This window comes from Paenibacillus aceti, assembly GCF_003614185.1.
Classification (GTDB): Bacteria; Bacillota; Bacilli; order Paenibacillales; family Paenibacillaceae; genus Fontibacillus; species Fontibacillus aceti.
Window position 1 is genome coordinate 3,801,449 of the sequence record NZ_KZ987724.1, and the last position, 57,671, is coordinate 3,859,119.

Consider the following 57,671-nt stretch of genomic DNA (forward strand, 5'->3'; position numbering starts at 1 on the left):
GACTCAGATAGTAGTAGGGCATTAGTTATGAATACCAATAAGTGAGAAATCCATAATAAATATCTACACGTTCTGTGTCCAAAATAAAAATATGAAAACCACTTATACTTGAATATGTTTAGTATTCTTATATCAGGTAATATGTGTTTAAGAATAATTCGGTTCATTCTTACTTTACGTCCGAATTCGTCTTCTATAACTTCTCCAGCTTTCTCATAAGCAATAGCATCATGATTTGCTATTGCCCTTTTACCCTGAAGTGCATACAACAGTGGCATTGAACTATCATGGCATTGTATTGGATCGAAATCATAGTAATCTTTTGTCCTACATGCGTATAATGCTCCATTACCTGCAGTTACAGTCTGGATTCTACCTTCAATCTCCCGCGTAGCTAGATCACTGTCCCAGTAGCTTGCCTCAGCACTACTCACATCACTAGATGTCTGATTCACGATAGATAATCTTCCTGATACATAAGCAATGTCTTCTGAAGTAAAAGCTGCCATTAATTCTTTTACAGAGTCTTTATCTAAAATAGAATTGGCATCAGTCATAACTAGAAACTCTGTTTTTACAGTTTTTTGGGCCTCATTCTGAGCATTTGTTTTACCTTTTCGTTTCTTAACTTCATAAAGTCGTATATTAAAATTTTGATGTTCTTTTACAAACTGTTTTACAATTTCATTTGTTTTATCAGTACTATTATCAGATGCAATTAAGAATTCTATTTTTTCTTTAGGATAGTTTAACTCTATAATGTTATTTAACTTTTCTAGTATTACCTTTTCCTCATTGTGTGCAACTACCATTACAGTTGTTGTGGGCTGATGAGAAAAATCTTTTTTGAGCTCCCGTTTCTTAAATAGCTTACCAATAATTTTTAAAGAAACTGGATAGCCAACCATTGCCCACACAATAATAAACCCATTTATATAAAATATAATTTTATATAGTAAATCCATGTGATTCTCCCTCGATTATTTAATTTAGCGTAGCCTCTTTGCCGGAGTCCCAATATAGACCCCTGATTCGATTATATCTTTAATAACAACAGAGCCGGCACCTACTTTGCATTCCTTAGCGATGTTCACACCATTACTCACAACGCTACCAATACCCAGCCATGATCCATGTCCAATTCTTACAGAACCCGCTAAATGCACTCCCGGGGATATATGGACATAATCCTCAATACAATTATCATGATCTATTGTAGACCCCGTATTAATAATGCAACCTTTACCTATGTTGGTGCAGCAGTTAATAACTGCTCCCGCCATAACGACTGTCCCTTTTCCTATATTCACCTGATCCCCAATTACTGCACTTGGATGAACTAATACGGGTATATGGGCACCAACTGTTTCCAGACTCTCATAAATCCTCTGTCTTGTGTTATTATCTCCAATACCAACAAAGATTTCGTGCTCATCAATGTGCTCAAAGATTCTATCCGAGGTCCCGATAACTTCTAATCCCATTGATGATTTTATTTTTATCATCATCTAAGAAAGCAATACTCTTCCACCTCCTGTTATATTAATGACAACTGGCTTATTTAGATTACTAGCAGCGTATGTTCCATAAATATTTGGCTTAATTGTATATGTTAATATAACATCAGGGTTAACTTCCTTAATAATTTTCGTATACTCCCTTATAAGCTTTAAATCTTCGAGAGGATTCATACCTCTTCTATTTATGTGTGTTTGTATATGATTTGCACCAGCCTCAATTAATAATTTAACTTTTATATCTTCTTCTGATTCTGGCAAAGAAAATATACCTGATATCCTTGTCTTATTAATTCTTCAATTAATTCAAATCTAAAGTTATATAAGCCTACATCGTTATTAGCTAATATAAGAACCCTTGCCATTTTATCACTCCTTCATTTAGTACATTTTACATTATCAAACTTTTCTACCATTGTTTTTAAATCGTTCAAACTAATAATAGATTGACTTTCCCTGATATCACGAAAGTAGCTTCTATCGCTATAAAATCCACACCTATTAATTCTTATTGTCTTTATAGGATAGATGCTACTAATATAAAAATCTTTTTCTGGATTATCACCAATGTAAATCATTTCGTTATAATCTACATTCAACTTACTCTTGATAATCTCAAAGGATCGTGGGTGAGGTTTCCAGTATTCTCTTCCTAACTCATCGGTTACTATTATTTCATCAAAATAGCAATGAGCTTTTAGAGCATTTAATTTTTGACGTTGTGCATTGGCATAGCCATCAGTTATAATACCTATTTTTATTTTTTCTTGTTTTAAAACTTCAAGATTCGGTAACACATCATTATAAAACTCAATTGATGGGATATGGTTTCGGTACTCTTCTATTAACTGCTGAATGTCCCTATGAGTATAAATAATCCCAAATCTATCAAGAAGTCTGTTAAACACATATTTCGGGCTTTCATTAAATAAATCAATCAGAAGCTGATATAGTTCATTTTCAAATAAATGATATTTGTCGCATAGTACTTTAGAAATATGCAGGTATCCACTTTCGATATACTTTCTCTCAGAAATCAACGTATCATCTAAGTCAAAAACAACTGCTTTTATCATTTAACAAGCCTCATATTCTCATCCAAGCAAATACTGCTGTCGTATCTTAAAAACGTAATATTATCTCGATAATCCTCGTTATACGTTAGTTGCTCCCCTAACATGATTCTGTAGAGGTTCTCACATGAATCAGCACCACTTTGAATACTCATTGGTGCTCCTCCACCAAATCTAGGATTGATTTCGATATATTTTATACCATTTTTAGTTTTCATCAATTGAATGGTTATATGTCCAATTGGCTTAAGTAGTTCCATCATCCTCTTGACATCATCAATAATCTCTCTATCCTTAATAATTCTACCCTTTGATATCTCGCCATCCCGTGTGGCAAGCCTCAATCGAGGAACAACTGTGATAATCGTACTATTGAAATCAAGAAAAACATCTACGGTATATTCATCACCTTCAATAAAATCCTGAATGATAGGTTCTTTAATAATAGACCGAAAGAGGTTTAATTCTTCAAAGTTATTCACTACAAATGTATCAACACTCGAGCTTCCGGATTTAGGCTTAATGAATAATGGGAATTGTATCTCGGCATGCAGTAGTTCTTCGTCTGAATACATTTTTGGTGAGCCAAAAACATTACTCTCAAAAAAATGATGTGTCTTGGTCTTATCTCTACATATCTCTACGACTCTAGTATCTGATATCATTACCTTAGCGTTTGTTTTATTTTCGATGAAGGATCGGTATTTGGCTAGTAATAATAAATCTGTATCAATGGTTGGAATTATTAAACTAATATTCTCTTGATCACATGCTTGAATAATTGATTCTAAATAATTGGGTTCACTTATTCGCGGTAACTTATAAGTTCTATCTGAAAAATACAATGCTGGGGCTGTGTCCGAGCAGTCTCCGGATACAATATTACTCTCAATTTCCAACCTTCTCGCTGCCCTTCGGAAACTTTGTATCAATTCAACACGTCTACCTGCACTAAGTATTAGTATATTCATCTCAATCGTATTCCTCCACTTTATAACCTTCGAAATATTCCATTGTCGCCGCAGTTTCCGAATTAATTCCTTCTCTAACGAAGACTTTTTTAATAGTTAAAAAAATAATCTTCCAATCTTCAATAAAGCTTATATTGTCAACATATTGAACATCTAGATTAAATTTATCTTCCCAACTGATTGAATTTCTCCCACTTATTTGCGCCAATCCAGATAAACCTGGTCTTACTTCATGTCGTCGTCTTTGATGAGGATTGTATAGTGGTAGATACTGTACCAATAAGGGCCTAGGACCAATAATGGACATGTCCCCTTTCAGAATATTAAAAAGTTCTGGCAACTCATCAAGAGATGTAGATCGTAGGAAGCGTCCAAACTTTGTTAACCTAATGCTATCAGGTAGTAGTTCTCCATTTTCATCTTTCTCATCCGTCATCGTCCTAAACTTAAACATTGTGAATATCTTTCCATTCAATCCTGATCTTTTTTGTTTGAAAATCACAGGACTACCCAGTTTTATTCTCACAAGAAGTGCTACAATCAGCATTATAGGACTGAGAACAATAACGGAAATTAAGGCTAAAATAAAATCCATAGGTCTTTTTATAAATCTTCTATAAATACCAGCTTTAGCTCCGGATTGTAAAGACCGCTTATAATCAGATTCAAGCTGAGTTTGCATGATTACCTCCAAAGCTCCTTAATAACTTTACATACTCTCTCTAAATCCCCATCAGTCATTTTCGTATCAGACGGCAAACAAATACCATTCTCAAATAACTTCTCTGCTGCATCTGAACCAATATAATCATATTTCTCAAAGAACGGTTGCATATGCATTGGCTTCCAAACAGGTCTACTCTCGATGTTTTCCTTCTCAAGTGTGAGTATTACATCAAGAGGCCTAACATATCCACTTAAAGTTATACAAGATAACCAGTAATTTGGCTTATTCCAATCTTGCTCTGGCATCATTTGGACGCCGTCCAAGTTACCTAACTCTTGCTTATAGTATTCAAATATATCTTTTTTTCTCTGAATTCTCTGATTTAAGACCTTCAATTGACCCCTGCCTATTCCAGCTACTATATTGCTCATACGGTAATTAAAGCCAAGCTCACTATGCTGATAGTGTCTCGCTTTATCACGGCTTTGCGTTGCCCAAAACCTTGTCTTCTCGATTCTCTCTTCGTTATTTGATACCAACATTCCCCCACCTGAGGTAGTGATGATTTTATTTCCATTAAAGGAGAACACTCCATAATCTCCAAAAGTGCCTGTGTATTTCCCCTTATATGTAGTACCGAGTGACTCAGCAGCATCTTCAATCAAAGGTACGTCATATCGTCTACATATATCAATAATCCGATCCATATCCGCAGAGAAGCCATAAAGATGAACAACAATAACAGCCTTAGGTTTTTTACCTAGCTTAATATATTTTTCAAATGCCTTCTCAAGTGCTACAGGACTCATATTCCAAGTTTCATAATCACTGTCTATAAATACCGGAATAGCGTTCTGATAGATTACAGGATTAACAGTTGCCGAGAAAGTAAGAGAAGGACAAAATACAATATCTCCTTCCCCAACACCAGCTGCCATAAGTGCCAGATGGATCGCAGCTGTTCCGGAAGAAAGTGCTGCAGCAGCTTTCGAACCAATTAATGAAGCTACTTCTCGTTCAAATTCATTCACATTCTCACCTAGTGGAGCTATCCAGTTTGTATCAAAGGCTCTATGTATATATTGCAGTTCAAAACCCTCATCGCTCATATGAGGGGAGGATAGATAAATTTTCTCCTTCAATTTAAATACTTCCTTCCTTGTTATTCACTTCAGTGAATTAGAACTAAATTGGAGTTGGATACTTCCAAGCAACTCCTAACCCACTAAAGTTCTTATGTAATCAAAGAGGGGCAGAACATGGACTAGCTTCTACCCCTTCAATTTTCTACAAATTAGTTCATACGCTCGGCAAGTTTCTTGCCTGCTTCAATTTGCTTCTCGAATTCAGCACGGTATTCTTTAATGATGTCTGTGCTGTAGCCGCCGTCTTTCAATTGCTTCTCAGCATCGGCAACGATGGCATCAAATTCAGCGCTTAGTTTATCAAGCTGGTCCTGTCCTTGGGAGAGGAGCTTCTTCTTGGTTGCATCGTCGTCGGCTGCTAAATATTTATTGGCCAAATCCCACATCAGAGATTCGCTCTTGTTCTGTAGGGATACCAGTTTAGATTGAGTAGCTTTAGTGATGCTATCGTAAGCTGTATCTGCGACGGTTCCTTCTGCGCCACCTTTACCTGGAGTTTGTCCAGCGTTATCCTTACCATCACCTGGAGTTGTACCAGGGTTCGTTGCTCCAGAGTCACCTTTATCTGTGCCTTTTTCTTTCAGATAAGCCGGGGAGAAACCGGAGATAGCTTTGGTCTTAGAATCCCATTTAATAATTGCGCCAGTAGATTCCGCAACGAAACGCATTGGAACATAGATAGTTCCCTTGTAGATAAAGCTGATTTGTCCCTTAGTTACAGTTTTCGTCTCGCCATTAAACACATATTTTGCATCGATTGGCGAGATGTTAAGCGGAGCTTTAGAAACTTGCGCTCCTGCTGCATCTTGGCCCAAATTCATCATTCTTTCCTTGATAGCCACTAATTGATTGGCTGTTGGATCGGTGATATTTACTTGTAATTTCTTGCTATCCCATTCCACATTCTTCTGGAGAGCATAAGAAACGAACCGCAAAGGCACATATGTCGTACCTTTGTAATTAAATATAAATTGACCAGCCGGCGGTTGAATCTGCACTCCATCGAAGCTCATTTGTACGGATACTGGCTGAATCTTAACATTCTTAGCTGCGGCTTCTACGCTAGCTGACGACAGTGAAGCACCGCCTAGCAACAAGGAAATGGTTAATGCGACGGTTGCCAACTTCTTAGCTTTCATTCTGTTCACCTTACTTTCATTGAATTTATACTAGGTTCAGGAGACGATTTCATATCTAGGAACAAGGCGTTCAAGTATGTCACGCACAGAGAGTGTCTCGTCTTCTATCACCTTTTGTAATTTAGCTAGCTCCAATTCCATCTGATTCTTCTTCAGATTGGATGACTTGCCGATGAATATGCGATTATGTTGAGTTGATGTCGCATTCTCTTCATCTGTCAGAAGTTCTTCAAATAACTTCTCACCTTCGCGGATTCCTGTAAATACGATGTCAATCTCCGCATATGGCTCATAACCAGATAATCTTATCAGGTCTTCGGCTAGGTTAAGGATTCTTACAGGGTCGCCCATATCCAGGACGAAGATTTCTCCTCCCTTAGCTAGAGCTCCCGCTTGTAAAACCAGCTGCACCGCCTCAGGAATCGTCATGAAATATCTGACCATCTGTGGATCGGTGACCGTTACCGGGCCGCCTTCCTTGATCTGTTGCTTGAAGTGCGGGATGACACTACCGCGACTTCCCAGTACATTACCAAAACGTACAGCTACAAACTTGGTATCACTAGATGCATTCAGACTTTGTATGTACATTTCAGCAATCCGTTTGGTAGTACCCATTACACTAGTAGGATTGACTGCCTTATCTGATGATATCAGCACAAAGCGATCTACACCATAACGATCGGCACAATCAGCTACATTTTTCGTTCCGAATACGTTATTCTTTACTGCCTCCGCCGGATTACGCTCCATTAGAGGAACATGCTTATGTGCGGCTGCATGGAATACAACCTGTGGTCTATAACTATTGAATACCTGGTCCATTCTATCCAAATCCTGGATGTCTGCAATAATCGTATCATAGCGTAATTCCGGGAAATTCCTCTTCAGCTCCATCTCTATCGTGTAAATACTATTCTCTCCGTGCCCCAGCAGCAGCAGTCTGCCGGGATTATAGCTGGCGATCTGTCTCGATAACTCTGAGCCAATCGATCCACCCGCTCCAGTAATCAGCACTACTTTATGTTCTACATAATTCATAATGCCGTCGAGATCTGTAATGATAGGATCTCTACCGAGTAAATCCTCAACACTAACTTCTCTAATTCTGCTTAACGAGACCTTCCCGGAGATCAGATCATCAATACGAGGAATCATCTTAAGCAGAGCCCCGGTATCCTTAGATATCTTGGCAATTGCTGAAATCTCATTCTTCGTAGCGGACGGAATAGAGATAATAATCTCTTTCACCTTATATTTTTCAACGATTTCCGGAATGGAGTCTCTGTTCCCAAGCACGGGCAACCCACAAATCTGCAAATGCAGTTTATTAGGATCGTCGTCGATAAACCCAACCGCCCGCATGTTTCCTTTGGAGCTTCTCAATTCCTTAGCAATGATAATCCCACAATCTCCGGCTCCAACGATTAACACATTGTTATAACCATCGGATGGAACCTCCTTCGCCCCTCTTGGCTTAACGACTCTCCAGACGAAGCGAATTCCGCCAACCAGTAAGAGAATCGTCTCTATCGAGCGGAAAAATACAGATGCCGGTATCGGTCTGGATAGGAGAAGCAGCGCGACCACATAGGATAATGCTCCTCCGACAAGAACCGCTTTAAATATTGCTACAATCTCGTCGATACTGGCATATTGCCATGCCCTTCTGTATAAACGGAAATAAAACAAACTAATCCCCAGGCAGACAGTAGCCACTATACAGTACAAGAACATCTCAGATCTATGCTCTATCGGAAAACTGTAATAATAGCGGAACCAATATGAACTAATTATACTAAACCATATAATGGTTAAATCCACGAGGAATAGTAGTGCCGCATCCCTACGAAACTTCACTTTTCATGCGCCTCCACTGATGAGAACAAGCATAATCAAATGAATATTTGCTGTTAACAGTGCGGTTATCGCCCTAGTTCCCATAATAATAGTAATAGTACTCTTCACTTGCTTTACGCTTCACATTATTCAATACAACACCGAGCATTCTTGCATTCACTCTCGTCAAGCTCTCTTTGGCCTTAATCGCAATATCCTTCTTCACCTTGCCGGAATTAATGACCAATAGAACGCCATCACTCTGGGATGCCAGAAGCTGGGCATCTGTTACAGCAAGCACGGGAGGAGCATCAATCAGGATTACGTCAAACTGTTCTCGCAGCGCTTCCAGTAAGCTGTTCATACTCTTGGAACCTAGCATCTCTGCCGGATTCGGAGGAATCGGTCCTGCCGTCATTATATAGAGATTAGTAAGTTCAGACTCCTGAATAGCATCCTGCAATTCAACCTGATGTGATAGATATGATGAAAGACCATAGCGATTAGTCAATTGGTAGGTGCGATGAACGGTAGGCTTACGCATATCCGCATCGATCAGGAGCACTTTGCGTTCATTCTGCGCGTAGGTGACTGCTAGATTCCCTATTACTGTGGATTTACCTTCTGCAGGCCCGGCAGAGGTTATCATAATAATCTGAGTCTTCTCATCTACCGATGAGAACTCTATATTCGTCCGCAATGCACGATAAGATTCCGAAATGGGGGAACGGGGATTGACCAAAGTGATCAAATGACGTTTACTACTTGGCTGCCGTGACATGGTTATTATCTCCCCTCTTCGTCATAGATGCGGTTTGTGTTCGTGATGATTTATGCTGCAAATCTTCCTGACTGATTCGTGTAATCATAGCGAGTGTCGGGAGCTCCAGATAATCCTCCACGTCCTCTTCTGACTTGATGGTATCATCCAGGTATTCCAGCAATAAGGAAAGTCCAAGCCCAATCATAAGCGAAACAACGAAGGCAATCGCCATATTCAGCATAATATTGGGTTCCACAGGCTTCGGTCTTACCGGAGGATCCGTCTTGGCCATATTGAGAATGGATACGTTCTCTACATTAAAAATTTGCGGAATCTCCTGTTGGAACACCTCCGACACGGCGTTGGCAATCTCTGCAGCTCTCACATAAGATGTATCACGGACAACCACAGTCATCACCTGAGTGTTATTAACAGAGCTAACATTAATCATTCGCGACAACTCTTCAGTATTCAACTGAAACTGGGGGTAATTCCTCACAACTTCATCTAATATCGCCGGTGTCTTGATGATTTCCTTGTAAGTATTGATCAACTGAATATTCGTATTGATCTGGTTAAGATCTATTTGATTAGCTACAGATTGTGAAGGAGTCTGATTAACAACTATTTTCGTGGAAGCCTCAAATACGGGCTTCTTAATGAAGATGCTATACACCCCTACTAATAAACATATCAATACGACAACTAGGGCAATTAGCCAGATTCTCTTCAGAACAATCCGGAAATAATCCCTTAGATCTAATTCTCGTGGCACTTAAGTTCCCTCCAGCTTGTAATTAACATAAAAACTTCCTCCTCCCAATCAACGTGAGAGGAGGAAGTCCTAGTCGGTCTTATTTATTCTCGAAATTCATGGTGCGATAGATCATTACTGCTGCTTCAGCGCGAGTTGCTTGGTTGTTCGGATTGAACTTACCACCGCTACCAATCACCAGGTTATTGGAAGCTGCAAAGGCTACGCCACTCTTCAAGGAAGCTGCAATCTTGTCAGCATCACCGAATTGGGTCAACGCGCCGTCAACATTCTCAACATCGCCCAATTGTTGGCTCACCTTCAACGCACGGGAGATCATAGTCGCCATTTCTGCGCGAGTGATCTTATCGTTCGGAGCGAACTTATCAGCGGAGCGTCCTTGGATAATGCCCAACCGTGCTGCAGTAGCTACATATGGTGCGTACCAAGCATCGCTGCTTACATCTGTGAAGGTTGCAGTATCGAAACTATTCTCCATGTTCAGAGCGAGAATCAGCATTTTGGAGAACTCTGCACGAGTAACAGAATCCTTCGGAGCAAATACTCCATTGCCTCTTCCTTCAATAGCTCCCTTAGCAGCTACTACTTGGATTTGACGTCCTGCCCAAGCTTGAACACTGCTAATATCATTAAAGGTAACTTTATTCTCAACTACCGCAAAAGTAGCTAATGTGCCTCTAGGCTCAACAATATGTTGTCCATCCAGCGTGCCGCCTTCAAACTTCAGGGAACTCTCTTCCACCTTCGCTACAGTAAGAAGTTCACGATCCACTGTTGCATCACGAAGTGGCAGACGAATGGTAATTGGCGAACGGAATTCATTCTTGATAACTCCATTAACCTCTAGTTCGAACTTAAGAACGTCCGATGCCAGCTTAAGCTGACTGATGGAAGTTACTGCAGAATCTTCTTGCTTAGTAATAATGAGATTCAAGGAATCAGCGAATTGCGACAATGGCAATGTTACTGTTATTCCATTAACTACTACATTTACATTCGCGATACCAGCAGCTTTTGCCGCTTCTACAATATTCTTGGAAAGAGGTACAGAAATCGCAGCTGCATCTACTGTTCCCAAATTAAGTGTCAGAGCCAAATCAGTCTTGCCATTAGCCAGAGACTTGATCTTATCAAGCTTCTTCAAGACATCTGCTTCATTCAACTCTAATGTAGCTTTGCCATCAACGATCTTAACCAATTTGGAAACATCCATTTGGCTAAGGGATTCAGCTGTATCCTCTGTGGAAGGCTTCGTTACTGGTGCGCCACCGCCGCTAGCAGCGCCGCTACCACCACCGCCAGGACCGTTATTACCACCAGTACCTGAATCCGTAAGGAAAGCTTGTCTGTAAGCACCAATTAGGGTCAAGGCTGCCATTTTGACAGTTTCATTATTAAGTTTACCTCTAACGTTATCTACTGTGTCTTTAATATCTTTCCTTGTAATCCCTAGTTCCTTAATCACATCTTCTAACGTATGGTTTCCTTTAACGTTTTTACTCAGCGCTTCATCTAAAAGTTTATCCCTCTCAACTTTATCCTGAAGAAGGGCTACTAACTGAATTTCGCTTTTCCCCTTTAGCGAGGTATTTAAATCATTTTGAAGATCGAACACAAATTTAACAATATCATCTACTGTTAAATCCTTTACTCCGCCTGCTTTCGCCAGTTTTTTGGCTGCGTCAATATAATCCTTATTATTGCGAATTTTTTCTAAGTCTTGATACTCAGGATCGTAAGTTAACGAACTAATGTCTTTATAAAGGTTGAGCAGAACCTCATCATCGACTCCTGCTGCTTTCGTTTTTGCCAAAATACTATCAAAAGCTTCTTTCAGATCTGCATCTGAAATCTTACTGATTTCATCTTTTAAATTAGATAACTTTTCCTTACCATTCTCTTGCGTCTCTATTCCTTTCTTCAACGCATCCAACTTTTCTTTCACTTTGTCAAAATTAGAATCCGCCGCCGCTGCAGAAGCAACAATGGCACCTACATGACTTCCATATGCCTTACTACTCAATGGAATCCCTGACAAAGTCGCAGCAATCATACTTACTGCTAATGTGGATACAACAACCTTCTTTCTAATTGTCACTCGTCATTCACCTCATATATGTAATAAATTTTAATAACTCACTATGTTAAAGTTAGAGAACTCTAACTAAACACACTAAATAATCTGCTAAGCTTATTTCTTGTGCTCTTGTGTCCATCTTCGCTCAATAAAGCGATTGGAGCATCCATAATCACTTTCTCAGCGTTGTCTCTGAAATACTGTTCGATCTCAGAACCCAATTTATGTCCAATCATCTGGTAAGCCTTCGACAGACCAAAAGGGCGCCTAACAGTGTCATGTGCATCCGATGCAATCAGTTGAACCAAGTTTTTATGACATAAATCTAAAGATAATTTCTGAAGTTTCTTTCCAAATTCCCCTGTTAGCGACTGAGCAGTCAATTGACCCAGTGCCCCGTTATCTATCATATTCTGAAGAATCGTAGGATCATTTGCGATCTCAGCATTACGCTCCGGATGTGCAATTATGACTTGTAGTCCCATAAGCGATAGCTCATAAATGAATTCTTCGACATAACTAGGTACTGAAGAGGATGGAAGCTCTAATAATAAGTATTTCGAATGATTCAGTGATTCCAGTTGTCCATTCTTCCAATCATCCAATAGATTGTCATAGACTCTTACTTCTTGCCCTGGTAGCACTTCCAAATTCATGTTCAAGTCATGAATCCGGGTATTAAACTCTACGACATACTTATTGATCTCGGGTGCTGTATTATTATATCTTCCATTAGCATGGTGAGGAGTAGCTACAATCTTCGTTATTCCATCTGCGATAGCTTGTTGAGCCATCTCTATAGCTTCGTTCCAATCTGTCGCCCCGTCGTCTATAAAAGGAAGAATATGAGAGTGAATGTCGATCATAGTTAGCCTCCTCTTCCCGACAAAATCGGTCACAATATTTGCCATATGCTCTATGATATCAAGATCTTGCCAATTTTAAAAGAGAAATCATCTCTTTTTCTAAAAAAAACCTATATTTCCTCTTTGAAAGCCTTTTCTCTCACTTTTACATCATAATTTAACATATTTCTAGCCATTTGTTATATAAAATTTGGGGAATTGTCGAAAAAATGCAGACAAGACTGATGATAGCTTCACCAGTCTTGCTCCTCATTCAGTTCCTTCTATCCATTAGAATACTATCTGACGCATACGCGGATTCGTAGGCACTGCGCTGTTGCTTCGCCTGGTCCCGCTGCATCAGCCAATTGGAAGCCTCTAATTTGAGTTCCTCCATCCGCTCCCGAATCATTGGATCGTATTCCAATATAGAAGCAAGCTTCTCTTGCTGAAATTGATTCAACGGCTCGCGAGAGGCACTGTCAACGATCTGATCAACGATGATCTGACGTTTCCCGACAAAATTCACAAGCTCCTCGGTCGACAGTTGACGCAGCGAACCAATAACGGACCGTGTTAACTGGTCCAACTCCACGATCAATTCATTCATCATATTCTCCTAATTCCCGCTAGCGGCAACCATCTTGGCGGCCTGAGCCCAGGATTCCCGAAGCTCTAGCAGATACCCCAGCGCCTCTTCAGCAGGGCCTTCCTGCTTCTTAATATTAGCCTCAATCAGAAGATGGTTCATATACTCATAGAGCGCAGCCAATCCTTCAGAGACCTCGTAGCTACGGTCCAGAGTAGCCGTTAATTCAGATATAATAGCCTGCGCCTTATTCAATTGAGTATTGGTCTTATTGTGATCCTGCTCCTTGATCCCCTCGATGCCTCCCCGAACGAAGCGAATCGCTCCATCATACAGCATTAACAGCAGCTGTGAGGGCGTGGAGGTCTGTACAGAAGTCTTCTTGTACTTATCATATGGAGATGTAATCATTGTTCATTCACCTCTTCTATTGTCCAGAAAATGAGAGTAAACTCGCTGATTGAGAGTTAAACTTATTAATGGCAGTCTCCATAGACGCAAACTGTTTATAATAATTATTCTCCATAACTGTAAGTTTCTTGGTAAGGTCTGAGATCCGATTATTCAGATCCCTCAGTTCTTTCCCCATGGTACTCTGTTCATTTAACGAAACCGATACATCTGTACTATACTTTTGGGTACCTGCTTTGTCAGATAGTCGGGACAAGGTCACATTAAGACTATCATACATCTTGTCGAAAATCCCTTTGGATGATCCATCAGATGAGCCTACAAACAGTTCAAGGACCTGGTCTGGATTCTCATCGATAGCTTTCAAAAACTTCTCCTCGTCCAGATAGAGTTTTCCATTCTCTGTATAAGGACCTGTAGTAATACCTACGGATGGCAGGCCAATGCTTGAATCCCCTAAAGTTACTGTAGAGGAGACAAGTATATTTCTCATGCTTCCTAATGCCTCGACTAGAATCTCATCGTTCCGCAGCAGACCACTCTTGGCCTTCTCTTCCCAACGTTTAATCTCATCCTCTTTCATTTCCTTCTTTTCCTCAGTGGAAAGAGGACGGAAGTCGCGATATTTCTGTTCGTTGGTTTTATCGTTTAATGCCTTTATCAGAGTATTATAATCCTCAATAAATGCCTTAACTGTCTCAAGCGCCTTTTGTCCGTCTGGCTTCGTAGTAATGTTGGCAGGATTTCCATCGGTAGTTCCCAGCAAATTGATCTGAACCCCATTAACCGTCAGCTGATTTGAGGTTGGAGTATACTTAGTACCATTGATCGTAAGCTCAGCAGTCTTACCCGCTTTAGTATTGGCTGGATCAGCATTGAATGCCTTAGTAAGCAAAGTTCCATCAAATTGTACGGTATCATTTCCATATTCCTTCGACTTAATGATAATCTTCTTTGAAGCTTCGTCAAAAGAGGCACTAATATTAGCAGCCACATCACCATTTAACTTCTTCAAAACATCCTGGATAGTATCCGACTTAGTGAATGTAAATGACTGTGTATAAGAACCATCACCTCGACTCACAGAAAAGGTAAACGTATCTTCAGCACTATTCAAATCTCCTAATCTAGTCCTTACAGAAGTTCCTGCACTTAAAGCCAAGGATTCCAAGCTAGTCTGTGTTGCAAGTGATTTAACCTCCACTTCCATAGGAACTTGATTAGCCGTGGTTGTAGCTTTAACGCTAATAGCGTCCTTATTACCCGATACTGTAGAGCTAAATACATTCATCTCAGAAGCAGAGCGATACTTAGCACCTAACTTATTTTGGCGAAAATCGACAACAGCACTGTTTAATGTACGATAACTTTCTCTCTGCCATTCTAGTATTTGCTTATTCTGATTCAGTTTATCAAGAGGTGCCCGCTTAGCTGTCATTAATTGTTTTACTAAAGAATCGATATCCATACCTGTTGCTAATCCCGGAACTCTCATACTTTCCTCCCCCTATCTACGTTCGTCAATAATAAGTCCTGCAAATTCCATCATTCTAGCAACTAACTCCAGAGTCTTTTCTGGAGGGATTTCACGAATAAGCTCTCCAGTCTCTTTATTTAGCACCTTCACCATGATAGAGTTTGTCTTCTCATGAACATTAACTTCAACCATTGTCTCAGGCCCCTGGAGCGCCTTGATTGCCCGATCTATGGAACGAACCATCTGCTGTTCACCAATGGTGACATAATCTCCCTGCTTCTCCATTTGTACAAGCTGCTTCTCATCATGGATGAACGATTTTGCTTCGATCTTAGGTGTCTGAGAATAAAGTCCATTCGAAGCTGCAGGATTCCCACTGAAAGAAATTTGCAGATTCACGAATACACCCTCTTTCCGATATTCCTCATTGTTATATTTATCGGTTTTCTAGCACATATAATTTAGGCTTAGTCTATGTAAAAAAGAGCCCCGAGAAAATATTCTCGAGACTCTCCGTAGTAAATTTAAAATTAACGAAGCAATTGCAATACGCCTTGTGGTTGTTGGTTAGCTTGAGCCAACATCGCTTGAGCTGCTTGAGTCAAGATGTTGTTCTTCGTGAAGTCTACCATTTCTTTCGCCATGTCTACGTCACGAATACGGGATTCAGCTGCAGACAGGTTTTCGGAAGTAGCGCCCAGGTTGTTAATAGTGTGTTCCAAACGGTTTTGGTTTGCACCTAGTTTAGAACGTTCTTCAGAAACTTTGTTTAGGGCGTTGTTGATGGTGGTGATGGCGGTATCAGCGGCTTTTTGGGTAGAGATATTTACACCAGTATCCTCGTCGACGTCGGTTGCCGCTGCTGCATTAGCTTTTACAGTAGTACCTGCAACTGCATTATCAATTACACCAGTCGTGGCAGAACCATCTGTAGTTACCTCAACCCCAATTTTCTTCAAAGCATCAATAACATCTTGTTTCGTTGCAGTAATGTCACCAGGAGCATCAGGTCCAGTTTTTGGTGCACCCTGTGCTAAAGTAATAGTAATTTTCCCATCTTTGTCAATTGAAGCTGTTGTTTCTTTTATTTCAACTCCATCTTTAGTTTGTGGTGCGGCAATATCAATTTTAACCTCATCAGTGGATCTATTCGTCACAATAACCCCTAAATCTGCAAGGGTTGTATCCTTTTTAAGACCGTTAACGCCTAATTCTTTATTACTCATATTACCAATGCTCAATTTAATACTTTGACCCGAGTTAGCACCAATATGGAATGTTTTATCGTCAAATGTTCCATCCAATACCTTCATATTATTGAACTCAGTATCTGTAGAAATACGTTTGATTTCTTTGGAGAGTTCATCAACTTCTGCTTGCAGTTTTTGACGGTCAACGCCTTCGTTAGTATCTGAGGAAGCTTGAACAGCCAATTCACGCATACGTTGCAGGATGCTGTGAGTTTCAGTCAATGCACCTTCAGCAGTTTGGATCAAAGAGATACCATCTTGAGCATTCTTGGAAGCCATGTCCAAACCGCGGATTTGGCCGCGCATTTTTTCGGAAATTGCCAGGCCCGCTGCGTCGTCACCTGCACGGTTGATACGAAGACCAGAAGACAATTTCTCCAGGTTCTTAGAAGAAGCGCCTGTATTAGCACCCAATTGACGGTGCGTGTTCAATGCAGCAATATTGTGGTTAATAATCATTTGTATTTCCTCCTTGAAATTATTTATCCCACATCCATGTGGTTCCGCCCGCTTCCGTTAAGGTCGGCCGCCCCTCCGAAATAGCGTCTAATACATTTATCGTCAGAAGGAAGGCTTATGTTTAGAGTTTTTAATTAAAATTACAAAAAATTATTTAGGACTCTGATACTGCTTCAATAAGGCTCCAACATTAACTGAAGCTGGGGACACAGAATCCCTGTTGGCCTCCTGAATCGATATATATATCTCCTTACGGAAAATCTCTACATTTCCCGGAGCTGCAATTCCCAACCTTACGACATCCCCCTCTACACCAAGAACAGTGATCTCAATCTCGTCCTGTATAATGACCGATTCACCTTTCTTACGGGATAATACGAGCATCTTATTCACCCGCCTTATTGGCCAGAGAATGTTCCTCTTTAGACCATAGAAGATGCCGCGAACGATATTCCGTGGAATGGAGTATGACCTGCTTGGCCATATTATTCTCCAAATTAAAAACAACAGGGGCCAACAAGTTTATAGTTGACTTCGACACATCTTTATTCAGGGTCAGAATACAACGAAGCATCACGGACGACCCTAACTCAAGCTCTTCAGTCACATGATCCGACAATTCAAATTCATAATCAGGGAAGAAGAGGAATGGATCTGTAATCAATAAGGCGATTTGACTCTCGTGCATCGATTGTAAATAAGAGAAAGGACTGTCCGGAAGGTCAATAACCGCAAATTCAGTATGTTCCTCGAACCCAGGTATGCCCTTCGGAAAATGAAATATTTGTTCTTCCTTAACATCTACAACTCCAAATTGAGCTGTCTCAAGCTCCATTCTACTCGCTCCTTAAATATACAATTTTAATTTACTTCCAATAATAAATAATAAAGCTATAGATGGTCATATTGCCACTATAGCTTGTAGTTCTATTACATTTGTACATCAATATTGGGTGGTGTAAATTGAATCGAAGCATATTGCTTCACGAATATGTTCAAATGCCCGTGCTCAACATCAATTTCCGGATTATGCGATTGTCCGCTAATTTCCGGCTTTATCTGTGTAATATTAATTTCCGGCCTATGCGGCTGAACATAGATATTTACATTATCATAGGATGCCGGTGCGCGGTACTCCACGAAAGGATCTCTCTGCCAATCCCCGCCATAAACCTCCGCGATTGTACTCCCTAAATGGATAGCTGCCAATTGATTTCCCTGTTCAACTCGCTTGGCTAACCCTTCGAGAAACAGTTGAGGCATATGCGAATAAATCTGGCGATTCATCTCCAGGGCAGTGCCTCCATTGTAGGCTCTCCACGCATCATGCTGATCGATTTGCATTTCCGGTCTAGGCTGGGATATTTGCATATCAGCTCGAGGGGACTTGATCTCAAGTTCCCCTCTCGGTTGCCTGATCAATATTTGCGCCCTGCTTGATTCCATCCCCAGCAGAGACGGCTGGGTAGTTATTTGGACTTGAGGAGTCACAGAACTGTCACCACCATTCTATCTCAGGAAATCCACCAGAGATGTAGAGATGATTTTCGATCCAGCAGCTAGAGATGCGTTATAAATACTTTCTGAAATCTTGGACTGGATAATTACCTTCTCATAGTCGGCATCTTCCGTCTTCGCCTGCATATCTGTTAAATTAAGTCCCAGATCTTCAAGACGATTTCCCATTAATTCTACTCGATTCGTCTTGGAGCCTATTTCTGAACGCACAGTCATTACTTTATCCAGTCTGGAATCAAGCTTATCCAACTGTTCCGAGATCTTCGGGAAATCGCTATTTCCGAGCGCTCCTATCAATCGATCCATCATCGTAAAGAGATGGTCGTCATCCTTTTCTGACGGAGAACCAAATATATCGTTACCTGTAACATTTATGGCTAACTGAACACTTTCACCGACGATAAAGTTAATTTTCCCATCATCCGAAGAGAGATCTCCAACATTGCTTGTATCCGATAAATGATCCGCCGTCTTCGTAAAATCATAAGGCTTCTTATCATAGGTCTGCCCATTGAATATATACTTATCATTCATTTTACTGTTAGCAATATCAATTAATTGTTCCTTCAATTGCTCTATCTCAGTCTTAATACTTGTCAGCGCTGATTGAGGATTCGTTGAATTAGACGCCTGTACAGTCAATTCCTTGACACGCTTAATCACATCTCCGACCTGACCGACCATAGTGTCTGTAAAATCTAGCCACGACAATGCACTATCCACATTCGCCTGATGCTGTTCATTGGACGACAATTCGGCACGATAGCGCATGGAATAAGTAATTCCTACCGGATCATCCGATGGCTTATTGAGCTTCCGGCCGGTGTACATCTGAGTCTGCAGATCATTCATGCGCACGCCATTGCGGTTCAGGTTCAACAGCAATTGGGAATTCATCATATTATTCGTAACTCTCATCTTCATCTACCCCCTATCGGCCCACAACGCCCGTAGCGTTGATTAATTTATCAAGTAATTCATCGAAGGTCGTCATAAACCGCGCTGCTGCGGTATAAGCATGCTGGAATTTAATCATATTGGACATTTCCTCATCCAGTGAGACCCCGCTTACGGATTGCCGCCGGGTATCCACTTGAGTGACCAATATCGAGGAATTTTCAGCCTGACGGGCCGCTTCCTGGGATTGAACCCCCAATTGTCCGACCATCGCGCTATATTGCGAGTTCAGCGTAGATTCTCCCCCATCATCGGCGGTAATCTTCGTTTCATTCATAGAGGAGAACAAAAGAGCCAATGTGTTATTACCCTTAACTACAACCTGTCCAGTACCGCTCGCTTCAGTCCGCAATGATGTCGCGACCAACGTAGGGTCTTGGGCAATCTGATCATTCAGCTTAATAGTGCCGGCATCGGTGCCTGTGAAGAATGGAAGTCCGCGATCCGTCGTTCCGTTCAAAGAGAATCCTAATTGATGCAAGCCGTTCAAGCCTTTAACATCAATCTTGGCCTCTTCCTTCAGCACAGCATTAGGAGGCATCGGCGAGCCAGCCGTAAGCAGTTGATCTGCTCCTCCGACCGTGATCACGGTATTAGCATTGACGATTGTTCCTTCAGGAAGCATCGATCCCGCTGGAATGGAGACATCCTTCATCGTACCGTTCATGATCGTATTAGCCAGATTATTAAGCTTCGCCTGATAATCAGTAACATAATTGTTCCGGGAGTAGACCATCCCGTACGCTTCACCGCTAGTTAACGTCCCGGCAGCAAAGGCATTCTCTAAATATGCGCCCTTCTCCGCAGGGGTCGCTCCGGCATTGACTTCAACCTGAACTGCATCCCCCTGAACGAGGGTATCGCCCCCAAGCATAATCGTATAACCCTGCTCTGTATCCTGTACCGTTACATTAATGATCTGAGACAATTTATCCGTCAGCAGATCACGCTGATCTCTTAGATCGTTGGCGTTGTCGCCGAGACTTTCGACTCGGGTAATGGATTTATTCAAATCGGCGATCGAGGATAAATAAGACTGTACTTCATCCGCCTTAACCCCTACATTGGTCGTTAAATCCTGACTTAGATTACTTAGCTGCCGGCTCATGTAATTGAAAGCATCGGTCAATGCCATTGCATTCTGAACTACAATCTTCCGGGCCGTTACACTCTCAGGGTCCTTACTTAAGTCAGACCATGACTTCCAGAAATTATTCATTACCGTACGGAGCCCTGTCTCCGAAGGCTCGTTCATAATCCCCTCGAGCTTGGACAAGGTATCCGCTTGAAGATTCCAGTTCCCATAGGCACTGACTTCTCCCCGATACTCATGATCCAGGAATGTCTCTCTAATCCGTGTGATTGAAGAAAACTCTACACCGGTACCGAGTTGTCCCGGAGCTATAGAACGATTCATTCCATAGGCTTCGATCGGTGATGACGCTCTCATGTTCACAACTTGCCGGGAGTACCCTGGAGTATTGGCGTTAGAGACGTTATGTCCCGTAGTGTTCAAAGCCGCTGTCTGTGTAAATAAACTACGCTTTGCCGTTTCTATCGAGTGAAATGTGGATGACATATGATCCTCCTCTGAATCTTAGGCTCGTGTATCAAATAATCCCGGTTTCTTCACCCCGCCGGATTTACCGCCAGGATGCTGATAAGTGATCTCTTGGTCTTCCCTGCCACCTAGCAGCTCCAGGGAATAGTCGATAAAGACTAAGGATTGCTCTATCAATTTCTGATTTAATTCGTTTAATCTTTTTAATTCATTCAGGGTCGATGATAGCTTGGCTTGTGCATCCTGAAGCGCCTTCTTGTCGACAGGATCAAAGGCCAGACGGGTTAACTCCGTCACGGTCAATTGCAGTTGAGATTTTATCCCCTTCTCTAGCAAAAAATCCTGACAAACCTTCTCGCGCTCGCCCTCCAATTGTTCAATCTGCTTCACACATCTTGACTCCTGATTCATCACTTCGATCAGCTTCTCAACATCGTTGTTGACGATGGCCTCTTGCTTGTGCTTGCTGATTCCCAGCATTTCTTGATGAACTTCGTACAGAGAATCCAACGAATCAACTACTTGCTGTATTGACATAGCCGCCCCCTAATTCTCGTCAAAAGACTTGAAGTATGGCAGAAGCTTCTCAGCCAGCTTGCCAGCGTCTACATGATAGGTTCCTGTGGAGACCTGTTCCTTCAACTCTTCAATGCGTTGTAAGCGCTCCGGCGATTGGGCACTCTCCTGTGCCTTCAATAATTCCATACCTTCTGTAGAAATGGACAATTCGTCTTTACGCCGTGATTTATGATCTAACCCTTTGCGTTGCGACTCATATTGGCGTTGATAGCTATTTATGGCGCCGACCCGTCCGGTATCATTGATTTTCATGGGTTTCACCTTTCTTTCCAAATAAAAAAACCGATAATCTTTACTAAGTTTATCGGCGTAAGTTGATACTTATTTTATAGCGAACTATTGGATATTAAAGAATATTATGCCGCAAGATCAGCGCTGTTAGCGTTCTGGAGCTCGAAATTTGTCAACAACTCCATAGGTTCCGCCGCCCCGTTTGTCTTCTTCACCGGCAGCCTTGCTCTGTTCTTCTCGGGTAACTGCACTCAAATCACGGGCCAGACGGCTTCGGCAACTGTCACACATATTGCCTTCATAGATCAGAATTCCGCATACTTCACACGGATACATCATATTCGGGTTATCCGCAATCGAGATGCGGCCCTCTTTAATAAATTTCGTAATTTGTTTAATCGATACTCCTGTAGCGTCAGACAGTTCAGCCATCGTTGCAGATTTGTATTCGCGCAGATACTCAAGACATTTCTCGTATTCCGCTTCAATATCTTTCATGCAAGAAGGACAGAGGTCTCTGAAATTTTTGGCAAACAACCTTCCACAGCGCGGACAATTTCCAAGATTCATATCCATTCCTTCTTTCCCCTTCAAGTCATTATCTATAAATAACCATCTGATGTTAGATTACATGATCAGACAAGTTTCGTCCATCCCTTTCTCTTTCTCCCCTTCCAAAAAATCGGACAACCGACCTCTAAATCTCATCCTGCTCCAGATTCACTTCACGAGCGCGCCCAGGTCACACTATATATTTCCGCAGAACGGCCCAGCTTCCCGCAAATATCATGCAGAGCCAAGGCACAGGTATCCACCGTGCTTCCTGTCGTATATACATCATCAACCAGCAATAGACGCACAGGGGATAATGAATAGGGCTGAGCTAAAAATACCTTTTCTAGTTTCCCGGCTGCATCCGGCACTGGCTTAAATACTCCCTTCAACTCTAGCAGTCTCTGCTTCCGGTTCTTAAAACTCTGCTTCTCCGTGTGCCGAGAACGCTCGAGAAGCTCTAACACGGGAGCTTTAGCTACGTTCGCCGCTCCATAGGCCAGAGTCCGCGATTGATTGAACCCACGTTCGAGCATCCGTGCCTCACTCACCGGAACAAAGGTGATCCCATCAAAAAATCCCCGCGAAACCCCCGACCGATCGCTTAATTCCTTCAACATCCCTCTCATAGCAAGCTTCATCATCTGAGCAAACAACGGGCCTAGCGATTCGCGCCCCCTGAATTTATACTGCGCCAGCCACTCGCGCATCGCCGCATTATATTGAACCACACTACGATTTATTTGAAAATAGCGCTCCGCTTGCCCTGCCCGACTGCAATCCGGGCACCCCACCGCCCTGCCACAAACCGGACAGCGAGGTACCGTAATCCATGGGATCGAAACATAGCAAGCCGCGCAGATTTCCGTAAATCCGTTAACTCCGCAACCACCTGAGCGAATCATTTTGCCGCATGTAAGACAGGTCTGGGTTGAAGGAGCCAGTAACTGGTGCAAAGAAGAGCTTAGAATGTCCTTCCAAGACAATTTTTTCACCTCTTTCGCTATGTTTGTTGAACCTACTATTCCCGACCAAATCGCATCTCTCTGTCACAATCAAGCAACTTGTTGATACAAGCTAGTCTATATAGCCAGAGCGGACTAAAACCAATTCTAGCGACCCTCATACTTTTGCTAGCGTGCTAGTGCAAGAAGCCCTTTTTGCGGGCAATGGTGTTCATGGAGCGAATTTGCCGTACCGCACCGCGCTGTGATCGGGTCCATTCCGGGGAAGCGAACCAGACTCGGCCTGCGGGGTCATCCTTTGATCTGCCGGCGCGCCCGGCCATCTGAACCAGGGAGGCTTCATCGAACAGATCGCTATCTGCATCCAAAATAAAAACATCGCTCTTCGGCACGGTCACTCCCCGCTCCAGAATCGTCGTAGTTACCAGCATACGAATTTCGGTGGCTCTGAAATCTAGCACTTTATCGGCACGCAATTCATCCTGTGATGAGGTTCCCTCGATCCTGATGCCTGAGAATCTTCTTCTGAGTAATTCGGTCAGAGGTTCAATATGCCGGATACGGGAGACGAATATGAAAATTTGTGCAGCTCGCTGAATAGACTCGATTAACGCTGTAGCTAAAGCGGAGGGGAGAGAGTGGCGGCGAAGGCAGTTCTCCACGGGATCTATTCTGATCCGGCGCGGCACGGGGAGTGGATGGCCGTGGAACCTGGCTGGCACTTTAGCGTGTTCTATTTCGCCTTGGCGCACTTCCCGCTGCATCTGAGCAGGCGGAGTGGCCGACAGGAAAATGAAGCGGCCTGTGTTTTTGCAGGATTCCTGGGCGGCGAAAGCAAGCATAGGATCATTGTGATACGGAAACGCATCCAGCTCGTCGATGATCACGAGATCAAATGCGTGATAGAAGCGCATGAGCTGATGCGTTGTCGCCAGGATAAGCCGCGCCTCTTCCCAGCGTTGGGAGCTGCCGCCGTAAAGGACTGCAAGCTTTTGCTCCGGAAAAGCCTTGCCGATCCGCGGTGCCAGTTCCAACACCACATCCCGGCGCGGCGTAGCTACGAGCACTCTGCCGCCGGTGCAGAGTGTGTAGTCGATGAGCGGGAAGATCATTTCTGTCTTCCCGGCGCCAGTCACGGCCCAGAGCAGGAAACGGCTCTGGGCTGGGCGGCCTGGTGGAGCAAGGCCGCCGCGAGATGCACCGGCATGACCGTCGGTCAGCGCCGGTGCACAGGAATTGGCCCGCTGCCGGGGCAGGGCCAATGGAAAGCGAGCGGCATGGGCGATGGACCATGCCGCTGGGCGCGGACCGCCATGGAGCCCGCCTGGGCCATGGCGGTCGCGCGGGGCTGCTGGCGCGCCCTGCGGCTGCGCCAGAAATCGCAGCGCGGCGGAGGCCGCATCGCGCTGCGCGGGGCTTAACCCCCACCGGTCCAGCAGGGACTCGGTGGGGGCCCCGCCCGTGCCGCCCGCCGCAGGCGGCACGGCCCTCGCGCTGCCGCGCAGCAGCAGCGCACAAGACCGGCTGCGCCCCATAGCGAGGCAGGCCTCGCAATAGGCGCAGCCGCTGGACCCGCACGACCCGCAGGGCGTGCGGGAATGCACTTCGCTGCCGCAGCGCCGGCAGCGATACCGGGCCCGCGGCCGCGCCAGCGGGCCCCGGCCTCCGCGGGCGGTGGCAGCCGCCACGCCCGCGGTAATTAGCACGCGCCCCTGCAGGTGCGCGTGCTGCACGGCGGAGCGCCACACCGGCAAAAGCTCCGGCAGGCGCTCCACCAACAGCTGCTGCAGCTCCGCTTCCAGCAGCGACCTCCCCTCCAGCGCGGCTGCTATGCGCCGCGCCCCAACCTCCACCGCTTCCTCCCAACGCCCGTCGTCCGCTCGATCTACTACAGCTCCCATCACCACTCCGCTCGCGGTTATCCAATCATAAGCCTGTCTGCCCCAGGCTCCCTCACCCACAGCTTCTCCTATTCCAAGGCTCATTTTTTCAGCGCCCCTTTTCCTCCCTCCCCCAAGCTGCCCCAACAAGCTCTCTCCCATCGCAGTGATACCTTGCTGGCTTGTCCACAACAATCCACCCGACTGCAGCTCTAACAATCGCTGCTCATAGAGAAGCTCACCCGTTCTGAGCTTACGCTCCTGCTCAAGCTCTCTTTTCAGAGCATCAACAATATACCTCCTCCAATCCCTCATATCCCAGCGATCCATCTCCAATCTGGACTGGAACCGGTCACGTAAGCTAACTCCCCACCCTAATGGCATAGATGCAGACAACAGAATCATCCGCTCGCTTCGCTCCAACTGGGGCTTATTTTCAAACACACCCTCTCCCCCTCCATCGACTAGCCACCCCCGTTGCTGCAGACACCATCTGAGATCCGTTCCAACATCAAGACTGACCATCAGTTTCCAAAATGCACGCTCCAGCCTAACCACATATACTGCCGCTCTCATGCTTACCCCTCCTTCAATAATTTCTCCCTCCACCACCTAACCACCACGCCTACCCTTGCTTATGTAATGTCACCTCTGCCCCCACATCGGAATGAAATAAATGCTTAAATACACTTATTCCAAGCGGGTCTGCAACAAACCAACGATATAAATGCATTTGTACAACTATTTCCCCGATCTCGCCCTCATAACGAGCAAACTGCCACAAATAAATGTATATTTGCACCTATATCGCGAGAGTCGTCTAGCAAGTCTTAAATAGTTGCACTTAAGCACTTATCCATCCCTCGCCCTCCCTCGGTCACCGCACTCCCTACCCTCCCCCACCTAAACAGCCCTTAATTACTCACTTATCCCCACCATTCTCACCCCCGTCCCCCATCCTTGCCCACATCCATCTCCCCCTCACCTCCCTATCTCATCAATCCTTATAAGCGACCCCAATCCCGGTTCCACCTCCTTCCAAGCAATTTCCACGCAAAAAAGCACACTCCCCCGGCCTAGGCCATGAAAGAGTGTGCTTCACACTTTGAATAAACGATATTCAGTTACTATTCTCAAATTCCTGCAAAAACAAAATTTCTCCCTGACGGTTGCTGCCTTGCTATACATGGACATACGGTATCTTGTTCGCCCCCTCGGGCGAACGGAGATCGATGAATAATCGGGTCTCTTCTGCATCAATGGGAGCTTGCGCTGCCAGCATATATCGCTTCTTCTCTTCCTCGCCGACCGCAGTCAGACGAGTGAGGTTCAGGTCCATTCCCTCCCGATGCTTCAAACGCTCGACGATCGCTATCGTGTTATCGTCCGATGCTTCGTCGAGTACCGTCACCTTCACTGAATCACCGCGCCAACGTCCATACCAGTCCAAGGCCCTCAGATACCATTCCATGTGCTGCTCATGATTATGAGTCACCAGTACATAATGCATCCGCTTACGAGCCTTCGGCTGCATGCGCCGATATTGTCCGTGTACCAAGTGCACCATCGCCGTCGCCAACCCGTAACTGAACAGAATCCAACCCATATATGGAAACATGGACCCACCTCCCCATAGAGGTCATCAAACTGCCCTTTTTCATTATAAGGGGAGCAGTTCGATCTCTCTAACGACAATATATGCCGCTAGCGGCAGGTCGGTTACTGGACTCTATTGAAACGAATCAATTATAGAGATTGTTCACTATGTACCCAAGCTATACCTGTACAAAATATCCAAAAGGCGATGAACCTCGCCTCTCTTTTCAATTTAATGAATATATTGGAAGGCCAGGGTAACAAAAAGCCGGCCACTCTAATAAGCGTCGAATTTCTAGAATCCGCTACCTCTTAAAGAGTAACCCAGCCAAATTTGATCGCATTGATAACCGCTTGCGTACGATCGTCAACATCCATTTTCTGCAAAATACTACTCACATGGTTCTTCACTGTCTTCTCACTAATGAATAAATGCTCGCCAATCGTCTTATTACTGCGGCCTTCTGCCATCAATCTAAGCACCTCGGCCTCTCTGCGAGTCAACGGGTTATTGTCGCCAGCGACAAATTTAACTCCGGCTTCCCGTATCGCATGATCCTCCGAAATCGCTCCTGTCTCGCTCAAATATTCCATCCGGCGCAGCTGCTGAATCAGCTTGCCCGTTACTTTCGGATGGATAAAGGCATTTCCATCAGCAACCGTACGTATCGCGTTGATCAGTGATTCGGCCTCCATGTCTTTCAACAGGTATCCTGTCGCACCTTTGCGCAAGGTCTCGAACACATAGCTCTCATCATCGTGGATCGACAGAATGATAACCTTCACCTCCGGCAAAGCGTCGCGCAGCTCAGCCGTTGCGTCGACTCCATTCAATACCGGCATATTGATATCCATCAGCACGATTTCCGGTTGATAAAGGCGACAGCTCTCCAGCACTTGAGAACCGTCACTGCATTCACCAATCACTTCAATATCCTCTTCCATATTCAATATCCGCTTTAATCCCTCACGAAACAATTGGTGATCATCAGCTAAGAGGACCTTTATTGCCTGCCCATCATTAGAATTGTGATTATCCATCTAGGTTCTCCTTTCCCTTATCTGTGTTTGTCGGAATGTGGATAATAATTTTCGTACCCATATTTTCGGTAGATTCGATGTCCATTCTTCCTTCCAGCAGCTCCACCCGTTCTCTCATACCGATCAATCCAAAATGGGTGTGCTCCTTGGTCTTCTGCTCCAGTTGATCTACTCTGAAGCCCAGACCATTATCTTGTACGACGATCTTGACCAGATGCGCCTGATAAGTAATCTCCACGCCAACATAGGTCGGACATGCATGCTTGGCTGCATTGGTCAGTGCCTCCTGAACCAGACGGAATATCGCCGCTTCCATAGGCGAAGACATCCGCTGCTCCTTCCCCTTCGTCTCGAAGGTGGCTCTTATCTTCGTTCTCTCTTCAAAATCATGTACATATTTGCGAACAGCTGGAATTAGCCCCAAGTCATCCAGGGCCATCGGACGCAAATTGAAAATGACTTTTCGCATTTCTTCCAAGCTGAAGCGAACTTGTCTTTTCAAATCTATTATTTCGTCTTGTACCATCTTAAATTCCTGCTTCGCGAGCATTCTTTCTACAATTTCCGTCCTAAGAACTAAATTAGCTAGTAGTTGTGCAGGCCCATCATGGATCTCTCGAGAGATCCGTTTACGCTCTTCTTCCTGCGCCAAAATGATCTTTAGCCCCAGCATTTGGCGGTTTTTGGCCGATTCGAGAATTCGAGTCACTTGGCCCAGCTCGCCAGATAGGTACTCGAGAACTACGCCCATTTGCGCACTTACTGTTTCTGCACGCTCTACTGACTTCTCGACACCGCGAACTCTTTTTTGCAATTCATCACGGCGTGCTTTAAGATACATCTCCTTCTCCCGATAGATTAATAGATCGAGCTGAAGCTGCGTAGCCTTCTCGTAAGCCTGTTTGATATCCTCTTCATTATACCGCACAAAATCCCGGCTGACTTCCGTCAGCCGGATGCGGGATCTGCGATAGTTAACTTCGAGCTGGTCCACCTTCTCCACGGTCTCCGCCGTTTCCTTCATAACCTGCTGCAGTTCATTGTTCAGCGTCCTCAGCTCATCACGCGCAGATTCTAGTATTTCCAGGATTTGAATTTTGCTATTCTCCATCACGCCAACAGCGTTCTTAATAACACGATCGATTGCATCAGCCTGATCTTGATAATCTGCCACTTTGACCTACTCCGTTTCCCAAAAACCGTCTATTACCAAACATCATATCATGATTCCAAGCTGATGGATTTGGTTTTCTTGTCCCATTTTATCACGATTCCCAGCTGCTCTGATACTAAACGAAGCGGGACTAAAGTTCTATTATCTACGATGATTGGCGAGACCTCTGCCTGCTTTTTGGAGCCGTTCAAAATGAATTCCTTCTTGCCAACCGTAAGCTCAAGTACTGAAGTGCCGCGGGTTACCGTAATCTTCTTGGCTGTGTTATTCCAGGTGGAGCTGCCACCAAAGGAATCCAGCACGTATTTAATAGGAATATATGTGGTGCCATCCTTCAGTAGCGGTGCCACATCAATATTCTGCTTCTCGCCATTTACGAGCATCGACTTCTGGCCGATTGTCATCAAGGCGTTGGCACTGGGCAAGCCCGTATCGCCTCCATCTGTTACTGGCGCTGTGAAGCGGATATTATCAAAGGATACGCTGCCTGTCAGCGCACGCTCATCCTGACCTTCCTCGAGATTAACAACGTAGAGACGCTTTAATTTGGCCGGGAATTTCATCGCGCTCGCTGTCAGATCAACCGTCAGTGTTCTCCAGCCTGTAAAATCAATCTGCTTCGTTAGATCAACATAGACGCTCTTGCCATCGGCATCAGCAAATTCAGCACGCAGCCAGTTCAGACTGGAATCGCCGAGCACATCAATCGTCATCTTGGTCGAATCCTTCGGAATTTCCTTGCCCGTCGAGCCGTTGATCTGAGCGTAAGCGAATTTATTACCAACCCCGCCTGTGAGATCATAATCCAGCGTCAGTACCTTCGTGTTAGCACGATCGCCTGTCCCTTGAACCACCGTTGCACTGCCCTTCACCTCTGCTGGCAAGCCTGTAAAGGTAACCGGATAAGAGACATTCTCGAAGTTCTCCCAGATTTGCTCGGAAGAAGTGGTGAATACGATCGGCGTTCCACTGAAGCCATCATATTTCGGAGTCGCATAGCCGACCTTCGCACCTGCATTCACAGATTGCACGGACAGCACGCCGTCCTTCACACTAGCCTTCATGCCTGTGAAATCCCATTTCACGGATTCCGCCGGAACTGTAACGGTATTGCCATTCTTCAGCGTTGCAGTAACTGCTACATTAACTGAAGTGCCAGACTCAAGCGGTGCAGAGGATATGCCCGCGCTTAAGCTGTCCAGATCACTGCCTCCGAGCACCGTAACATCCATACTTTCCTTGGCGTCTCCACTAACTGCTGTAATCTTGGCCTTCCCGGATTTAACCCCCTTGAAGCCTTCCCCGGTCCAGCTTACATTCCCGTTATCCGACTTCCAGTTCGCCTGAATTCCCGAGGCATCCACCGGGTTATAGTAGTTGTCATACCCCTTCAGAGCATAGGACGCTGTTTGACCGATCATCAGGGTTGATGGACCACTGACTTTAAGGCCTTTTAACGTACCCTGTGGAGCAGTTGTGAATACGCCAAGACCATTGGCCACTGCCCGTTGACCCGCTGATCCATTGGAGGTCGTAAAGGCAAGCGTAGTTGATGTCTCGGCAAGCGGCCGGGTTACCATGGTCGTGGACCCGCCTCCATCGAGGTTCAAGCCTTTCCATACGCCGATACTGGTCATGAACTTCTGCAGTTCTGCCAGTGTCAGACCACTGCTGCTGCTATTTTTCTCCGCTGTAATCAGATAGGCTTTCTTGCCATCCTTAGAGTAGCCGACCGCTGTTCTCGCTACTGCGCTACTACCGCTAATCGAGGTCGTCGGACGAGTGAACTGCGAAGCCTTCCCCTGATCTACCAGCAAGGTGTGACCGCCGATCATCATTTTGAGATTCGCTGGGTCGATTTCCTGCCCGCTGGTGAGCGAACGAAGCTGATAGCTAGTATCGATCTGCTGCCCCACGGATAAATGACTCGCAATGAACTCCGCTGCCTGTCCATGAGCACGCAAAATATACCCATCCGCAGGTACCTGCCCAGGAATCGGCGCCTGCATCGAGATCTCTTGGATGATACCGTTCTGCACAAGCACCTCTGTCGGCGTCGTCGAGCTATCCTTCGGGCGTGTCTCCGACTTCCAGGCGCTGGTATAGATGTACATTTTATTGACATGGCTGAAGCCTTTGTCTGGCTCCGTCCGGTAAGCCTCTTGGTTAATGCCGACCAGTGGAAAGGTTGAACCGTCAGCAGCGTACACCGTGCCGTTAAATTCAAATCTATCAATCATCGGAGAACCGTCATTCGTAACGGCAAACGCGTACATCCCCTCCAGTTGGGAAGGCGTGGTCAGAATCGTCCCCTGCGAGACAGCGCCTCCCATCGCAACCCCTTGTCCGCTCATCGGAAAGAAGTCGCCATTGACCCCGGCCACGGCCCCTGTATCATTCGTCATCCCTTGCACCGACTGTCTCGTAGTCAATTGCCCCTGTTTCCCCGTCATAACATCCAATTGTACGTATGGGTTGGTTAGATCGATTTCAATCACATCGGTCAGCACCTTCACCTGCTTGCCCGAACGTGTCGTCGTATATTGATATTTGACGAGCTTGGCGCCTGAAGTGATAATATCTTCACTTATCTTCACGGTCTGCTCCGCCGCGGCATGAGCTGTTGAAGCAGGCCCGTTGAACGGCCCTAAGCTCACTACAGGCTGAATCCAGATCAATCCCGCCATCGTCACCAGCATCAGCTTCTTGCCCTGATTCGCTGCCATCCGTACCCATTTGTTCTCTTTTCCCGTCTTCTCTTGTCCAGTTACCTCTCTTCTGACTACCATTTAATTTGCTACTCTCCCATCTTTTATACGATTATCATTCCATCTATTTAATCTCTCAGTAAACCTACTACACTATTAATAGACTACTTTGAACCCAAAAAGTTACGAAAAAGCGCAAATTTCTTGGAAAAGGAGGGGATTTGGTGCAAGTATGTACTGAATGACCAGTTGGGGTGGTTTGGGTAACTGCATAATGTACAGCTAATTTAATTGTTACAAGCTTTACGAGATAATTAGTTGTAAAAAGTACAGTTAAATCTTCTGAGTTGCTTCAAAAACGGTATTCCTCATAGTTTAACTGTATAAAATGCAATTAGTTAATGTTCTCACCCCAATATGGGAAATTTAGCTGTACAAAATGCATTTAACATGACCGCATACTATTTTGTATTACCATCCCTTAGTTCTCTAATAGAAACAGCCCATGGAAGCACATATACCCCCCTATGGAAAAAGTTTATCCAACCTGTTAAACTGAGAATATTAACCCTATAATAAAGTAGCGACGTAGCACGTCCCATCCATTTTTGTAATGGTTGGGGCGTTTTTTACTTCTCACATAATAGGGTTGGTTGGATAACAATCTGAATTAGAGGAGGAATGCTAGAGTGAACTTTGAAACTGCCCACCATGCCTTTATCAATAAACATCTGGAACTAAGAAGCAGTGAACGGCGAGGTAGACTAGAACGAGGGCACGGTCATGGAGAAAAGCTATTTCTACAAAAAGTATGGTGGCCTCTATACAGAAACTTCGAATATCTACACCCGGAATATGAAATCATCGATTGGCGTAAAAGACCCTATTTCAGTGATTTTGCCTATTTACCTGGTTCGCTCAAATTTATCATCGAAATTAAGGGATATGGTCCTCATGTTCGAGATATGGATCGCCAAAAATATTGTAATGAATTGAATCGCGAAATCTATATCCAAACCTTAGGCTATCGTATCATTTCTTTTGCATATGATGATGTCTCAGAGCAGCCCGAGTTATGCCAATACTTATTACAGACATTACTGAATCGCTATCAGGCTCAGAAACAACCTGTACAACGTACAGTTATGGCAGAATCTGAAATTATACGCTACATTCTAAGCTCCCCACACCAATCGGTCAGCCCAAAGGAAATTTCACTTCATTTTCAAATTAACCATCGCACATCTGTTAAAATGCTAAAATCGCTATGTCACAAAGGCTGGCTTCAGCCCATTCACAGCGGATCGGGACAACGAATACACCGCTATGCATTAGTCGCAGGCTCTGTCGGATATTTCGCATAAAAATATCATTCATGGAGCCCTTCTCCTACATTACTTAAAAAAATCAACCTCCTTCGCATAAGCATAGGAGGTTGATTCTAGTTACACATAACTCATACCTATTCAATTGCACAAAGTACAGCTATAAAAGTAACAATCGGTTCCAACATGATTTTAATTGCAAAACCTGCACTTAAAATAATCCGTTTCCTCAATTTTACTGGAATGGACTATTCCAAGTGTACTAAATGCAGTTGCAGGGGGAGCCTTCTTGTAAATTAAGAAATTAAATGTAGCTTTTGCAATTATCCATATCACCCTGCCACAAAGGACTAAAGCTACCTCGTAGCTTCATTCAACCATTCAACTTATCCAGCACCCGCTTCAGCATAATTGCAGCCTGGGCGCGGGTAGCGTTGCCTTGCGGCTTGAAGGTGGTCTGGGTCATCCCTTGGATGATGCCCTCCTGGACGGCCTTGGCGACCGTCTGCTTGTTCTGGATTTTCGCCGCATCCTTGAACTTGACCAAGGCCTGCGTTCCAGAACCGGAGACTTCATACCCGGCATACTCCATAGCCCGCACCATCATCAGCGCCATTTGCTCACGGGTAATATTGTTGTTCGGCTTGAAGGTCCCATCGGCGTGTCCGTTAATAATCCCTGCCTTAGCCGCAGCCCCGATATAAGCTCCTGTCGCCGAGCCTGCAACTACATCCGGGAAGCGGCGCGCATTGGCCTCATCTCCAGCCAAGCCAAGCCCCTTGGCGATGAACACCGCAAACTCCGCACGAGTGATATTCTGATTGGGTTCGAATTTCGTGCTGTTATTCACCCGCGGTTCAACGATTAACTTGCTAGCAAGCTCGGAGATTTCATCCTTCGCCCAATGCTTTGTAATATCCTCAAAATAACCATATCCCACCGCAGGTCCAATCACCGTATTGCCATTCACCTTGCCCGAGAAGACAATTCCCGCTCCACGGCTACTAGCCTTAGATGGCGAATAAGCTACCACACCCGAATTGAGATCATACTTCATTAGAGAAGCTGTGCTTACCGGTACCTGCTTCGAGGTATACATATATATTTTCCCGGTATGAGCCACTTCAGCCGAACTTGAGTTATTAGCTACATTAGCAGTGATATACACTTCCACTGGATCTCCCAAAGCGCTGATCGTAACCGCTCCGCTAGAAGTGAGTGACGGAAGCTGCACCTTAGGCACGGACTCCAGCCGAATAGCTAGGCTGACGGAAGCGAATGAGTTCGTATTGACCAAACGCGAAATCTCCGTAAAAGGAATCTTCTCTACCGGAAGCTCGTATAGAACATCTCCATACTTGATTGCAAATGAAGCCGTCTTGCCGCTGCTATATAAATCCATCAACGGATTCAATGGCACAACGACATGCGCAGCCTTCTCGGTGGCTGGCACCTCGAATACTAATAATTTCTGAGCACCATTGGTATTGCCCACAAAGCTGAGTGAATCTTTCAACTTCACGCTATCCAAGTTATATTTCGTAATCGTCTGCCCATACCGCGACCGGTCTACCGAAGTCTGAGCCGAATTTAGGGCCATGGCATAGCCAGAGATACCAAAATCAATACCTGACCAGGAAGTCACATAAGAAGGCTGTCCAACGCTGCCTGGCGTAGTTGTAGAACCCGAATCCGTCAAGTTCGTAACCGGCATACTGCTATAGCCTTTCATTACATTCCCTGCGTAATCATACAACATCGTACCGCTCGACATATAAGATACAAGTACGGCCTGTCCGGCTCGCACTGGATTCACGAGCTTCAGGGTCACAGTATCTCCGCTTACGCTTGCCGATTGCAGGCTCTGGCTCATATTATCCACTGATACAGAGAACTGATTGGTCGGAAAGGCATTAACTGATCTTAAGGATGTATTGTAAGTGATCGTAATCGTGTCACCACGAACTATGGCAGAACGTATGCCTTCGATCACTACATTATACTGTACGGGTTCCAAATTGAGGTATCCCGCCAGATTGCCATTCAAGTCAGCAATACCGCCAATTCCCGACACATAGGACACAGTCACATTTTGCCCCTGATTAAAAGATGACGCTAGCGTCAGGATCACCTGATTAGACATAATCTCCACATTATTTACATAAACGGGCGAGTTGTTAACTAGTACAGAGAACTGACTTTTCATCGGGATATTCGTTGTTTTCAGAGCTTCATTATACGACAGAATAATTTTATTGCCTGAGCCTTCTGCACCTGTAAATTCCGGTGGCTTCGTATCATACGTATTTCGTACATAATAATCCTCGAAGGCAGGAATATTCTGTCCCCGATAATCCTGAAGCGGATAAGAACCCGGGTAATAAGATACCTTTACATTATCTCCATTGGATACGGAACTTGTTAAGTACAGCGTAACGGAAGAGCCACTCTGGTAAATGCGATCGATCCCTCTGGAATAACCGTCTACTACCACACGAAACTGCTCGTAAGCATAGGTTGAGACACTCTTTAGGGTATCGCTAAAATATAGGGTCAGTACACTGCCGGATACACTGCCTTCCCTCGGCTTCGGCAACACAGAATCAATCCCATTTATTACTTCTTTACCGGAAAAAGACCCTGCCACATTGCCGGACAGATCCTTAATCGGCCTGACTCCATTAGAGGTATATCCTACCCGTACATTTTGCCCCACAGCTACCCCGGTCTCCAAGGTGACGTACACACTTTCGCCAGAGATATAGGCATTACTAATACGACGGGTTTCGCCGTTCACAGTTGCTGTGAAGCTACTGGTCAGAAGATTAATCGATGAATCCAATGTCTTATTGTACTGCAGTCGAATCATTGAGTTCGTGTACATCGTTGCGCTTTGCAGTACCGGAGCAGTCTTATCTCTAGCCCCTGTCTGGAAGGTCCAGCTCGATGATCCATTTACTCCATTGAAAACTGCGCCTGTATCAGCATCAGCAATGGCCCCTGAGGCAATATCGATATAGTAAGTTGCACCTTCTCTTAAATTATCGTTTGGAGTAATATACAACTTATTGCTTGAAGCTGTTATTTTTGCTGCTATCGAAGTATTCGAGCCTTGCATTTTTAAAGTTACCTTCGACGCATCCAGCAATGTGATATTACGGTTAAATGTTGCAGTCATACTGCTTGAAACCGACACATTCGTGCTGCGATCACTAGGATATAAGTTACTTATCGATAGAGTACCGGAGCCAGCCGTTCCCGTCGTAAAAGACCAAGATGAAGAGACCGGAGTATCATTACCATCTGCATCTTTAAATGCACCTTGCGGTACGCTCACCGTATAAGCCGTGTTATAGCTTAATGCTGGCCAATCCACTGTAATGCTGCTTGTCCCCCCGCCTGTTACATTAGAGGAGGTGACATCAATCTCTGTTTTGCCATTTTTGGATTCGAGTATAATCTTCCCGAAGCTTGGATATACCGGCCGAGTGAAATTCAGTTGCCCTTTTGTCTTAATATCGACTCCGCTGGCCCCATTCCTCGGCATCGTAGGGGTAGAGCTATTCCAGCCCACCGCCGATCCTTGTACATTGAAATACCAATCCTGGGCACTGCTAATCCCGCCAAAATACTGATCATCAATATCTTTAAAAGCATCCTTATCGATCAAAATATAATAACGCTCGCCTGGAGCGACATTTGCGGTAAATGACACTTTTGCGCCTTCGATTCTCATGGTATTGGCTGAGATTGGAGTGGATTTATTATTAGATGCCTGTACAAGTGACAACTTGCCGTTTCCAGCCTGGACTGGCTTATCGAATGTTAAGCTCATCTCCTGAGAGGTTCCTGATATTGTCGTTCCTTTTGCTGGGGAAACTTCAGTAATAACAGGCGCCTTGCTCCCAGGATCGCTTATAGTCGTAAACGTAAGATCGATCGCTTCCGACCTCACGCTATCCTTAGCGGCGTCTACAAAAGCTCCTGCATTTGCAACTACACGATAGGTCGTATTGTATTCTAGATTAGTAGGGAGGCTTACTTCCATTGATTTAATAACATAGCCCTGGGAAGCAATTTTCTTCTCAGCAATCGGACTACCGTTACTGACCTGGAATACTTGAATGGAGCCCTCTCCCTCTCGAACATCACGGTCAAAAGACAGCTTGATCGCTTTAATCCCGACCTGAACCCCTTTTTCCCCATTCGCCGGGGACACTGTTACTTTAAACGAAGTTTCTTCCGCTGCCGATGCAACCATCCCAAGCACCAGATTAAGCACTAGAATAGCAGCTAGCATTACTGATAATCTTCTTCTCACTTTAGCAACCTTCCTCTCTCTATCTATTCTCATTCTTATATGTAAAAAAACATACGCGATTATACGCACACTTACTATTATTAACGGCAGAATGCAATGCCAAGTTTAGAAGCAGGCAAAATAAAACGGATATCCGCTTCCTGAACAGGAGAGAATATCCGTTAATTGTATTTGTGTAAGAGTTATAAAATTACAAACCGGCTTGCTGTTTCAAAATCTCAACCTTGTCCAAACGCTCCCAAGGCAGATCCACATCTGTACGGCCAAAATGTCCGTAAGCCGCAGTCTGACGGTAAATCGGACGGCGAAGATCCAGCATACGAATAATACCGGCTGGACGAAGATCAAAGTTGTTGCGCACAAGCTCAACCAGCTTCTCTTCCGGAACCTTACCCGTACCATAAGTATCTACATTGATCGACACTGGTGTAGCTACGCCAATCGCGTAAGCCAATTGAATCTCTACCTTATCAGCCAATCCAGCAGCTACGAGGTTCTTCGCCACATAACGAGCTGCATAGGCTGCGGAACGGTCAACCTTCGTCGGATCCTTACCGGAGAAGGCACCGCCGCCATGACGAGCATATCCGCCATAGGTGTCAACGATAATTTTACGACCCGTTAGACCTGCGTCCCCTTGCGGCCCACCGATTACAAAACGGCCAGTCGGGTTAATATAGTATTTAGTCTCTCCATCGAGCAACTCTGCAGGAACTACCGGAAGGATCACTTGTTCTTTAATATCATGTTGAATTTGTTCCAATGTAGTATCTTCAGCATGCTGGGTGGATACTACGATCGTATCGACACGCTTAGGCTTGCCATCCACGTATTCGATCGTAACCTGTGTTTTGCCATCAGGACGAAGATAGTTAAGCGTACCATCCTTACGTACCTCAGAGAGTCGGCGAGCAATACGATGGGATAGTGCGATCGGAAGCGGCATCAATTCAGGCGTCTCATTCGTCGCAAAACCGAACATCAGGCCTTGGTCGCCTGCACCGATATTTTCCGTCTCCTTGTCCATCTGTGTTGGATCACGATGTTCCAGCGCTGCGTTAACACCTTGAGCGATATCCGCAGATTGTTCGTTCAATGATGTTAGCACCGCACAGGTATTATAGTCAAAGCCGTACTTGGCGCGAGTATACCCAATTTCTCTTATGGTGTTGCGTACGATAGATGGAATATCTACATATTCCGATTTCGTGCTGATCTCACCGATCACAAGCACAAGGCCTGTAGCGACGGATACTTCGCATGCTACACGTGCATTTGGATCATTCGCCAGGAATGCATCAAGAACCGCATCTGAGATCTGGTCACAAATTTTATCCGGGTGTCCCTCGGTAACGGACTCGGATGTAAATAAATGTCGCCCTTGAACGGACATTAAATCAACCTCCCCATGTGGATAGTATGGCATTCAATACTATAAAGGTTGTTCAAAAAGTCCGCTTTTGATCACGCAGTGGATCAAGCAGTAATTCGGCATCGAATCTTGAATTCACCCGGGTCTAAGTAAATGCTTACGAAGTATGTTTCCTTCGGAAACATCTCAGGTGCTCACGTACCAACTACGTACGTTCTGCTCCTCAAACCCTAGCTTCATCCAACCTTCTCGGTGCTGAAAACCGAACTTTTTAAACTCACAATATAAATTAGTACCGAATAACGAGGAGTAAGGCCAACCAGAACCTTTAAATCAAAAAATGAACCTTTTCCTGAGCGGAAAAGGTTGATTTACAATCCTCAAAAGTCATATTAGCGTATTTAGAAGTTCATGTCAAAATAAAAAACGCGAATTCTGTTGGAACTTATAAGGAAAAGTTCCGTTCCGCCTGGGCAACGAGGCGTTTGGTGATCTCTCCACCTACAGAACCAACCTCACGGGAGGTCAAATGTCCCCAGTAGCTTCCTTGAGACGAGCCCCCGATAGCTCCCAGCTCACCGGCAAATTCCGTATCAGCACCACCTGCGCCCCCAGTACCGCCTACAGGCAGTCCGAATTCTGCTGCTATCTCATATTTCCATTGATTCAGCACCTCACGGCTTTCTGGAACGACCTTACGATTACTTCTTGCCATAACTCCATACACCTCCTGATTATAATGGGTTCAGGAATAGTATGTGTCCAGCACCTTACGCTAACCGTATTAATGTTTGTTACTTATGGAAAAATAGAGGTTATTCAAAAAATCCGCTTTTGATCACGAAGTAGATCAGGAAGTATCTCGACATCGAATCTTGAATTCACCCGGGCCTTCCGGTGCTCACGTACAAACTACGTACGCTTCGCTCCTCAGACCCTAGCTTCATCCAACCTTCTCGGTGCTGAAAACCGGACTTTTGAATCTCAATTGTTTTACTTAATTTGATATCCTCCGCGGACCATTACCGTTAAATTATATTTATTTCCTTCCTGCACCTGAATACCACGCCCAGCTCTTGGGAAGGTTAATAAATGGTTATTCGAGACGGCTCCACCATTAGGGATATCCACACCGTCTGTCAAATCAGTAACTCCGTTCTTATCTTCACTGTAAACCACCGCTTTACCGGAACGGACAACGAATTCCGCACCTGCCGAAGCGATGAGGGTTTGACCTGGCTTCACATCAACTACCTTCACCTCGTCCGAGGAACCATTGCCACTCTCCGATGGAGTAGACGGCTTAGTAGATTCTCCTGGAGTTGCAGGTACCGTAGCCCCTCCGCCCTTCAGAGCTTGCTGAATGGCTTGATCCACATAACTCTTGGTCACTACAGGGTCATCCGAGGTACCAGGCTGATTCGTCACGCCAGCCCCCTCTGCTTGCAAATTCATCAACGCTCCTGCCCACACACTCCCGCCAATCAACACAACCGCGGCAGTCACCTTCCATGCTGTCTTCATCATGTTCCTCCTCTATGAATCTATTTGTTCAATTACTATTAATGATATTCGTTTTAATAGACTGGAACAAGCAAAAATCCCCGGGGTGGGGATTTTTGCTTAGGTAATTTGTTAATCAACAGATTTATAATAATAATTAAATCCTTGTGTTCCAAGCAATAGTTTTTGGCCTTGGAATACATCATAAATATTAAGTTTGTAACTGCCAATCTTTCGGTCTTGGAATACAGCATCTTCAAAATTGAAGCCAGCGCTGCCTCCATTCATCAATTTCAAATCAGTCTCGGGTGAGAATTCTTTTTCAAAAGTGCGACCGGTGGAATCGACGACTTCGAACAAGTACTTATGTCCAAACTCTCCTATATTATAATCCATATCCCGTTTCTGATTATATTCAAAATTCAGGTTCACTGAAGTTGATCCACTTAAAGTAGCTTTTACATTTTTTATTGTCAACGTATAAGGGAAAAGATCCAAATCAGATAAGTTACCTCTCTTGTTAGGTCCATTAATCCCCAACTCCAATGTAGCGGCATTAATATATCCCGTTGGTACTTCCTTGACTGCAGTTAGTTTATTATCAGTGATACCTTCCCCGATAATCAATTTCATTTCATTTGTGTTGATCTTCTTAGGAATCTTTGCCCACAAAGTAACAACACTCTTTTCTTCCGGTCCTGCAGATGTTTCAATCTGACTTACAGAAGCTTTATAAGTTTGGCCTCCAGAAGCTTGATAGGATCCAGCAAATTGTGAAAGATCAACTTGATGATCCTCTTTATTTGTTACCTCAAGGTCTGTATAAATCAGATCCGAACCAGCACCATTATATACGAAAGAACGAAGTACTCTAATTCCTTCTTTACGTCCCTCAGTATCAATAGAATAGATTTCACCACTTGCAATTGTAGTTAATTCTGGAGCCGCCCCTACATGGCTGAATTGCATCCATTCCGAAGTATTATTTTCTCCTATCTTCTGCATCAAAGAAACCTGGATTTGACTAAAGCTAAGATAACTTGGAACTTTGGAAACTACATATACATCTGTCGACATATTACCACCTAATAAACTAGCACCCTGGGTAGTGATCAGTTTAGAATCCGATGTCAACTTAGCTTGGTCAACTTTAAGTTGACCAGTCAATTCGGGAAGTAACAACGTTTTATAGCTGGGATTATAAATTGTAATCCTTGCAGCGACTAGATCACCGTCGCTCCAAGGCAATCTTTGTAAGGATGAAAGTGTAAATCCTACAAGTCCTTGAGTAGTCTGTACAAATTGTTTTTGACCAATCATATTTTGCATCGATTGAATTTCCGGCATTGCAAAGACACCTACAGGATAGCTGAAATTATCTTTGGCATCCTCTGCAGGGGGTAGATTCATAAATAATTGTGGATCAGCAGCACTGACATTGGCAGGAATAGTTGCATTTAGCATTATAGTTTTCTCTTCTAGAGGCTGTAATGTTATATTCTCCATAACTTGCGAATCTATTGGTAGACGATAACCATCAGAAGTCTGCAAATCAAATTGATACTTAGGTAACTTTACTGTCGTTCCACTTGTGTTCCTTAAGACAAGATGCATTGAGAGATTATGTTCATCAAAACTTTGCAACATAGTTGCTCCATTTATACGGACAGCTATCTTTCCATTGCCTAGAGAAATATACTTGTCCGTATTTGCCTCAACCGCCAGCGATTTATTGGCTACGTTAGGTAACTGCATCGTAGCAATCGGTAAACTAAGCTTAGAAGTCTCGTCGTCCTGAACCAATTGAATTTCCATTTTGTTTAATTTAATACTCTTCGGAATTTGAGTCATTAAATTCAATGTTTTATTATCCTGCGGTTGTATTTTGTAATCTGTGCTTGTTGGATCCGCAGTCAATGGATAGCTTGCACCATTGGCTGTCTTGACAACAAACTTAACCTTCGGATCTTCAAATATTTTGTAACCAACGTTCTGCAAATTCAAGCCAATGCTAACATAGTTATAATCACCAGAAGCAAATGCAGCCACCTGATTCACTTTTGTTTTAATCGGTGTATCGAATACTTTTAAAGTTTTTGCCTGATTCGCCGGTGTAGAAGTCAAATAACTCGCAGGAATCTTAAATTGCCCTTTTAAACTTTCATAACCAGCCTGGTTGAAATCCCACTTTATGACTTGGAATACAAGGTCGCTAATTTTGGTGTTTTTACCAACCTTAGCCACAAACGTTAATGTTGTTGAGGATCCAGCAGATAGTTTTTTCTTATCCTTATCTTTTGTCATTAATGTGGCACTGTATTTAGTTCCATTAGCGGTTTTCACTTTAGACCAATAGTCTAATAAATCTAGAGTTTTTCCATCCCCATTTTTGATAGTCAATGTATAAGTAAGAATACTCTCCTCATCTAGGGTTAGAATATTTACATCTGTTAAAGCTGCTGTACTCTTAGCAGATATATTTACGGGTTTGAGATTAGCTAAGGTATGTACCGTCGTGGTGCTCTGTTTTGTTGTCGACTTTGTCGTTGATTTCGTCGTCTTAGTCCCCGCCGCCATCGCTCCATGTGAGCTTGTCAATAGCATTGTAATCCCAAGCGTAGCCGCAAGTGCCGAAACTTTCTTCTTTTTCAACATACTTCCTCCTATACAGTAATGTCCTTATAGAATTAAACGTATCAGGATGAAAAATGTTTCGAAAAACAAAAAAGAAAGAGGGCAAATGCCCTCTTTCTCTGAAAGCTGCAAGATATTAGTTATTATTTGCAACTCTACCGTTTGTTTCCTTTTCAAACGATGCTACTTCATTTTTCGCAATAGATGTATCTGTCAGATACTTAGATCCAAGGAATTTCACAGTATAGCTAGTGTCTTCTTTTCTGCCAGCATCGCTAAGTACGATTGTAACAGATTCAGGATTCACTTGAACTGTGTAATCAATACCTGCAACTAATTTCTTACCATCGAAATAACGAGTAATTTCGAAGTCTTTTGCAAGTAATGTTACATTTGCTGCTGGATCCAATTGGATAGCTTCTGTAAACTTAGCTTCAAGATTATTACCATTAACTGCAACGTTGTCACCAACAAACTCTGGTTTTACTTTATCCAGAACGTCAGTTTCACCAGTAGCTCCAACTCTTCCAGCAAGGGTAGTCAATTGATCAAAGTATACTTTCACTTTTAAATTAGCAGCACTAGTAGTGTTCAATTCTTTATCACCAAAGTTCAATTTCACTTTAGATGTTCCGTTCACTTCGATGTTATCTACGGTATAAACAGCGCCCGTTACTGTATTCGTAACCTCAAATGCAGATTTAGAACCAGATGTTACTCCAGCAGACAGTTTCACTTCGAGAGTGTGTTTATCAACTAATGCAGCTTTGTGAGTATTGGAAATTTCCTTGTCATATACAGCCAGTTCCAATCCTTTATCCTCTGCTAAAGAAATTTTGTAATCTGGAGAATTTGTAGTAAATTCCTTCAACAGGTTACCAGCTTCATCCTTAACACCAAGGATTTGCAATTGAGAAACTCGTTTAGCATCGGAGCTTTGTGCGCCCATTGCGTACTCTTCAGAGAATTTAAATGCAACAGCATTGCTGTCATTGAAGATCGAAATATCAGCAATTGCACTTGTCAATGGTTTAAGAGTATCGCCTACTTGAACATAGTAGTTGGAATAATCAGCCAATGTAGCAGGATCCATCTTCTTGCTGAAACCAACAATTACAGTTCTGTCTCTTTGGTTAATAAGTTTGTAATCAATAGCTGGAGATTTAGTGTCAGCTACATCAATACTTCCACTATAATCAAGCATTGTGTTTTGAAGGCGAGTGGAATCCTTAACATTTTTTACAGTCAAAGTATTTCCACCAACAGACATTTCGGAATAAAGTTCAAGAGTTACAACTTTTCCATTCAATACTGCACTCTTAACTGGAAGTACTTTGTTATCTTTATTAGTTACAGTGTAGTTGCCCTTAGTTTCAGCCGATTTACTTTCAAGTGATTTAGAGAAAGTAATCTTAACTGTCTTATTTCCATCAGAAACTGCTTTCTTAACTTCTGGGCGAGTGGTATCAATCTCAGGATTTACAATAACAGAACTATCCTTAGCAATTTCATTGCCACTGTAATCTTTTACGCCTTCAACATAAACTGGAATAGCACCAGTTGGCAAGGATTCAGTGTCTTTGAAAGTAAATTTGATCTTGTTATCTGCAATTACTTCGAAAGTATTAGCTTTCTTCTTGTCGCTACCGGATTTCCAATATACATTTGCAGCTTTAACAGTATCAGTATCTACTTCTTCGGAGAATGTAATTGTTACAGTTTCCAAAGTTGCAGAAGCTTCTGTAATTGTAGGAGCATCTTTATCTTCCACTACAGTAAATTCATGAGTGGTATTCAAAGATTTGAAACCTGCATAATCATAAACTCCGCCAATTACCAATTTGTGGTCGCCCACTGCAAGAGCACTAGTATTGTATGGAGTCAAAATTACAGTTCTTAAAGTAGGTTGTTTAACATTGCCAAAGTAGTTCTTGCCATCGAGTTCAAAGCTGGATTGAGCTGGCAATTGAACTGGTTCACTAAATACGATTTTAACGGATTTTGTTCCAAGAGATTTCACTTCGCTTACTTCAGGAAGTTGGTTATCAACAGTGTAGAATTCAACTTCTTTAGCGCTGATTACCGAATCTCCAGCTTTAATATTGGAAACAGTAAGGAAGTCCGCTTTATTGTTAGTAAGCGTACCATTCAGTGTCAATGTAACTGTCTTTTCGTCATCTGACAATACAGCCTTGCTGATTGCCTTACCAGATTTCAAAGAATAGTTAGCTACATCTTCGGCAGTTTCTTTGTCAACTTTACCATCAAAGGCTACTACAGCCTCTTTCAAGTTAGAAGCAGAGACTTTTTCAACTTTAGTTGCAGTAGTCACTACCCAAGTAACAGTGTATTTCAACACTTTACCATCTTTAGTAGTGTACTCGAGCTCAGTTGCTTTGTTAGCTTCAAGAGCTTTTTCCAAAGTTACGTCAACAACTTCGCCATTGGACAAAGTCAATTTAACGTGAGTAGCATCGATAGCTTCAGCTTTCGTTACTTTGAATTGTGCATCTTGGTAGATTGCATATGCAGCAACGATTGCTTGGGAACGGCTAGCGTTAGCTTGGTAGTTGATACCAGCATCGATGTATCCGCCCTTAACAGCTGCTTCTACGAAACCTTTAGCCCATTCGGAAGCTGTGTTGTTAGCGTCAGCTGGAACTTCAAGTTTCAGTGCGCGAACGAGAACTGCTGCCAATTCTTGAACGGAAAGGTTGCCGCTTGGATCGAACAATTTCTTCTCAGCGTTCTTACCTTCCATGATTCCTGCTTGAGTTACAGCTTCAATGTAAGTACGTGCCCAGTGCTTAGCATAGTTCTTATCGTTGTAAGAAGTAGCTTCTACTGGAGTAAGATCAGTTGCTTTAGTGATGATCTTAGCCAATTCAGCACGAGTCAGGCTTCTGTCCAAGTGGGACTGTCCATCTGGGAAACCTTCTACGATACCAGCGTCTTTCAATGCGTTAAATTGTTGCTCTGGTGTCAACTTAGCGTCAGCACCGAATGCTACAGTAGCAAACATGGAGAATGCCATTGCTGTAGACAAAGCTACGGATAAAATTTTCTTCATAACCTTTTTTTCTCCTCCTTGATTAACTATCACATAAGAGTTTTCTTTAAATGAATAGCTCTTGTTACTCATTAGCCATTGCACCCCCTTTCCAGAGTCTGAGCAGGATTCCTATAAATTAGGTCTGCGACAGGGTCACAGAAACTTATAAACTATTGAGCAAGTTAATAGAATGTACAAATAGACTAGGTTCCTAATCCTAACTTAACATTATACAATGAGTCCCAGGTGGCGTAAAGTTAATTTTTCTAAAAGATAGACAAGTTTCCCCATGAGGAACATGATGGAATGTCTAAATTTGGTCCTCATCGTCATGCTCACCATCTTAAACGCAGCAGGATCGAAAAAGTTGCGCCTATTTCAAAAAAAATTTCAGGATTGTTACCTTTTCTAGTCTTCCCCTGCATTTCATCATTTTGTCATGTGTTCCTGCTGACGGAAATTAGTATAACACCCCTGAATATCCCAAGTCACTCGCAAGTTTTTCCAGCTCAATATTTCTAATATATGTACAGGAAGCACAAATAAGACGTCCAATTCGGACGCCTTATAGGCTGAATAAACCACATACGATTGCAATTTATTATTATCTTACTCTCATCGCTAATTGAATAATCCGCTTACGCATCTTAGGATCAGAGTTCAATTTGGCATACATATCATCAATCGCTTGCTTGTTATCCTTATATTCCTTCTCATGCTTCATTGTATTATGTGACCAATCGATCAATTCATTCTCCGCATTACGCAGATCATTGAACGCTTCATGGAAGCCAGTCTCTACTACAAGGCCTTCCATAATCTCTTGAGTAACCTCTTGTTCCTTAGCGATCTCTTCAATTCTCTTCTCCAATACCTTGGATCTATCCTCAAACTTTCTCTTTGCCTGCGAATATCCTAGCTGCGGCTTCGACATTATCGGTTTCATCTGTTCAAATTCACCCTTTTTGCAAAAATGTACTTCTCAATATTTTACTCTATCTTTCTTACTCTGCCTATTGTAACTTAATCTCCAGCAAATTACAAAATGATGTAATTGGAAATAAATATCCCCTTGCCGCATACCGCTGAAGGCAAGGGGATGATTTTCGCTACTAGCTAAAATTCTTCGGGAAGATATTCGTCGTCTTCTTAAACAGCTCTACAACGATCTTACCTGCCTCAGCCCGAGTCATATTGCTATCCGGATTGAAGTTATAGGAAGGCTTCTTAGCCCCTGGCAAGGTCACTGGGGTACCGCTCATGATCTTAGCCTTGGTCACGGCCGAAATCGATGGCAGAGCGTAATAATCCATCTTGCCGGAATCAAGGAATGATTTCGCCAAATTATCCTTCAGCTTCTGATCATTCGCTGGCAATTTCAATGACTTCATCGCTCTGGAGATCATTACAGCTGCATCCTGCCGAGTAATAGGCATATTCGGCGAGAAGAATCCCTCCGTGCGACCAGTGATGATACCGGCTCTAGCTGCCGTCTCAAGATGCTCGAAATCCCAAGTTGACGTTTTGGAACCATATGGCACGTCGAAGAAGGTTTGCTGATTCTCATCGGCGTTAATAGGTATGTTCAGACCCTTGACCAGTAATGTTGCGAACTCGCCGCGTGTCGTCTGATCATCAGCACCGAAGGCATCAGCACGCAACGCCTCCATAATTCCTTTGGAATAGAGACCATTTAGAATATTTCTCGCCCAAGGATGGTTCGTAATATCACTGTAACCCCGGTTAAGCTTCATTACCGTATAATAACCAAATTCATCAAATGGTACTGTAATCGTATGTTTGCTGGAGTTAACCGACCCAGGGACTCTCTCCCATCTGCCAAAGCCCCCCGCATCAACATATCTAAATACAGTAACTAAGGTACCAGCTTGGTCCACGACATTCGGATCATAGCTCAGTGTCAATGTTCCGCGTTGAGAAGGAACTATCTTGCGTTCGTTCTCGAAAGCTGTGAAGAAGCCTTCAGTTGAATAAGGGGCCAGACCATTCGTCGAGGCCTTATAACCAATATTCCCTTTATCACCTAACTCGCCAACCCCACCGCTAATCCAGTAAATCTGAGAAATGCGTGTAAAGTTAGAGGTGTCGACCGTAGAGTTAAAACGGCTGATATAGGTGTCCGGGATAATGATATTGTTAATACCATCATTCTTGTTGATAAAGCCGCCGTAGTCATTGCGGCGTTCAACAACGCCGTCCTTCGGATCGGCAATACCGAATAGAATCTTATTATCAGGATAGAACTTCGTCACCCGATTGCTGTTCATATTGGCCGATTGAAGCACCGTCCCTTTCGGGAAGCTAAGCTCTAACGATTTATTGAAAATACTATATTTATTAGAGACCTTCTCAGCCATAAATTGAGAATCAATTTCTACAGTACCTGTATAGAAAACCTCGATCGTGTCATTAATCGTTGCATCACCGCGGACGATTTGAATCTTGATTTTCGTTGCCTTGTTCGGTTTTAAACCAACATAATCATAAGTGAATCGATCCTTCATTTCCGGCTCTGGCCGACGGGTTGCCTCACCCTTGTCGATAACAACCTTGGTAGCTCCCTCAGCCTCAATATCAAAGCGGATGAAGTTCTTATTCACCACATATTTATCGCCCACTGTTGGTTGAGGTGCAAGCAAACGATATGGTGCCAGCTCACGTGTAATTTCTAGACGTTGATTAGTACGAGCACCTGTCGAATTCACCAATTCCAGATTGTATACATGCGTACCCGGAGATTCAAATTTGAAATTACGAATCCGCAGAATAAAATCATTCTCATTACCCGTTAGGTCATAATTATATCCTTGGTAAGTGGCGATTTCATGCTTCGTTTCGATATCGAGTGGGACGGTGAATATTTTATCTGAGCCAAAATACAAGTTTACATATCTTGCCCCGCCGCCGCGAATAACTAGATCATATTCTTGTTCACTCGTCGTATATTTATCGTCCTTGAACGTAAACTCTGCAGGATGCTCAAAGATCTTGGCGATCATTTCTTTGACTAATTCTTTAACATCTGTATCTGGGGACTCAAATTGCTCCTTGGTCGGGAATGGCGCGCGCGACTTCCCTGTTGCAGGAACCTTGGCTGGATGGAACTGACTAATATTCGAGATATTCTCATCTACAATATAAATTCTAAGTTCCTTACGAACCTCACGTTTATTACCCGCGTTATCCATAGAAGTACCGGTAAATACGATTGAGTTCTCTCCGTATACAAGCGGCCCCTCTGGTTTGATGAATAAGGTCAGGCTGAACTTAGTCTGCTTGGGATTGGCAGTAAGATCGACATCCAATTTGATGTCAGTCCCATCAATCCCGTCTTTCAAGTTCTCACCAGAAATCCCATTAATGAAATATTGAGAATTCGTTAAATTCTCAAAACCGATATATTCACCGGTAATATTCATTTCGTTGGCAGCCAATTTCGAATTAAAAGTATAGGTTTGTCCATCAAACAGATTACTAATATAAATATAGTTCTTGGATACATAGGAAATCTTCACAGTGACAGGTGAAGAATTATCATATTTAAATCTGACTTGCTGCTCACCGTTGGAGAAGCCGGTTATTTTATATATCCAGGTATTTGTCATACCTTCCACTTCAGACATTCTAGTAATGTTGAGCGTCTTCGTTCCTAACGGTAGGTACTCACCGGTAAGTGACCCGTCCGGTGTGCCACTTGTCTTCACCATAATATAAAAATCGCCGTTGCTTACTTGCGCACCATCAAGCTTAGTTTGGCTGACATTATCCAGTTTCCCACCATACGAATCTTTGTAATCCGGGAGATACTTCATGTCGGTAATCAATACTTGACCGGAAAGGTACTGGAAAGTCGGCGTATAAGAAGCCGTAAAGTTCCATGCCGAACCGTTCGCTCCATAATTCACGATTACTCGTGGCGATTGAGTCGTCTTCACCGCCCCATTCTCAGTCTCCAGATTAAAAGCACTTGTTCTGAAGGTTACAAGGCGATAGGATGGATTACCACCCGAACCGGTGATTACAACTTCGCTTCCCGCCTTAGGATTGAAACTTCCCGAATCACTATATAGGTTGGAGTCAAGGATTTCGGCAATCGTTACATCTTGGCCACCTACTGTGATCTTTGAATCGGCTACAAAGTCTTTGTCACTTGCTGTAAATGGCAACAGAACTTGAACAATCATTTGCGCCTGTGTTAATCCAGTAGTCGTCAACGATGGTCTATTCTCGAATACTTTGTATTCTTGATTTCCATCCATGACATACATATCTGTAAAAGGATCAGACTGTTTGAAGTAGTATACGTCCCGGGTGATTGTTATTGAGTCAGACGCATTCGTGAATACGATCTTCAGCTTGTTCAAGCCCGGTACCAGATTCAGAGGCGGTGTCGCCAATTGATTGTTATAAATCTCGGTGGATAACGGCGCGCCTCCATTAACAGATACAGTAGCTTTCGTTGTATTATGAACTTCACCCAGTAACGAAATCGGCGAATTCTCCACTACAACTCTTGTGCCTTCGTTCAAGTTCACATCAGACAGCAGACCGCCGCCGGAAATAACGAGCTTAGATACAAAAGGAATCTTGTCATACAGAACATAGAAAGATTCAGAACCTTCCAAGTTCCCAATCGTGCCTGTAAAAGTAATCCGGTTCAGGCCAGGGAACAAAGTCAGGTTCGATGCTACAAAGCGGCTCTCTGGCGTATTGGAGTCCTTTTGAACCGTCCCAGGTGCAGAATGGACCTTATCGGTTATCCAAGATTTCTTCGCTGCGTCCCAAGTGAAGAGGTCTACCTGAGCTCTTAGCGTATCTCCAGAAACTTTAGAATAAGTCCCGCTAATAGAAATCGTCGGGTTATTGGTAATGTAAACCTCATCCCGCAAATTTTCCTTCGTTAAATCAAGATTAGATGTCTTGCGGATATCGAGGATATCCGGGCTAAAGTATGTCGTAGATGTTAAATCATTACCTGCGGCCATCGCTTGCTGCGTAAGCCCTGCCGGAAACAGGGAGCCTACCAATACCATGAGCAGAAGCCACACGATTGATTTCTTGATGCGTTGCATGTGTTTATCTCTCCTTTTTGAATGGTCTGGTGATTCCCGCATTTCCATGTCGGAAACCGTCCAAAAAATCGGCACTTATTTTTGTTATCGGACAAAAGGTGACAATCTTTTAGAATAACGGCAAAATCCATTTCTTAAATATATGTACAGCAAAAAAGCCCAACCTAATAAAGGCAGGCTTAACAGGACCATCGTGTTGCAAACGGGATTATTATTAATCAGAGACTGCTACCTTATCTCGGGCAGCTATTTTATCGCGCTCTGCGAAAAATTTGACTCTCCACAAATCTGAAATATCTGCCTCCTGCTCAATGGAGCGAAGTGACAGCTTCTCCAGGACTCTCTCGTGGTGTTCTTGACCTTCTTTAACCTGGGCAAACTCGCCACGCAGATTGTGAACATCCATGCTTAAGGCATCCAGCTTAGCATCGGTCTCTTCCTGACGATCCCGGATGGCCCGGACAATCGCATTCGTCTCACTCAGCTGTGATTGCATCAGGGTTTGTGTCTCTTTCACTGCTTCCAACTCAGACCTTAACGACTGTGTATCTGACTTTACTGCCCCTAATTCTGACTTTACTGACCCTAATTCTGACTTTACTGATTCTAATTCCGATTTTACTGATCCTAATTCTGACTTTACTGATCCTAATTCCGATTTTACTGATCCTAACTCCAACTTTACCGTTCCTATATCCGATCTCATCGCCTGCTGCTCAGTTTCAATTCTGTCCAGCTTATGTAGAATCTGCAGAAGTACCTCACTCATAGAAAGAACCTCCTTTTGCCCTATTATCATGGATCATGCCCCTAGTATAGCCGATTCGCCCCTTACTGTACATGCCAACAACAAATGTAATTTAATGGTCGAGAATGATCGTATTTACAGCCCAATGTAGGGGTTGTAGAAGTGACGTAGGATGAAGTATAGTCGCACACTAGAAAGCCTGCAAATATGCAGGAATTTCACCAACATCGCGATTCAAAATGATAAATTCCTGCGATAATGCAGGTATTCTCTCCACATCTGCTCGATTTTAGAGGAAAGGGCTAAAAAGCCTGCATTTATGCAGTTTTGGAGTTCGCAGGGGAGGGATGGGGAGATACTAAGCAACGCTAAATAAGGTACCTAATAATGATTAGGCCATCTATACCGCCACACTTCAATGAAGAACTGAATAGAATAGATGTAACAAGGTCTTACCAGCACAAAAAACAACCCCCACAGCGCCAAAGCACCCTAGAGGTTGTCCCAATATACTTCTAAATAATTTATATAATTTCTGTAATCATGACTTACGTACGAAATTTCATGCTAACCAAGCGACTTACTTCGAACCGCGTTCCTCTCCGACCTTCATGCGCAGACGTGCCAGAAAATCCAGTACAGGCCGCTTCGTCTTGCCGATCAGGCCGATAACTTCGGCTCCGATTTGCAGGAAGAAGACCATCACGCAGATCACTACGAAGGTAACCCAGTTCGCGTTGTACACCGCTGCTGAGGATTGGATAACTGCAAGCACCCCGAAGAAAGCGGCGATCCCGTAAATAATCAGCACCGTCTGCCGGTGGCTGAATCCAAGCTCTCGCAAGCAATGGTGCAGATGCCCCTTATCTGGAGAGAAGATCGGTTTCTTCTGCATCCAGCGGCGAATGATCGCGAACATCGTGTCCGACAGCGGCACACCGATCAGAATCAGCGGCGTCAGGAAGGATACGATCGCGACTTGCTTAAACCCAAGCAAAGATAAGAGAGCCAGGCAGAAGCCAAGGAATAACGCACCCGAATCGCCCATGAAGATCTTGGCCGGGTGGAAATTGAAGTGCAGGAAGCCAAGAATACTGCCCAAGAGCAGCAGGCTCATGAGAGCAACGACCACATTGCCCATGATGAACGCCATCACGGCGATCGTAGCAATCGCAATACCGGAGACCCCGGCGGCAAGCCCATCCAGACCATCGATCAGATTGATCGCATTGGTTACCCCGACAATCCATAGAATTGTGAACGGAATTGCGATCCAACTCTCGATCGAAGCGTAAGTATGGAACGGTATATTCGCAAATTCCAGCCGCACATCGAATCCGAAGACCACAACGCAGGCTGTAGCAATTTGAACGACGAATTTCAACTTAGCCGGCAAATCAAAGCGGTCATCCAACGCCCCAAGCAGAACAGTCATCGTACCGCCAACCAGAAATGCCTTGATGAAATTTACTTCACGTGCTGAGAAAGAATCAGGTACAAACCATACGATCAGCAAAAAAGCAACTATAAAAGATAAATAAATGCCCAATCCACCGAGCCTCGGCATAATCTTCGTATGCACTTTACGTGCATTAGGCACGTCCACAGCCCCGACCTTAAATGCGAATTTCTTAACAAGCGGTGTCAGAGCCAGTGACAAACCGAGAGCGACGATAAACCCGATGGTATAGATCATCCACATGTGTATTAACCTCCAATTGTTCTGCCGGAATGATTATACTCTCTTTAAAAGGAATCTCCAACCCTGTATTTAAGCAATATTACGCTGTTTTTCGCAATAATTCAATTAATTATCTTATTTTGGTCAGGTTTTCTCCTTCGCGCATCACCCGAACTGTAAATTTCGGCAGCGCCAGCATCCGCGGTAAACGGGATGGCTGTTTCAATAGACGGTATAACCATTCAAGCCGAAGCTTCTGGAATACAAGCGGTGCCCGCTTGGTCTTGCCGGAGATGACATCAAAACTGCCGCCGACACCCATCATAATCGGCACTCCTAATTCCTGCTTATATTTGCCAATCCAGGGCTCTTGATTATCCGCCCCACGAGCGACGAATAACAGCTGCGGAGCGGCCTCCTTAATCACCTGAACCACTTCCTCATCCTGTTCCGGGCCAAAAAAACCATCTCGATATCCCGCGATAACCAAACCCGGATATTGCCTAGACAAGCGGCTCGACGTCTCCTCGATCACCTCTTGCGTTGATCCGAGCAGATAGGCCCTCCATTGCTTCTGTGCTCCAAGCAGCAGCAGCTCATGCATCAAATCGATCCCCGCTACACGTTCAGCAACCGGATCGCCACCCTTCTGCGCGGCCCAGACTACGCCACTGCCATCCGGTACAATCAATTCAGCGTTCTGCATCATCTGCTTGTATTCCGGACTTTCCAGGGCGGCCATAATCATAATTGGATTCGCTGTAATAATCTGATGTGGTGTTCCCGAAGAGACCGCCTTGGCTAAATAATCAACGGTATCCTTCATTCCCCATTTACATACTGGAATGCCGAACACCGAAACTGTCGGTACCTTCGGATTCTGTGTCATTGTCATCCTTGGTTCACCCCTTGCTCCGTAGTAATTCTACGATACGCTGCGCCGGCATACGAGCCGCATTCTTCAGCGTCCCGATCTTCGCCGTATGCGCTCTGCGCCAGGCTTCACCATCCACGAGCAGACGCTCTGCCTGCGAAGCAACGATCCGCGGATCGAGCTCCTCCGTCGTTCCGACGGGAACGCTGCCGATGCGACCGAGGAAATGATCGATCTTCGGATCATACGAGATGCCGAGCAGCGGAACCTCCAGCGAGGCCGCGTAGATCAGGCTGTGCAGCCGCATGCCTATAAGCAGGCTGCACTGGCTGACCTCCCGGAGCATATCCTGCGGATGCTCCGTCTCCGCCGCAATACTGACGGTGCTGCCGTTTTCTGCCACATTTCCCATCCTCTCGATGACGAAGCGCGACGCTTCGTCATCGCCTGGGAAATGAAAGGGCAGAAAACGGATATGCACCGGCTTGCGGCGGCTCAGCGAAGCCAGGCCTTCGGCCAGCTTCGCCAGTTCGGTCCGCGCTTCTGTCCAGAAGCGGACCGACACCCCCACTACCGGCACCCCATCGCCGGTAGTGCAATCCGCAGCAGACTCACCGCCCACCGGGCGCGAGTCTAACTGCGGATCGGCTGAAGCTGCCACCCCATCGACAGGCAGCTTCAGCCCCATCACCGGATCGGGGACAACCTGGATGTCCCCGCCCGGAATGCCCATGCTGCGCAGCAGCTCCGCCGACTCCGCGTCCCGCACGGAGATATAATCGCAGCGCCGGAACACCGAAGCGATAAATGGACGGAACAGCTTGCGATTAACCGGGCCTACGCCCTGCGCATATACAAAAGTCGGCTTCCGAAGCCATTGCGCCAGCTTGATCACGCCGAGATAATACGGGATCGACTTCCATCCCGTCGCATCCTGCAGCAGGCTGCCCCCGCCGCTAATCAAGCCGTCGCTATTCTTGATAGCGTTCCTTACTTCCGCAAATTTCATCCGATGTACGGCTTTTACTCCGTAGGTGCGACTAGTCCATTCTGGATCTATCGATAACACTACCGGATCAATCTGAACTTCATTGGCACGGCCTTCTTCTTCCAGAGCAGTAAGAATCGATTGCAGCACAGCTTCATCCCCACTGTTGCGAAAGCCATAATATCCCGATAAAACTATGGTTTGAGGAGACGCGGCGACCATTTATCCCAGCACCTTTCGATAATATGCCAAATTAGAATCGCGATTAAGCCAACAATCAAGCCGAGGCCCAACCCCAGCAAGCCGCGGATCAGCGATAACACCGCTGGAGTATGAATATGAGCGAATGTATCTACCATTGATAACTGTCCCATGACCGCGACCACCATCGCGTAGAGCGCCCAACGGTAACGGAACGCTGCAAATATCCCTACCAGGAACAGCGGATGCGCAAGCAAGAACTCTTTATTTCTCGGTCTGACACCAAAAGTATTCTCCAGCAGCGATCTGAACGCTGCCTCACCAGGCAGCAGCGACCCGGCATTCCCTGTACGGGACAGATAATAGAGCCCTACCGCACCCAGCACACCTATAACCAGAACCCACAGAAGCGTAATCCGCATTTGCAGCCAACGATTCAATTCCTTCCAGATGGACTCCCCCTGATACAGGAAGACATAAATAGTAATCAGCAGAATCGGTCCCAAATGCAGCAGGCTGACGCCGCGGAACTGATTCAGAACCAGACTGTAAGTAATGTTATTAAGCAATGCGATGACAAAAGGAACCGCCGCCAGCGAAATAACCGCTGTTTTGACGTATAGAACAATCGTATGCGACAATCTTTTGCCAACCGTAAGCCCTGTCCTTAAGCCACTTACCTCATTCACCTTGCGTATCGCCAACACCATCGCAATCGTCGGCGCGCTAATCGCTACGAACAAAGCAAGCGCCTGCTCCATCAACGTCGAATTCAGCACATACAGCCCAGCCGAACCGATCAGTCCGAGCACGAAAGCCGCCAGGGTAAGCGGAGCGATAAAATACGAAATCAACAAGGCGATCATCGCGATCCCGCCAAGGACGACCAGCGCCTTCAAATATTTCTGCCAGGAAGCATCATATACATGGAAGGCCTCTGCCTGTCCGAACTCGAAGCCGTTATTCTCAATACGCTTGATCGCATTTCCCGGCTCTTGAAGCGAATTGATCAGATTGTCAATCGGGTTCGTAATCGCCGCTTTCGCAGCATCTTTGGCTGGAGAAGCATTTAAATAGATCATTCGGATATTACGATCCTTAGTAGCTAGCGCAAAACGATCCGCCAAAGTGTCCGTAGACTGACTTGCTTCTGCATCCGTAAGCGAATGCAAGCGGGCCACATTATAATCTGTTAAATAGGCCAGCTTGTTCAGGCCCTTCTGAGGAGCCTTCAAATTCTCAATCGTAGCGATCCCGATCTTGTATTTATTAAGCAGTTCGGCAAAGCCCTGCAAGCTATTCAAGCTTGCATTGTCCTGAAATCCTTTGACAGCTTCACCTTCGAACAGAATACGATTCACACCATGATCGGCAAAATACTGCAATTCCTCATCCATCGCCGCTTGATCATACGGAATATTATCCGACATCCGCGGCAATATGTAGAAACCTCTCTCTTCCAACATCGAGAACGCCATTTTATCGATCGGCATCGGCTTCAACACAGCTTCATCCGGCGACATTTCGATCACTAATCCCGGACGTCCTTCATATTCCCAAGGCCCCACCGCAACATCATAGCCGTGAAAAGCTTCTTCGATCACAGGCCGAAGCTGCTTCTCATTCTCTTCACTCGTAAAAGCAATATAACTATAGTTGTGATTTGAGTTCACGATCGATTTATTGAGCTTGGCGATATCAGCCTCATTAAAGACCATAATCCGCCTTGTCTTCTGATATTCATCCAATGTACTCTCGAACAGAGCCATCGTCGTGACTCCGGCTTCCTTCAGCCTGTCCAACTGCTCATTCATATAAGCGGCCGGGTTCGCCTGATAATTAGATATTTCCACTAAACCACGATAATTAAATACAATTTCCACTTTATTCGCCGATGATTCCGTCTCCACCCGTTGATAAATTACAGGTATGGAGGCTACAATCCCGATCACTACCAAAATCCATAGCCATTTGCGGGAAGCCTGATTCCACCGCTGCCAACTTTGTACCACAAAGCTACCTCCTCAACAAAGAAAAAATACGATTTACACTTATCCTCTATCTTACAATCTAACCGCCCCATTAATCAAAATTGGAAATTAAATTCCAAGACGGAGCTG

General features: G+C 44.4%; 45 protein-coding genes and 1 pseudogene (1 of these 46 cut by a window edge). 1 reads left to right on the plus strand and 45 read right to left on the minus strand.

The features are described from left to right. The 32 genes and pseudogenes from BFJ94_RS17085 to BFJ94_RS17240 form a co-directional block, all read right to left on the minus strand. Positions 1-965, minus strand: the 5' portion of a protein-coding gene (locus tag BFJ94_RS17085; RefSeq protein WP_120463740.1) for a glycosyltransferase family 2 protein. 202 nt of this gene lie to the left of the window's left edge; the window shows 965 of its 1,167 coding nt (coding positions 1-965); it begins with the start codon at positions 963-965; the stop codon falls past the left edge of the window. A 24-nt stretch (positions 966-989) separates the two neighbouring features. Continuing rightward, positions 990-1,533 (minus strand): annotated as a pseudogene (locus tag BFJ94_RS17090) (acetyltransferase); the annotation flags it as partial. Then, positions 1,509-1,691, minus strand: coding sequence for a glycosyltransferase (locus BFJ94_RS25875; protein ID WP_438803684.1), 183 nt, complete (start codon positions 1,689-1,691; stop codon positions 1,509-1,511). The pseudogene BFJ94_RS17090 and the gene BFJ94_RS25875, both read right to left, overlap by 25 nt. Before the next feature lie 203 nt (positions 1,692-1,894). After that, positions 1,895-2,593 carry an HAD family hydrolase gene (locus tag BFJ94_RS17100; RefSeq protein ID WP_120463741.1) on the minus strand — a complete coding sequence of 233 codons (699 nt, stop codon included), beginning with the start codon at positions 2,591-2,593 and terminating at the stop codon, positions 1,895-1,897. Next, positions 2,590-3,561: an ATP-grasp domain-containing protein gene (locus tag BFJ94_RS17105; protein ID WP_120463742.1), complete on the minus strand. Its 972-nt coding sequence runs from the start codon at positions 3,559-3,561 to the stop codon at positions 2,590-2,592. Before BFJ94_RS17105 ends, BFJ94_RS17100 begins: the two co-directional genes overlap by 4 nt. Before the next feature lies 1 nt (position 3,562). Next, complete coding sequence (locus BFJ94_RS17110) at positions 3,563-4,243, minus strand: sugar transferase (protein WP_276145670.1); 681 nt, start codon at positions 4,241-4,243, stop codon at positions 3,563-3,565. A gap of 2 nt (positions 4,244-4,245) precedes the next feature. Then, entirely contained in the window at positions 4,246-5,337 is a 1,092-nt protein-coding gene (locus tag BFJ94_RS17115) for a DegT/DnrJ/EryC1/StrS family aminotransferase (RefSeq protein ID WP_120465276.1), read from the minus strand. Positions 5,338-5,522: 185 nt separating this feature from the next. Further along, positions 5,523-6,512, minus strand: coding sequence for a stalk domain-containing protein (locus BFJ94_RS17120; RefSeq protein ID WP_120463743.1), 990 nt, complete (start codon positions 6,510-6,512; stop codon positions 5,523-5,525). A 36-nt stretch (positions 6,513-6,548) separates the two neighbouring features. Continuing rightward, complete coding sequence (locus BFJ94_RS17125; RefSeq protein ID WP_338044299.1) at positions 6,549-8,204, minus strand: polysaccharide biosynthesis protein; 1,656 nt, start codon at positions 8,202-8,204, stop codon at positions 6,549-6,551. A gap of 241 nt (positions 8,205-8,445) precedes the next feature. Next, entirely contained in the window at positions 8,446-9,132 is a 687-nt protein-coding gene (locus BFJ94_RS17130) for a CpsD/CapB family tyrosine-protein kinase (protein WP_120463744.1), read from the minus strand. After that, positions 9,113-9,889: a YveK family protein gene (locus BFJ94_RS17135; RefSeq protein ID WP_120463745.1), complete on the minus strand. Its 777-nt coding sequence runs from the start codon at positions 9,887-9,889 to the stop codon at positions 9,113-9,115. The genes BFJ94_RS17130 and BFJ94_RS17135 overlap by 20 nt, the downstream gene beginning before the upstream one ends. Before the next feature lie 79 nt (positions 9,890-9,968). Next, positions 9,969-11,987, minus strand: a complete 2,019-nt coding sequence (locus BFJ94_RS17140) for an S-layer homology domain-containing protein (protein ID WP_162944315.1) — start codon at positions 11,985-11,987, stop codon at positions 9,969-9,971. Positions 11,988-12,049: 62 nt separating this feature from the next. Next, positions 12,050-12,832, minus strand: a complete 783-nt coding sequence (locus tag BFJ94_RS17145; protein WP_120463747.1) for a tyrosine-protein phosphatase — start codon at positions 12,830-12,832, stop codon at positions 12,050-12,052. Between the two features lie 253 nt (positions 12,833-13,085). Beyond that, positions 13,086-13,424 (minus strand): flagellar protein FliT, encoded by a 339-nt coding sequence (gene fliT / locus BFJ94_RS17150; protein WP_229716937.1) that lies wholly within the window; start codon positions 13,422-13,424, stop codon positions 13,086-13,088. A gap of 6 nt (positions 13,425-13,430) precedes the next feature. Then, positions 13,431-13,811 (minus strand): flagellar export chaperone FliS, encoded by a 381-nt coding sequence (gene fliS / locus BFJ94_RS17155; RefSeq protein WP_120463749.1) that lies wholly within the window; start codon positions 13,809-13,811, stop codon positions 13,431-13,433. A gap of 16 nt (positions 13,812-13,827) precedes the next feature. Then, entirely contained in the window at positions 13,828-15,306 is a 1,479-nt protein-coding gene (gene fliD, locus BFJ94_RS17160) for a flagellar filament capping protein FliD (protein WP_120463750.1), read from the minus strand. Between the two features lie 12 nt (positions 15,307-15,318). Continuing rightward, entirely contained in the window at positions 15,319-15,687 is a 369-nt protein-coding gene (locus BFJ94_RS17165) for a flagellar protein FlaG (protein ID WP_120463751.1), read from the minus strand. Between the two features lie 131 nt (positions 15,688-15,818). Beyond that, complete coding sequence (locus tag BFJ94_RS17170) at positions 15,819-16,997, minus strand: flagellin N-terminal helical domain-containing protein (RefSeq protein ID WP_120463752.1); 1,179 nt, start codon at positions 16,995-16,997, stop codon at positions 15,819-15,821. Positions 16,998-17,147: 150 nt separating this feature from the next. Beyond that, the gene (csrA, locus tag BFJ94_RS17175; RefSeq protein ID WP_120463753.1) at positions 17,148-17,381 is read right to left on the minus strand and encodes a carbon storage regulator CsrA; all 234 of its coding nucleotides are present in this window, start codon (positions 17,379-17,381) and stop codon (positions 17,148-17,150) included. Position 17,382: 1 nt separating this feature from the next. Next, positions 17,383-17,832: a flagellar assembly protein FliW gene (fliW, locus tag BFJ94_RS17180; RefSeq protein WP_120463754.1), complete on the minus strand. Its 450-nt coding sequence runs from the start codon at positions 17,830-17,832 to the stop codon at positions 17,383-17,385. 95 nt (positions 17,833-17,927) lie between these two features. Continuing rightward, positions 17,928-18,488 carry a DUF6470 family protein gene (locus BFJ94_RS17185; protein WP_120463755.1) on the minus strand — a complete coding sequence of 187 codons (561 nt, stop codon included), beginning with the start codon at positions 18,486-18,488 and terminating at the stop codon, positions 17,928-17,930. A gap of 18 nt (positions 18,489-18,506) precedes the next feature. After that, complete coding sequence (gene flgL, locus BFJ94_RS17190) at positions 18,507-19,433, minus strand: flagellar hook-associated protein FlgL (protein WP_120463756.1); 927 nt, start codon at positions 19,431-19,433, stop codon at positions 18,507-18,509. A 13-nt stretch (positions 19,434-19,446) separates the two neighbouring features. Continuing rightward, positions 19,447-21,051 carry a flagellar hook-associated protein FlgK gene (flgK, locus tag BFJ94_RS17195; protein WP_120463757.1) on the minus strand — a complete coding sequence of 535 codons (1,605 nt, stop codon included), beginning with the start codon at positions 21,049-21,051 and terminating at the stop codon, positions 19,447-19,449. An 18-nt stretch (positions 21,052-21,069) separates the two neighbouring features. Further along, positions 21,070-21,570 carry a flagellar protein FlgN gene (locus BFJ94_RS17200; RefSeq protein WP_120463758.1) on the minus strand — a complete coding sequence of 167 codons (501 nt, stop codon included), beginning with the start codon at positions 21,568-21,570 and terminating at the stop codon, positions 21,070-21,072. A gap of 9 nt (positions 21,571-21,579) precedes the next feature. Beyond that, positions 21,580-21,864: a flagellar biosynthesis anti-sigma factor FlgM gene (gene flgM / locus BFJ94_RS17205; protein ID WP_120463759.1), complete on the minus strand. Its 285-nt coding sequence runs from the start codon at positions 21,862-21,864 to the stop codon at positions 21,580-21,582. 126 nt (positions 21,865-21,990) lie between these two features. After that, positions 21,991-22,413, minus strand: coding sequence for a TIGR03826 family flagellar region protein (locus BFJ94_RS17210; RefSeq protein WP_120465278.1), 423 nt, complete (start codon positions 22,411-22,413; stop codon positions 21,991-21,993). 155 nt (positions 22,414-22,568) lie between these two features. Next, positions 22,569-23,381, minus strand: a complete 813-nt coding sequence (locus tag BFJ94_RS17215; RefSeq protein ID WP_120463760.1) for a ComFC family protein — start codon at positions 23,379-23,381, stop codon at positions 22,569-22,571. A 155-nt stretch (positions 23,382-23,536) separates the two neighbouring features. Further along, a complete protein-coding gene (locus tag BFJ94_RS17220; protein ID WP_439116402.1) occupies positions 23,537-25,645 on the minus strand; it encodes an ATP-dependent helicase ComFA in 2,109 nt (702 codons plus the stop codon). Positions 25,646-26,420: 775 nt separating this feature from the next. Then, positions 26,421-26,858 (minus strand): hypothetical protein, encoded by a 438-nt coding sequence (locus BFJ94_RS17225; RefSeq protein ID WP_120463762.1) that lies wholly within the window; start codon positions 26,856-26,858, stop codon positions 26,421-26,423. A 290-nt stretch (positions 26,859-27,148) separates the two neighbouring features. Next, positions 27,149-27,877, minus strand: coding sequence for a response regulator transcription factor (locus BFJ94_RS17230; RefSeq protein WP_120463763.1), 729 nt, complete (start codon positions 27,875-27,877; stop codon positions 27,149-27,151). Continuing rightward, positions 27,870-29,051, minus strand: a complete 1,182-nt coding sequence (locus BFJ94_RS17235; protein WP_268238189.1) for a sensor histidine kinase — start codon at positions 29,049-29,051, stop codon at positions 27,870-27,872. The genes BFJ94_RS17230 and BFJ94_RS17235 overlap by 8 nt, the downstream gene beginning before the upstream one ends. A gap of 47 nt (positions 29,052-29,098) precedes the next feature. Next, on the minus strand, positions 29,099-31,840 hold the full coding sequence (locus BFJ94_RS17240; protein ID WP_188831411.1) for a stalk domain-containing protein: 2,742 nt from the start codon (positions 31,838-31,840) through the stop codon (positions 29,099-29,101). Positions 31,841-32,448: 608 nt separating this feature from the next. Between BFJ94_RS17240 and BFJ94_RS17245 the strand changes: the two genes are divergently transcribed. Continuing rightward, on the plus strand, positions 32,449-33,123 hold the full coding sequence (locus tag BFJ94_RS17245) for a PDDEXK family nuclease (protein ID WP_120463764.1): 675 nt from the start codon (positions 32,449-32,451) through the stop codon (positions 33,121-33,123). Positions 33,124-33,457: 334 nt separating this feature from the next. Here BFJ94_RS17245 and BFJ94_RS17250 read toward each other — a convergent pair whose 3' ends face one another. From BFJ94_RS17250 to BFJ94_RS17310, 13 genes are all read right to left on the minus strand, one after another. Next, positions 33,458-37,405: an Ig-like domain-containing protein gene (locus tag BFJ94_RS17250; protein WP_229716936.1), complete on the minus strand. Its 3,948-nt coding sequence runs from the start codon at positions 37,403-37,405 to the stop codon at positions 33,458-33,460. Positions 37,406-37,595: 190 nt separating this feature from the next. Continuing rightward, positions 37,596-38,798: a methionine adenosyltransferase gene (gene metK, locus BFJ94_RS17255; RefSeq protein ID WP_120463766.1), complete on the minus strand. Its 1,203-nt coding sequence runs from the start codon at positions 38,796-38,798 to the stop codon at positions 37,596-37,598. Between the two features lie 424 nt (positions 38,799-39,222). Then, a complete protein-coding gene (locus tag BFJ94_RS17260; protein ID WP_120463767.1) occupies positions 39,223-39,492 on the minus strand; it encodes an alpha/beta-type small acid-soluble spore protein in 270 nt (89 codons plus the stop codon). 278 nt (positions 39,493-39,770) lie between these two features. Then, positions 39,771-40,301: a hypothetical protein gene (locus BFJ94_RS17265; protein ID WP_120463768.1), complete on the minus strand. Its 531-nt coding sequence runs from the start codon at positions 40,299-40,301 to the stop codon at positions 39,771-39,773. Between the two features lie 111 nt (positions 40,302-40,412). Further along, on the minus strand, positions 40,413-42,935 hold the full coding sequence (locus BFJ94_RS17270; RefSeq protein WP_120463769.1) for a hypothetical protein: 2,523 nt from the start codon (positions 42,933-42,935) through the stop codon (positions 40,413-40,415). A gap of 115 nt (positions 42,936-43,050) precedes the next feature. Further along, entirely contained in the window at positions 43,051-46,056 is a 3,006-nt protein-coding gene (locus BFJ94_RS17275) for an Ig-like domain-containing domain (protein WP_120463770.1), read from the minus strand. Positions 46,057-46,570: 514 nt separating this feature from the next. Next, a complete protein-coding gene (locus tag BFJ94_RS17280; RefSeq protein ID WP_120463771.1) occupies positions 46,571-46,912 on the minus strand; it encodes a hypothetical protein in 342 nt (113 codons plus the stop codon). Between the two features lie 166 nt (positions 46,913-47,078). Continuing rightward, positions 47,079-51,059 (minus strand): S-layer homology domain-containing protein, encoded by a 3,981-nt coding sequence (locus BFJ94_RS17285; protein ID WP_162944316.1) that lies wholly within the window; start codon positions 51,057-51,059, stop codon positions 47,079-47,081. 214 nt (positions 51,060-51,273) lie between these two features. Then, positions 51,274-51,828: a hypothetical protein gene (locus BFJ94_RS25880; protein ID WP_229716935.1), complete on the minus strand. Its 555-nt coding sequence runs from the start codon at positions 51,826-51,828 to the stop codon at positions 51,274-51,276. Positions 51,829-52,387: 559 nt separating this feature from the next. Beyond that, positions 52,388-53,509: a glycosyltransferase family 4 protein gene (locus tag BFJ94_RS17295; protein WP_120463773.1), complete on the minus strand. Its 1,122-nt coding sequence runs from the start codon at positions 53,507-53,509 to the stop codon at positions 52,388-52,390. Positions 53,510-53,618: 109 nt separating this feature from the next. Then, positions 53,619-54,383, minus strand: coding sequence for a WecB/TagA/CpsF family glycosyltransferase (locus BFJ94_RS17300; RefSeq protein ID WP_120463774.1), 765 nt, complete (start codon positions 54,381-54,383; stop codon positions 53,619-53,621). A gap of 7 nt (positions 54,384-54,390) precedes the next feature. Continuing rightward, positions 54,391-55,572 (minus strand): polysaccharide pyruvyl transferase CsaB, encoded by a 1,182-nt coding sequence (gene csaB / locus BFJ94_RS17305; RefSeq protein ID WP_120463775.1) that lies wholly within the window; start codon positions 55,570-55,572, stop codon positions 54,391-54,393. After that, positions 55,545-57,563 (minus strand): DUF5693 family protein, encoded by a 2,019-nt coding sequence (locus BFJ94_RS17310; protein ID WP_120463776.1) that lies wholly within the window; start codon positions 57,561-57,563, stop codon positions 55,545-55,547. The genes csaB and BFJ94_RS17310 overlap by 28 nt, the downstream gene beginning before the upstream one ends. Positions 57,564-57,671: the final 108 nt, after the last annotated feature.

Coding starts and splice junctions, on each gene's coding strand:
- BFJ94_RS25875 (WP_438803684.1), bottom strand. CDS start 1,691: ATGAATCCTCTCGAAGATTTAAAGCTTATAAGGGAGTATACGAAAATT.
- BFJ94_RS17100 (WP_120463741.1), bottom strand. CDS start 2,593: ATGATAAAAGCAGTTGTTTTTGACTTAGATGATACGTTGATTTCTGAG.
- BFJ94_RS17105 (WP_120463742.1), bottom strand. CDS start 3,561: ATGAATATACTAATACTTAGTGCAGGTAGACGTGTTGAATTGATACAA.
- BFJ94_RS17110 (WP_276145670.1), bottom strand. CDS start 4,243: ATGCAAACTCAGCTTGAATCTGATTATAAGCGGTCTTTACAATCCGGA.
- BFJ94_RS17115 (WP_120465276.1), bottom strand. CDS start 5,337: ATGAGCGATGAGGGTTTTGAACTGCAATATATACATAGAGCCTTTGAT.
- BFJ94_RS17120 (WP_120463743.1), bottom strand. CDS start 6,512: ATGAAAGCTAAGAAGTTGGCAACCGTCGCATTAACCATTTCCTTGTTG.
- BFJ94_RS17130 (WP_120463744.1), bottom strand. CDS start 9,132: ATGTCACGGCAGCCAAGTAGTAAACGTCATTTGATCACTTTGGTCAAT.
- BFJ94_RS17145 (WP_120463747.1), bottom strand. CDS start 12,832: ATGATCGACATTCACTCTCATATTCTTCCTTTTATAGACGACGGGGCG.
- fliT (WP_229716937.1), bottom strand. CDS start 13,424: ATGATGAATGAATTGATCGTGGAGTTGGACCAGTTAACACGGTCCGTT.
- fliS (WP_120463749.1), bottom strand. CDS start 13,811: ATGATTACATCTCCATATGATAAGTACAAGAAGACTTCTGTACAGACC.
- fliD (WP_120463750.1), bottom strand. CDS start 15,306: ATGAGAGTTCCGGGATTAGCAACAGGTATGGATATCGATTCTTTAGTA.
- BFJ94_RS17170 (WP_120463752.1), bottom strand. CDS start 16,997: ATGATTATTAACCACAATATTGCTGCATTGAACACGCACCGTCAATTG.
- csrA (WP_120463753.1), bottom strand. CDS start 17,381: ATGCTCGTATTATCCCGTAAGAAAGGTGAATCGGTCATTATACAGGAC.
- fliW (WP_120463754.1), bottom strand. CDS start 17,832: ATGGAGCTTGAGACAGCTCAATTTGGAGTTGTAGATGTTAAGGAAGAA.
- flgL (WP_120463756.1), bottom strand. CDS start 19,433: ATGAGAGTTACGAATAATATGATGAATTCCCAATTGCTGTTGAACCTG.
- flgK (WP_120463757.1), bottom strand. CDS start 21,051: ATGTCATCCACATTTCACTCGATAGAAACGGCAAAGCGTAGTTTATTT.
- BFJ94_RS17200 (WP_120463758.1), bottom strand. CDS start 21,570: ATGTCAATACAGCAAGTAGTTGATTCGTTGGATTCTCTGTACGAAGTT.
- flgM (WP_120463759.1), bottom strand. CDS start 21,864: ATGAAAATCAATGATACCGGACGGGTCGGCGCCATAAATAGCTATCAA.
- BFJ94_RS17210 (WP_120465278.1), bottom strand. CDS start 22,413: ATGAATCTTGGAAATTGTCCGCGCTGTGGAAGGTTGTTTGCCAAAAAT.
- BFJ94_RS17220 (WP_439116402.1), bottom strand. CDS start 25,645: ATGATTCTGTTGTCTGCATCTATGCCATTAGGGTGGGGAGTTAGCTTA.
- BFJ94_RS17225 (WP_120463762.1), bottom strand. CDS start 26,858: ATGTTTCCATATATGGGTTGGATTCTGTTCAGTTACGGGTTGGCGACG.
- BFJ94_RS17230 (WP_120463763.1), bottom strand. CDS start 27,877: ATGGATAATCACAATTCTAATGATGGGCAGGCAATAAAGGTCCTCTTA.
- BFJ94_RS17240 (WP_188831411.1), bottom strand. CDS start 31,840: ATGGTAGTCAGAAGAGAGGTAACTGGACAAGAGAAGACGGGAAAAGAG.
- metK (WP_120463766.1), bottom strand. CDS start 38,798: ATGTCCGTTCAAGGGCGACATTTATTTACATCCGAGTCCGTTACCGAG.
- BFJ94_RS17260 (WP_120463767.1), bottom strand. CDS start 39,492: ATGGCAAGAAGTAATCGTAAGGTCGTTCCAGAAAGCCGTGAGGTGCTG.
- BFJ94_RS17265 (WP_120463768.1), bottom strand. CDS start 40,301: ATGAAGACAGCATGGAAGGTGACTGCCGCGGTTGTGTTGATTGGCGGG.
- BFJ94_RS17270 (WP_120463769.1), bottom strand. CDS start 42,935: ATGTTGAAAAAGAAGAAAGTTTCGGCACTTGCGGCTACGCTTGGGATT.
- BFJ94_RS17275 (WP_120463770.1), bottom strand. CDS start 46,056: ATGAGTAACAAGAGCTATTCATTTAAAGAAAACTCTTATGTGATAGTT.
- BFJ94_RS17280 (WP_120463771.1), bottom strand. CDS start 46,912: ATGAAACCGATAATGTCGAAGCCGCAGCTAGGATATTCGCAGGCAAAG.
- BFJ94_RS17285 (WP_162944316.1), bottom strand. CDS start 51,059: ATGCAACGCATCAAGAAATCAATCGTGTGGCTTCTGCTCATGGTATTG.
- BFJ94_RS25880 (WP_229716935.1), bottom strand. CDS start 51,828: ATGAGTGAGGTACTTCTGCAGATTCTACATAAGCTGGACAGAATTGAA.
- BFJ94_RS17295 (WP_120463773.1), bottom strand. CDS start 53,509: ATGTGGATGATCTATACCATCGGGTTTATCGTCGCTCTCGGTTTGTCA.
- BFJ94_RS17300 (WP_120463774.1), bottom strand. CDS start 54,383: ATGACAATGACACAGAATCCGAAGGTACCGACAGTTTCGGTGTTCGGC.
- csaB (WP_120463775.1), bottom strand. CDS start 55,572: ATGGTCGCCGCGTCTCCTCAAACCATAGTTTTATCGGGATATTATGGC.